Here is a 57,671-nt window from a genome sequence, read left to right as displayed (position 1 = left end):
CTTTCGGGCTGACATGGACTACCCGACGGCGTACAAGCTCTGCCTGCACATGCATGAATAGCTCCTTTGTAATGATTGCTTCGTGGTCGACTTCATCGTAGTATTGAGCATTGTTCTTGATGCGCTTCTTTGTCAGGAAATCCGTGGTATAGGTCTTTTGAAGCAGCGCGTCATCCATGTACTTTTCGGATACAAAAAATTTAAGAGATTATAATTTTATATACCCCTAATACAAAAGTTAATAGAATTTAGGAATAATTGAGTATATATTTCCACATGCGAGCCTTTTTAAGAATTAAAATTTTATCCATACTGACCACTCAAGTCATGTAAAATCAGTTGCTCATTCAATAAAAAACAATAACTAGTAAAATTATCCGACATATGTTATAAAGTGTTTTAAGTCGGGTTTTTTATTGTCATTTTATCTAAGAATTCATATAATAAATAGAGCGAAGATAAATCAAAATTTTTAACAATATAAAATGAAAATAAAAACTAGGGGAGAGAATATGACTATAAGTAAAGAAGATATGAAAATATTATTAAAATCTCAACAAGGAGAATTAGATGTAGTTTTGATGTACCAAGCCCTTGCTGATGTAGTTAAGGATAAAAATGATGCGGCTACTTTTAGAAAGCTTGCAGCAGAGGAGGGTCACCATGCTGCGGTATTTCATAAACTTACAAGGAAAAATTTAAAACCAAAGAAAGCCTTGGCTTTCTTTATGCCTATCCTTTATAAGCTAGTCGGTAAAAAAAGATTGTATCCAAAAATTGCAAGGGGAGAGTATAAAGCTTCTGAAAATTATGCTCCAGTAGCAAAAAAGTTTCCAGAAATCGAAAGTGTTAGGGAGGATGAAAAAAGGCACGGCGATATGGTCGCAAGCTTGTTATAAAAAACTAATGCTTTAAATATTTTGCTTAGGTTAATATTTGAGTATTATATGAAATACCCACGATCAGTAATGCAAAGATTAAATTAAAATATATAAAGATATAAAAATAAGTTTTACAATTAGGAATCATTATGAAAAAAACATTAATAAGCACAACTATGAAGACAGCTATAGCAGCTACCCTATCCTTACTTGTAGCCCAAGCCTTAGGACTTAGATTCTCATCTTCAGCAGGGATTATTACCATCCTTGATATATTTGAGACTAGAAAGGCCACTATTAAGGGTGGACTTAAAAGAAGCTTATCTGCCACAATAGCCCTTGTTTTAGGGATTTTGGTATTTGAAATTTTTGACTACAAAACTTGGGCATTTGGCCTATATTTACTCTTATTTGTCCCTATATCTTTCCTATTAAAAATTGAACTAGGTCTGGGTCCTTCAAGCGTGGTAGTTACACATTTATTAAGCTATGGAGAAATTAATTCATCAATTATCTTTAATGAACTCGGTCTTATCTTTATAGGAACAGGATTTGCCATGCTTACTAACTTATATGCACCGGAAAGTCAGGATGAGTTGAAAAAATGGATAGAGAATATTGATGGAGATATCAAGGATATCTTGATATTTTTTGGTGATACTCTTGTAAATAATTTAGATGTTAAAATATATGAAGGAAAGATCAAAAAGCTTGAAGATGACATAAACAAGGCCCTTGATCTTGCTATTATTGAAAATGATAATCGTATAGAAAATAGCAAGAATCTAATGATAGGTCTTAGCCATAGGGAAAGGGAGATGGATCTTTTGATGGAGATGTATGATGATTTAAAATCAATACCTAAAGAATTTGCCGATGGGAAATTGATATCTGATCTAATGATTGATACTGCAAACAATCTTAGTGATAATGGAGATATAATTAAGGTCAAAAAAAGGATAGAATTTTTACAAGAACATTTTCATATGATGGAACTTCCAGAAACTCACGAAGATTTTATAATACAATCATCAATTTTTCAAGTTTTTAGAAGTCTAAACCAATTTATAGATATAAGCAAGATTATAAGTAATATTCCTAGAAATTAAAGGATTAAGTTTTAGCATATTAAAGGCGAGGAGTTTATACCTTCATCGCTCATAAGTTTTTAAATAAAGAATTTAAAGGTAAATGCTGCGATAACACCTATTCTCATGCTTATCATGGGCCTAGTTGTTGTAATTTGTTTTTCCATAAAGGAATACTTGCCTGCTAATATACTTACTCTTGGAGTTTGTTCTTACCCTCTAATAAGCTTTTTCGTAAATAGGCATTATGAGAAAAAATACTAATAAATCTTTGAAGATAATTATAGGGTACGATACTTTAATTAAAGTGTTTGTTTTTTCTTATAGCTAGATTGCTCTATACAAAAATTTATCAAAACCAGAAGTTGTAAATAATTGCCTTGAATTTTATAAATATTTCATATAGTAAAACGGAAGACAAAAAATATAGTATGACAAAAGAGAATATGTGTTAAGATTAATGTTAATTTATAAAGTTGAAAGCTTTAGACTTCTAATATGAAATTATGAAGAAAACTATAATAAATAAGTGAGGAAAATATGGAAATTAGAGAATACACAGATTTTAAGATTGATGAGCTAAGAGATCTTTATGATGCGGTTGGTTGGACTTCTTACACTGATGATATGGATGTCTTGATTAAGGGATATGAAAATTCCTTAAAAATATTAGCAGCCTTTGAAGATGAAAAACTTCTTGGCGTGATTCGTGCGGTTGGGGATGGGTATACAATTATCTTTATCCAAGATATATTAGTCTTGCCAGACTACCAAAGAAATGGAATAGGCAAAGCCCTCCTTGACTCTATGATGGATTTATATCCAAATGTCAGACAAATTGAATTAACAACAGATATAGCTCCAGAAACAATAGGATTTTATTCTTCTTTAGGCTTTGAAGAATTTTCTGAATTAGGCTGTTGCGGATTTATGAGATTATTGTAATAAGAATTAGAAGAATATAGAGTTTTCTAATGCCAAAGATTTTAATTATAGAGGATAATGAAGATATCGCCTTGCAGATGGAAAAATATCTGACTAAAAATGGCTATGAGGTAGAAATAGCTGGGTCTTTTTATGAGGCTAGTTTCAAGTTAAATATCGACTTTGATGTGGCTCTTCTCGATATTAATTTGCCTGATAAGGATGGCCAACATTTGATAGAAAAATTGAAGGAAAAAGATATTAGGGTTCTTGTTACAACTGTTAAAAATGATGAGGATTTTATAATTGCCGCCCTTGATCAAGGGGCGGATGACTATCTTACAAAGCCTTTTTCCCTTGCTATTTTAAGAGCTAGGATTGATGCGGTTTTAAGGACTATTCCCCTTGGCCAAGATAAAGCTATTGCCTATAAGGATTTGAAAATAGATTTAAATGATTCAAAGCTTTATTATAAGGGGGAAAATATAGAGGTCACTCCACTTGAGTATGAAATCCTAGTTTTATTTATCAAAAATCCCCACAGGGTCTACACTAGGAGTCAGCTTTTAGAAACCTTTTGGGAAGACAGGGATAAGTTTGTAAATGATAATACTCTCACATCGACCATTAAAAGAATCAGGGAGAAATTAGACAAGGAAGTCATTACAACTGTCAGAGGAATAGGTTATAGGATGGACTAAATGATTTATGTATTTTGGATAATAAGCCTCTGCCTACTTTATTATTTTTTGGAAAAAAGGAAGAAAAATAGGATAAGAGACCTTATTAATTTGATAGAAAATATGAGAAATCAAAATTACTCTATACCCATGAAGCAGGATGATTTTTCTCTTCTTGAGGATAAGATATATAAACTTTTTATAGAGATAGTTGAGGCTAAGGAAACGTCCACTAGAAATAGCCAAAAGCAAGTAGAATATCTAGAAGACATAGCCCATCAGATAAAAACTCCTATCACATCCATGGTTTTTTCTATAGAAAATCTAGAAATGGATTATCCTACAAATGAAGATATTGAGATTTTAAAAAGGCAGACTCTAAGATTAAATTCTCTATCGGATATCCTGCTCAAATTATCAAGCCTAGATGCTAATAAGGATCTAATGAAAATGGAAGAGATACGTTTGGATGAATTAGTGGCCTACGCTCTTGATACCTTATCTTTAAAAGAGTCTACTAAATTAGAAATTAATAATGATTTAAAAGAAAATATAATCTATGGAGATTTTTATTGGTTGGCTGAAGCCATTATCAATATTTTTAAAAATGCTGATAATAGGCCAAATTGCCAAAAAATCAGCCTTTCATCTTACAAAAACCCTCTCTACACAAATCTGATTATTGAAGATGATGGGGGAGGAATCGATGAAGATAATATAAAAAAGATATTCAAACGATTTTATAAGACTCCTGATTCTAGAGGTTTTGGAATTGGTCTTGCCATGGCTAAGACTATTGTAGAGAAAAATAATGGGGAAATATCTGTGACCAATTCTGACAAAGGAGCAAGCTTTGAAATAAAATTCTACAATGTCACCTAAAAATCACTTTACTTTTATATACTTAGCTTAAGAAAGGCAGGAAAGTATGGAAATATTAAAAGTAGAAAATTTAAGAAAAGAATATGGTGATGGAAATTCAAAGGTAATAGCCCTAGATGGGGTAGACCTTAGTATAGAAAGAGGTGAATTTGTAGCGATAGTTGGTCCAAGTGGGTCAGGAAAATCTACTCTTTTACATATTATAGGAGGAGTAGATAGCCCAACTTCTGGCAAAGTCTACATAGATGGCAATGACATCTCTAAGTATACATCAAAGGAACTTGCCCTATTTCGCAGGAGGAAGGTAGGGCTCATTTATCAATTTTATAATCTGATCCAAAATTTGACAGTCAGGCACAATATTGAGTTGCCTTTAAAGCTAGATAAAAGAAAAATCAATGAAGAAGACCTTTTAGATACGGTCAGAAAACTTGGCATAGAAAATAAACTAGACTCTTTCCCAAGTGAATTATCAGGAGGTCAGCAGCAAAGAGTTGCCATAGCAAGATCTTTGATCTATAGACCATCAATCATCCTAGCAGATGAACCAACAGGCAATCTCGATAGGAAAAATTCTAAGGAAATAATTGAAATCTTCAAATATTTTAATAAAACTCTAAAACAAACTATTATTCTTATAACCCATGACGAAAAAATAGCCCTAGAAGCCGGTCGAATCGTGACCATAGTGGATGGGAAAATAATAGGAGATGAGAAAAATGAATAAGAAAAATTTCCCTATTTTCATCTCAGTTTTTATAGTCTCCTTGTTTTTTACGGTGGTATTTTATTTTGCCAAGGTAAATTTAGATGCAAACTACATGCAAATAAGGGCGTCAAATTTTGCTGATGCTCATATAGATGAACATCTAACCGAAGAAGATCTTAAAAAAATTAGAGAAATAGATGGCGTAAAAGAAGCAGGTCGATTTAATATTGATTTCACAAGTGCAAAGTTTGACGATGATTTAATAGTTATGTATAGACAGGATAATCATATTAACAAAATGAGAGAATTTTCATTTACTGAGGAAGGGCATTTTCCTGAAAATCCTAATGAGATAATGCTATCAAAATCTCTTGTAAAAAAATACAAACTAAAAATAGGAGATGAAATCCCAATAAGTTTTGGTAAAAGATTCCTTGATAAAAAAGAAATAGATCCTACAAATTCGAGACTAGAAAAAGAAAGTTTTGATAAAACAGAAGGGAAATCTTATAAATTGGTAGGAATTTATGAAGATGTCTACAATAAATATGCTGGTTTGTCTTATGGATTAATTTATGATACAACAGAAGATCCCCAACCCGTAGTTTTAAGATTTGATGATTTTGTAGATGTGCATATGAATAAAAAAATATTTGAAGATGAAATTTCAAAACGACTTGGAAGAAAGATAGAGATGAAATTTTTTGAACCTATAGAGAAATATTATGGGATCAATGATACTTGTCTAGAAAAAATGATGGCTAAGGCAGTGATGATATTTACTCTTGTTTTAATGATTGGTATTTTTATCTTTTTTATAAGAAATATTTTCTGGGTCTGGGGACTTAGGAAAATTAAAGAACTATCAGTATATAAATCAATAGGATCAACAAATTTTCAAATATATAAGTTGTTATTTAAAGAAGCTAGTCTAATTTCAATCATCCCTGTGTTATTGGGCCACTTGTCCGGATTTTCCTTGATTTATGGTTTATATAGTTACTCGCAAAAAAACCTGGAAATATCAAAATTTGAATATGTTACTTTCAATCCTCTACTAACAGGTATCATATTATTAGTTTCATTTTTGGTAATTAGCTTATCGATAATAAAACCCGCTAGGAAGATTTCAAAAATAAATATAATAGACGGAATAAGAGGAAATGTTGACTTATCTAGGTCAAAGAAAAAGAAGGATAAAGATTTATGGAAAGAATTAAGAAATAACAATCTTTCTTCTATCAAAAGCCAAAGATATATATCAGCCATTGGAATATTGATAATATCAATGTTTATACTCACAATTTCTATAGGTAAGTATTTCAGAGATTATTATGATTATGACCGTTCTTTTAATATTTCCACTGTTTATTATAGCTCTGAGAAAAAAGTACCGGAAGTTTTGAAGACTATAGAAAAAGATATAGGAAACAAAAAATCTATAATATATAAAGATCAATCTGTTGCTATTAAAAATAATTTAGAATTTGCTGATGAAGCAAAAATATACAAAATAGATGAGAAGATTAGGGAAAATCTTAAAGAAAAATCAAAGGAATATTTACAAGGCTCGCTTATTGGACTTGATATAAAAGATTTAGAAAAACTTGGTGGAAAAAAGGGGGAATTTATCTTATATAATAAGGTGCAAGCTGACCCATTAGAACAAATAGACACTGCACAGATGGTTAAATATTTTAAAAATCCAGATAATATAGATATTTCTATGGTTGATTTTGAAAAGAAAATCAAGATTTCAAAACAAATTTATGATACAGGTGAAATCGAAATTAAGCCATTTCCCTTTGTTGTAAATATCTTTACTGATTATGAAACTTATTTTAAATTAATTGAAGAAGCTAAAGACGTTAATTACCCAAATTATCCATATACATTAAAGATGAAAATAGATGACAAAGACTTAACAAGCGCAAAAGAATTTATAGAAAATAAACTTAGAGAATCGCTTAAAATCAATGAAAGATATGATGTTTTTGTTGGTAAAGAAATAGCAGAGCAAGAAGCATCTTCTCTAAAGTATTTTCTATATATATCCTTAGCAGTAGGACTAATTATATTTATCTTAAATGTAACAAATGGTTATTCATCAATAAACATATCATTGATATCTAGGAAAAAAGAAATAGGAAGCTTATATTCATCAGGTATGGATATTGATGAATTAAGAGAAAAGTATGAGAAAGAATTTGTTGTAGAACAAGTCAAATCTTTTCTTTTAGTTACATGTATAACTATCATTGTAATGATAATAGTAGGTGCTTTGTCACCACAATTTAACTTATCAATACTTGTAAAATATTATGACTATAAAATGTATTTAGGATTTGCCTTGATAGTTTATGCCATAAATATATTAATCTACCACCTATCCCTAAAAAGAATCCTAGATAAACCAACTATAGATTTGATAAGGGTAGATTGATCTGAAATTAAGAGGGGCTCGGTTTTGAGCCCTTTTTATATTTCTTCTATATAATTCTCATTATAAATTATTTTTTTTCTTAGCTAAATTTCTCCTTCATATTTTCTTTAAAATCATTGAAAAGTGGGCATATAGGCCTTTTATGGGTATTAATTATAAGGAGGGATATTATGAAAAGAATGTCTAAGGTTTTTCTAATGTTAGGTTTGGCTGTATTTATTTTTTCTGGATGTCAGAAGGGAAATGAAAAAGTCAAACCAGGTACAAAAGCTAAAAATGATACATATATCTCAAATAAGAAGGATAATACGGAAACTCAAGATAAAATTTCTGAGTCAAAGCTTTCAAAAAAATTAAAACAAGTTGAGGGGGCAAAGTTAGGCTCAGTTTCTTCTTATGCTGAGGACAGGCAAGTATGGAATGATTTTATCGATAAAGACCATATAGAATATGCCAAATTGTATGACTACGGCATCCACCTACCAAGGATTCTTTTAGAATCTGATGATGCAAAGAAAGCCAACGAGGAAATCGATGAGATAGCCGCTAGAATTAAGGAAAAATATGAGGAACATAAGAAGGATATAGAAGGCAAGGAGATAGGGGCTTATGCCACATTTTCTGTTTATCAAGATGAGAAGGTCCTAAGCATAATGATTGAAAATTACGATAAGTGGAGTGGGGAATCTATACGCTATAAGGTCTTTAACTTTTCCCTTCCTGATGGCAATTTCATTAGCGATGATGAGTTGATGGCAGATTTGGGAGTGAGTAAGGATCAGATTTTGCCTATGGTTGAAAATTCCTTACGAGATGACCAGGCTATTTTTACCAGAATATATTATAGGGATACAAACGATTATTCCTACATTTATAACCCAAGTAATTACACAGGTTTGGTTTTAAATGACTTATGGGACAATTACGAAAATAAGAACGGTCAAATCTATATAGATGAAGTTGGAAAACCTACTTTTCTTTTTGATCAATATAAAAGCTTACAAATGGGATACTGCTCACCAATTTTAAAGCTAACTACAAATGCTTTTGACCAAAATCCTATTTCTGACGAGTATATAAAGATGGCTAGAAAGTTTGGAATAGACCCAAATGATGATAAGTATAAGGCCTTTATGATTTATCTCGGAGGAGCTGTGGATGAGGATAGCTTAAAAGATACCTTAGAAAAGCTTGATGTTTGGACAAGTAACTTATTTAATTATAAAGATCCAAGTATGCTTGTAACCATCAAAGATAGCCAAGTAGGCGATCTGCCTTACCTAATAGGTGAAGAGTGCTATTTGTTAATCCCTAAATATAAAAATGCATCAGTTGCTCTTAAGGAGCTAGAAATATCAGAAGATGGAAAACAAAAAGAAGTGGATAATATTTACCTAGACACAAATGCTTGTTGCGGCCCAACTTTTATTTGCCAAAATATGAGTGACCTAGGTCCAAATGGAAAAATTACCATAAGATATAGGGATGATGTCTATGAGTTTTCGCCTTCACTTAGTATGAAGGATGGGACACTGACCCTTCCAGATGAAGTTTTAAATGGAGAAGAAGTATTTGATTGGTCTAAACAAATACAAAATGAGGCATATTCACCTACAATGTATGATATAATGCGATCTTTGATAAGGGTAGGTTAATAAATAAAATTTCAAACAAAAGTATAAATTTATGAAAAGTTAATAATTTTTAAAAAAATAAGCGGAGGCGTTTTAAATAAAATAAAGCCCTCCGCCTTTTTTGTTTCTACTAAAATTAAATCTTTAAGGTAAGATAATTTTAAGATAATAGAAATTCATTAAGCCAACAATGCAGGCAGTATAAGGGATTTTTAGGAGAAAGTTATGAATTGGATTAATTCTTTTGAACTTATTTGTTATTTTATAGTTTTAATTTTACTTTTAGATATTATTAAAAATAAATCTTATAGGGAACTTGGACTCTTGATATCAGGGGCCCTAGCTGGATTTACCTTAGAGCTTTTAGCAGTGAGGCTTACAGATATCTACCATTACAGCAATGATTTTTACATAAGTATTGGCTGCACTCCTTACCAATTCCCATTTTTTGGAGGGCTTATGTGGGGAGGTATAAGTGTCGTTGCTCTAAGGATAGCCAGGAAGCTTTCCTTTAGTAATATTATGACTGCCTTATTAATTGGATGGCTGATTGTGAGTATGGATTTACTTTTGGATGTAGTGGCTATTAGGCTAGATGGTGGTTTTTGGGTATGGGATGGTCGTCCTATAAATCTAGATGTCAACCACCATATGTTTATGTCTGTAATTTGGGTAAATTTTTTGGGCTATATGTTCGAAGTGCCTTCGATTATTTACATGACTTTAAAAAGTTGGGAGAAAGATCATGATGAGGAGAACATTAGGGTTTTGATGTCAATCCTTATTGGCCTTGGAGGAGTAGTTTTTGTAGGAGTTTGTAGCTATATTTCATTACTTTTAAATAAGATAACTGATGAATGGTTTGTTTATTTAGCTTTTCTAGCTATATGGATATTTGTTTTAATGAAATTATTAGCTTATCTAATGAATAAAAGAAAAGATATAACTATAAGCCATAAAAAAGACTGGACTGTAATCATATTTTGGTTTTGTATCTACACCTATTGTATTGGCGGATTATTTAAACTTGGAATAATGAAGGACCTTCCTCTTTATGGAATATTTTCCTTTATTTTATTTATTTTGACAATTGTTTTAGCAATCGTAGAAATAAAAGAAAATCCAAAGCTTTAACATAATATAGTTTTAAATGGAGGATCTAATGGGAGAAATTATAGGGTTTCCAGCCTATAAAGAAGCAAAGGAAAAAATCACGGAGCTTAAAAAAACTTTAGCAGATTTGGTTTATGAGAAAGACAATCTAAAATTTGTTATCTGTGAAAATATCAAAACTCAATATATGCTTAATTTTGGAAGTCTTGAATATAAGTTTTATGAGGCCTACTGTAAGTATCTCCGCCTAAGAAGAAAAAAAGAAATGATTCAAGCAAAAAAGAACCGCCAAGAAAGCATAGATATTGAAACTATTGAAAATGATCTAGACGATGAATTTACTGAATATAAAAAGGTCTTAGATGGAAAAATATCCGACATGAAAGAAGCTTTAAAACGTTCAGAAATGGACTTTTTAACAGGTGAAGAAGAAATATTAATTAAAAGTTTATACAAGAAGATTGTAAAAAAGATTCATCCAGATATAAATCCCGCTATTACAGAAGAGGAAAAAGAATTCTTCTATAAGGCAACTGATGCTTATAAAAACGGAGAGTTGATGACTCTTCAAATAATTTATGATATTGTTATTTCTAACGAAGACCCAGATAAAGAAGCCTTGTCTGATAAAGCTTTGAAAGATGAAATAAAAAGACTAGAGGGACTTATAGGAAAAATTCAAAAAGATATAGATTTAATCAAGTCCCAGCCGCCTTATACCTGGAAAGAATTTGTAGAAGATAAAAATAAAAGAGCAGATAAGCTAAAAGAATTGAAAAATAATCTAAAAGCTTATGAAGAAGCTATAAGAACTCAAGAAGAATATATAAAAGATTTAATGAGGGATATACATGAGTGATTTAATAAAAAAAGATGAGGCTGGCCTTCTTGATTATCTTATAAATAAGGAAACGGGTCTAGACTTACCAAAACCTTTTGAAAGAGACATTTATCTTTTTGATACCTATGTGGCAGGAACAAGTCATATTCCAGATATCGAAGCCATAAGCTCAAAATTAGAAAAGGATGATCGCTTGGTATTTTATCGTGAGGTTGAAAATGAAGCAGATCCTCAAGCAATACGCATAGAAACCCTAAATAAAGAAAAAATTGGCTATATCCCACGCCAAGACAATGCCATCTTTTCTAGATTGATGGATGCAGGTAAGGAACTTTTTGCAAGAGTAATCGATAAAGAAATGAGAGGTAAGTGGCTTAAGATGAGAATTAAGATATTTCTTCATGAATTATAGGAGATAAGATGTATTACGATAATGAACGGCCTTGGCAGAATATTTGTATAAAAGATAGCCATGTTATGAATTTCGAACCGGTATCTGGAGACAATGCCTTTATTATCTCTCACCATGTAAGGGATAAATTAAAAATAGAAAGGAGTGTTAAGAGCTTATTAGAAAATGGCTTCAGATATTTTAATATTTTTGGTGAATTTTCAGATTTGTGGGCGAAAGATATTTCTATAAGGACCAAAACAAGTAATAAAATAAAAATAGAAGCAAGTAAGATTGAAATGTCAAGAATGGTTTATGATCTAGCGATGATGAATATTTTAAAACCAGATATGACCAACTATGTAATTTCAGATGATGAATACTTTACAGAGTATTTAGTAGAAGACTTAGAGAAACTCATTTCTGGAAAAAGTCTTATTACTCCTTATGATTGGATAAAATTTAAAGATGGTTTTGAATTTTCTTATAATAAGAAAGATGCGATAATAAGTGTTTCTAATGATATAATGATAGGATTTCTAGGAGCTGAAAAATCTTTTGATAGTATTTATGATGCCTTTTCTTATAAATTATTTGATGGTAAAAGTTTGTATGAGATTTGGCCGGAAGTTTCAAAATTGGCTAAATAATTTATTTAAATTACTAAAATAATTTTTGCAAATAAATAATAAAGAAACTCATAATTTATAAATTTAAAATAGGGAGAGATAGATGGTTAAGGTTAGGAAAAGAAATTTATTATTGATAGCAGGCCTAGTTTGGTTTATGGCGGGTTTTAATGTTGCGAGAATTGGGATTATTGCTTATAGGTCTATCGATCATGTTTGGTATTTATATTGCCTAAGTCTTGTTGTTTTTATGGTTTTTGGTAGTATGTTTTTAAAAATGACTAAAAATCATACGAATAGAATTATGGCTTATGATGCTTATATGCCTTTTTGGAAGTTTTTTGATAAGAAATCTTATTTGATTATGGCTTTTATGATGACCTTTGGGATTGGGCTTAGGGCTTCTGGTCTAGCCCCAGATTTTTTTATAGGATTTTTCTATACTGGATTGGGCTTTGCACTAGCTTTGGCTGGCATTGTTTTTATTAAAAATTATTTTGTATATGGTAAATAAAATTAGAAATGGCTCTTAGGATGAGAAATCTTAAGAGTCATTTTTAGTTAGAATTTAATAAAAACCAATTTACCTTACTAAAATCACGGTATAATAATGTTGATAATAAGTATCAGTTTATAAGATGTTATAATGTGATGAGGTTGTGATATGAGTATAACTTATAAATTAGCAGCATACCTTGTAAGGATGCTTGGTGTTAAAAAAATGTTTTTAAAAAATAAAGAACAGATGCTTGAGTATGCAAGGGGAGAAAATGCAAAGGAAGTATTTGTTTTAGATAAGGCATTGAAGAGAGCTCATAGGAAAAATTATCATCTTATTGAAAAAGAGGTGATGGGCTATAGGCTAATTGCATATCAAAAAAATGAAAATCCTGCTGAAGATGCTGTTCTTTATCTGTTTGGTGGTGGAATGATTACCCAGCCTAATAAATTAGATTTTTCTTTGGCAGAAAGAATCATGGAAAAAACTAATAAGGATGTATGGTTTTTATTTTATCCTCTTTGTTCAGAAGATGTAAAAGTAGATAAAACTTATGAGGTATCTTTAAGGGCATATGGTGTAATGACAAAAACTTATAAGGCAGAAAATATAAGTGTTCTCGGGTTTTCATCAGGGGCTGATCTTGCCATTGGGATTTTTTTACACAATAATGCTTTGGGTAGGCCTTACCCAATGCCAGGGAAAATAATATCTGTATCTCCAGGAGGAATTCCTGATCTAAACTTACCAGAAAATAAGGAAATATGGGAAAAAATAAATACACTTAAATATAAAGACATAATGGTAGAGCCTACATATCTAATAACTGCAAGGGAAATCTTAAAGGGTGATAAAAAATTGCCTGAATATATGCTTGACGGGACTAAGGGGGATTTTTCCAACTTCCCAAAGACATATTTTTATTATGGGTCAGATGAATGCTTATATGCCTATGCAGATGAGTTTAAAAAAGTAATGGATGCCTATGTAGCCTCCCATGAAATTATTGTTGGCAAGGGAATGTGCCACTGCTATCCTTTGGTGAGATTTTTTAAAGAGGGTAGGGATGCCCAGGATGAAATAATAGAATTACTGAAGTATTGAATTTATATTAGCACAAAGGCGATTACGGAAGTCTTTAAGGAGGAGCTTATGCTTGTAATTGAGTTAATTATTTTATGCCTAATATTTTTTGGCCTATGTTTTTTAGGGACGGGTACAGATGAGAAAAATTTGAAAAACTATGACTCCTACCCAGATGAGGTCCAATCAAAAATTAAAGAAATAATTGATTATCAAGGAAAATTTAAGGAAAGAAGCAAAGTATCAACATTTATAGGGAATTTTATAATATTTTCTCTTTTATTTTTCATTCTTGGCTTAAAAATACGACAAGCTAGTTTTATGAAAAACTTTATAGCCTTATCAATTTTAGGTCAAGGTCTGAATTTTTTTGACCTAATCATAATTGACCTCTTGTGGTGGAGAAATACAAAAAGAATTAGATTTACAAAAATCCCAGAAAAAAGTCTTTATCAAAACCCAAAGAAACACATAGAAGCTTTTTTAAGGGCCTTGCTTATGTATTTTCTTATATCCCTAATAGATGGATATATTTTGACTTTATTTTAAAAAGGTGGAAGTATGAAATTCCTTACTTACGGAAATAAAGATAATAAGTCACTCCTATTTATCCATGGTCTAGCATCAAGTGCTAACTTGTGTTTTGGAGGACTTTTGCCTTATTTAAAAGAATATTATGTGATTTTAGTAGAACTTGATGGGCATTGTCAAAGTGACTTAAATGACCTAGAAAGTATGGAAAAAGAGCTTTTTATAATAGAAAATTATATACTAAAAGACCTAAAGGGAAATTTATATGGTCTCTGTGGCTTTTCTATGGGAGGGACTCTTGCAGTAGATTTAATTAGTAGGGGAAATATCAGGGTTAAAAAAGTCTTACTAGATGCTCCAATAACCGCAAAATTGGGCCGGAAGGCATATTCTTTTACTCAGGCATTTATTATAGGAACATACATGATCAAAAAATCAATTCCAATTTCTAAATTTATGATTGATTGGCTTATGGGAAAAGATAATGATAGTGTAATTGAAATGACTTATAAAAAGATAAGTAAAAAATCAATTAAAAATGTGTGTAAGTATATTTTCCATTATCAAATAAATGAGAATTTAAGAAACTTTCATAAGCCTGTCCTATTTTGGCGAGGAAGCCAAGAGCAAGTCCCAGAAATTAGCCAGGACAATTTAATGAAATATTTACCACAAATGAAGGTGGAAATATTTGAAGGAAAGGGACATGGACAATATTTACACGAGCATCCAGCAGCCTATGCGAAAAAATTAAAAGCATTTTTTAAAGACTAAGGAATTTTATGAAATATTTTAATAAAGAATATTATAAGTATCTAACTATAAGGAAAAGTGAATTGGTACTGATATTAGATGGTGACCAAGAAAGGACTTTGGGTTTAGAAAATGACTATAGAAGAAACTAGAAAATTTTATAAAGATTATGATGACCTATGTGACTGTGCTTATTGCAAAAATTATATTAATGAAATAAAGAAAGCCTATCCAGACTTGGATGCTTACTTAGACAAGCTTGGAATTGATATAGAAAAGCCCTGGGAAACTCTGCCAGGAGAGGTCATTGGTGGTATGATTGAATATCTAGGAGCCCAGTATATTCTTATTGGAAATAAAAGTGATTTTAAAAAGGCAAAGTTAGGAGATATAACAATAGACCTTGAAAAATCTTTCCCAGATCCTGGTTTAGCTTGCGAATATTATGTGATAGAAGTAAGTCCAATAAAATTACAGTGGACAGTAGAAGGAGAAATATGAAAAAAATTTTTAAAGAATTTTCAGAAATAAATGGCGAATACGTTGAAGAAATCCCAGGCCAAGCACGTTTTGCCTACGGTATATCCGATATGGATGACTTTTTTGAGATAGAAGATATAATCAAATACGATGGATTCTATAAGGGATCTCTAATAAGATTTTATGACTACCAAACAGGGGAAGTTTACTTACCGTTTGAACAAAAAGAAAATATAGCCTACGGGAGGCCGATTTATATAGGAGATATTTTTTACATCTTGCAAGTAGACTTTAATGAAGGTCTTGCAAATATTTATAAGTATTATCCAGGGGAAAGATTGGAAAAAATTTTTGATTACAAAATCAAATACCTATCAACCTACAATCTTTCCCTTATTGGTTTAGACCTCCATCTAATAAGCCAAGATTCTGACAAGCTTGAAATTTATTTTCCTTATAGGAAGACTCTTAAACTTGCCGAAAACGAGTCAGCTCTTTTGATAGATGATGGTAAGGTTTATATTAATGCTTGGATTGATGAGGGTTGGGATGACAAACGTGATGGGGCAGGTCAAGATTACCGCTACTATGATAAGGTCATTATAAAAGATATGGATTCAAATATCATTTCAGAGAGGATTGGAAATCTCCATCAAAGTCCAGATGGGTCTTGGTGGCTGGCTTAAAATAGAAAATAATTTTAAAAAGTACAAGGCATGAGGTCTTGTATTTTTTTATCTAAAAATAAGCAAAGGAAAATCCCCAGAATATTCTGGAGATTAATCCTAATTTATATGAGATTATTTATTTTTTCTCTTTTTATCATCTAGACCAATGAAGGCAAGTGCACTTGCTGCAAGTGTACCCATAGCGCCTAGGGAAGAAGCAATACCTGTTTTAGGGTTGTCAGAATTTTTGTGTCCAGGTACTTTGTTTTCATTAACTACATTTCTATTATTTTCTTCTCTTTCTATCACTTCACGAGCCTTATCGATAGGATCAGCTGGTGTGAAAGAGATAAGAGGAGTAGTTTTTTCTGGCTCTTCAGGAGTAGAAGGAACTGTTGGCTCTTCAGGAGTAGAAGGAACAGTAGGTTCTTCTGGAGTAGAAGGAACTGTTGGTTCTTCTGGTTTAGATGGGGTAGTAGGTGTAGTTGGTTTACTTGGTTTTTCAGATTTTACAGTTTTTTCATAAACATAAGTGATTTCTTGTTTAACACCTGGTTTGAAGTTACCTTCTTTGCTATCACCGTTATCGTTGTAGCTTGGATCTTCTACTGGATTTTCTGTTCTTACAAACTTGAAGCCGTCTTTTTCTTTCCTACCAGTTGTGTAAGTCATTTCTTTAGTTCCGCCAGTAATTTTTCCGTCTACTATTTCACGTTTGATTTCTTTTCCGTCTTCATCTTTTGTGATGTAGATGTGGTGTTCTTGGAACTTACCAGTTTCTTCAATTGGTGTCCAATCTGTTTGAGTTTTTTCGTAAACATAGGTGATTTCTTGAGTTACACCTGGTTTGTAGTTACCTGTAGCTTTAGAACCATCCTCATTAAATGTTGGACCTTCTACTGGTGTTTCTGTTCTCTTGTATTCAAAACCTTCTTTATCGATTTTACCAGTTGTATAAGTCATCTTGCTTGTACCACCAGTAACATCACCATCTACTTTTTCTTCTTTGATAACTTTACCGTCTTTATCTAAAGTTCTGTAAACATGGTGTTCTTGGAACTTACCAGTTTCTTCAATTGGTGTCCATTCTGTTTGAGTTTTTTCGTAAACGTAAGTTATTTCTTGTTTTACACCTGGTTTGTAGTTACCTGTAGCTTTAGAACCATCTTCATTAAATGTTGGAGCTTCTACAGGATTTTCTGTTCTCTTGTATTCAAAACCTTCTTTATCGATTTTACCAGTTGTATAAGTCATCTTGCTTGTACCACCAGTAACATCACCGTCTACTTTTTCTTCACTGATTACTTTTCCATTTTTATCTAAGATTCTGTAAACATGGTGCTCTTGGAACTTACCTGTTTCTTCAATTGGTGTCCATTCTGTTTGAGTTTTTGTGTAGATATAAGTTTTTTCTAGAGTTTTTCCTGGAACATAGTTTTCTGATTCTAGAGTGGTTTCAGATTTGAATTCATAACCATCTTTTGGTTGTTTTCCTGTTGTAATTTTTTCGTTACTGAATCCTTCAACTGCAGCTTCACCTTCTTTTGGTTTAACTACAGTTTCATCTGTTGATACAACTTTTCCATCTTTATCTACTGTTTGATAGATATGTTTTTCTACAAATCTTCCTGGACGTCTTACGTATTCATAAGTTACAGATAAGTTTTTATCTTCAACGTAGTTTCCAGGTACTACTGATTTCCCATCATCACTAATTTTTACAGCTTCTGAACCTTCATCTGCTGTTACTTTTACTAATTCATATCCTGCTTTGTCAACCTTTGATGATGTGTAGGATTCATCTTTTGTACCTTTTGATGATTCACCAGTTTCTGTTATAGGTTCGCCAACTTCATTTCCATCATAGTCTAAAGTCTTATAAACGTGAGTTTCTTTGAAGGAACCTTTTTTAGCTACTACAATATCTCTTTCGTAAATATAAGTTACTTCTTTTGTTTTACCTACTTCAAAGTTACCTTTTGTTATTTTTCCTTGAGCATCATAATCTGGATCATTTTTTGGTGCATTATTTCCTTCACCAATTTTTACAAAGTGATATCCTGGTATGTCATTTTTGTCTGTGTAATAGTATTCGTCAGCTGTACCTGATACAGTTGCTCCTGGAATTTCAAATCTGCTTGTTTCTTTTCCATTTTCTTTAGTTATATAAATATGATGTTCTTTAAAGTATCCTAAAGTTTCTTTTACACCTTCAGCATCTGTATTATTTTCTTGAACAGTATATGAGTTATCTAAGAATAAACTTGCATCCCTATCACCATATAAAGTTCCAATAGAGTATAGATTAGTATATTTGCCATCAATTTTATTGGCATGACCTTTAACTACAACTACATAAGGGCTATCAATTTTATTTCCACCTTCAAAGTCCATAGTAAACATAGGTTCACCTTTGAAGTCTCGGAATCCACCATGAGCATTTGTTGCTAGTTGAGCTCCTTTGGGATTTTCAATTACAGCATCTGGTAATTTTGCACCCTTAGGAAGTTTTTTAACTTCTATTTTTGTATTATTTTCTAAATAATCAATGCTTCTTGGCTTATCTGCATCATGAGGACTTGCAAGTATAAAGCCTACTTTACCAAATTCTCTACCATTTTGATCATTAGTAGAGGATGTATTAATTACTTTTGATTCTGGATTTAAATAAAATACTTGAGTAAACTCTCCAGTCTCAGGGTTAAATTCTGTAAACTGACTCTTACCATTAACATTTTCACTAGTTTCAGCATGGTATAATTTACCAAAATCAACATCAATATCTTTCTCAGCTTTTGCTTTCTCGCCAACGTTAATTTTGAAAGTTTGATTTCCAGAATTTTGTACAACATCTTTGTTTTCTTGAGCTGAGTTTATAATGTAAACTCTGGCATATTTCAAATCTTCTATATCTTTTGTAAAAGTATATTGGATAGTTTGTCTGTCTATTCTTTTAGCAGTTGCAATTATTTTATCACCAAATTTAACTGGTAGGGCATAATCTGTATCTGGTTCAAGACCTTTTAAACTCATGTTATCAGACAATTTTACTGAAAATGTGTCTCCTGCTTTAGTTCCTTCTGGTGTTGTAAAAGATACACCCCAAGTTAATTGCTCTCCGTTTCCTGCATTTAAAGTACCTGGGGTAGCTGTATTCTCAGTACGAATACTAACTCTAGGGTTTATAATATCATTACTAATATCTTTATGCTCTTCAGCTGAAACCCTATCATTTTCTTTATTGTCTTCTGGACTAATTTCAATACTATCTTTATTTTCTAAAGATTCTTTCTTATCTTCTTCTGCTGTTTTATCAGTATCTTCTTTATCTTCTACTAATTTATCATCAGATTCTTTTTCAATATCAGCTGTTTGAGCTTCTTTTTCTTCTTCAATTACTGGTGCTTCAGTTTCTGTAACTTCTTCTACTGGTGTTGCTTCTTTTTCATCTACTGCAAGATCTTCTTCTTTTACTTCTGTAGGTACTTCTTTTTTCTCTGCTTTGGCAGCATCTTCTTTTACTACAGGAGCTTCTTCAGTTTCTTGTTCTTGGTTTGTTTCTTCTGTTACTACTGCTGGTTCGTCAATAGCTTCATCAGCTAGAGCTACGCTAGGGGATACTAGCATTGCGTATCCTAGTACGCATGATACAAGACCTATAGATAGTTTTCTTGTGCCATACCTTGGTTTCCTACTGGCTGATTTTTGTTTTTTCTTTTGTATAATTTCTTCAAATTTACTCAAATCATTTCCTCCGTTTATTGTTACTCATGGAAAGTATTTAAACTTCCATTTATATACTGATATCTTACTTGCTTAAGCCTATATTTCAATTTTTTTATAGCAATAAATATCTTTAAAATATTAATTATTCCTGCTAAGCTCGCATTATCATGTTTTGAAAGACTTTGTTGACTTATTAACCGATAAATATTTTTTATCATTTTTATGAGGATTGTTATGCTAATTAAGTCAGACATAGTTTGAAATAATTAGATGAAAAACTAGTATAATTAATTTATAATAATTAACTTAAGGAGGGGTTGATGATTTTATATTTTTCAGGCACTGGCAATAGTGAGTATCTAGCTAGGAACATGGCTTCTTGTCTTGATGATCAGCTTATAGATTTATTTACATATAGTAAAGAAGGAAAGAGTGGGATATTTGACAGTGATGAACCTTTTGTATTAGTGTCTCCTACATATTCTTGGAGGCTACCTAGGTTTTTATCAGAATTTTTGACTACTTGCACCTTTAAGGGGTCTAGGGATTTTTATGTGCTTATGACCTATGGTGATTCTTGTGGCAATGCCTATAAGTATATAGAAAAAGATATGGATAAGCTAGGCCTAAACTTTATGGGCCTTTATGGGATTAAGATGCCAGAAAATTATATCTTGCTATTTGACCTAGATTCTGATGACCTTAATAAAAAAATAATTGCTGATGGCATTAGAGAAGTAGGGAAAATAGCCACTTATATAAAAAACAAGCAAGCCTTCCCTAAGAAGGGAGTTGGCCTTGTTGGTAAATTTCAGTCAAGTATCATAAATCCTATTTTTTTCAAGTTTATTGTTAAGGATAAGAAATTCTATGCGACTGACAAGTGCATATCTTGCGGACTTTGTTCAAAGGAATGCGTTTTAAATAATATAAGCTATGAGGATGGCAAACCGGCTTGGAATAGTAGATGCACTCATTGCTCTACTTGTATTTCAAAATTCCCTAAGGCTACTATTGAATATGGCAAGAAAACTAAGGGGAAGAAGAGGTATTTAGTAAGTAAATTACTAGATAATAAGAATCAACATAACGATAAAAAATGTAATTAGTTATATGTTTATTGTTAACTTATATAAAACAATTTTTAGATATGGTAGAGTTTTGTAGACTAGAATTTTTTAGATGGCCGTTTGTCAAAAAAATGACAAATTTTATCAAATCATGATTAATTTATTTGCCACTGGGTATATATAAAATAGCTAGCTTAGAGCCTAGCTTATAACAACTTATGTCTTATGACAGACTTAGATAATAAATTTTAATCTAATCCAAGGAGGATTTATGAAACTATTTGATTTTACAGATAAAGAACAAGAAGAGATTAAAGAAGGACTATCAACTGCAGAAATAAGCGATAAGGAAGCAGGTCAAAAGATATTAGACTTAGTGCCAGAAGAATGGATTAACAAAATTCCATTTTTTGTAAGAAGCCACTCTACAACAAAAACTATTGAAAGAATTGCGGCTGAATATCCAGACCTTTACGAAGTAGCCAAGAAGCCAGGCGAACTTCCAGAAAAGAAGGTGAAGAATTAAGAAAGATTATTACAGATATATTTAAGGAAAAGATGGAAAAACATAATATTAAATAGATTTACTTGTTAAATTTTAATAAGATAATGGTAGAATATTAAGCCAATAATTATGGCATACAAATAGCATCTAGGTTTACTGGATGCTCAGACTTTAGATAAAGTAGATGAAAAAATACATATTCATCTACTTTTTCTATGCGATAAACCCATAAATCAAGCCATCTGTGGGTATAAATATACTAAAGATGGAGGAAGTTATGCTACATAAAAACGAAAAGAATAATACTGAGCAAGTTCAAATGGTATCAGTAGAACAACTAGTCCCAAAAGATCACATATTAAGAAAAATAGATAAATACATAGACTTTAACTTCATATACGACCTAGTAGAAGATAAATACTCACAAACAACAGGTAGACCAAGTATCGACCCAGTAGTATTAATAAAACTTGTAATCCTACAATACTTCTTCAACATAAACAGCATGAGACAAACAATAAGAGAAGTAGAAGTAAGCATAGCTTATCGTTGGTTCTTAGGACTTGACTTCTACGATAAAGTCCCACACTTTTCAACCTTCGGAAAAAACTATTAAAGAAGATTGAAAAATACAGACAAATTTAATCAAATATTCGAAAACACCTTAGACCAAGCAATGACCTATGGATTTGTAGACACAAAAATACAATTTATAGACTCACCCCATGTAAAAGCCAATGCCAACAGATATAAAAACCAAAAAGCAAAAATAAAGAAAAAAGTAAAATCATATCAAAGAAAACTAGAAAAAGAAGTAAATGAAGATAGAAATAACAATGGCAAAGATGACTTTGATTACCTAGAATGTGAGATAATAGAAGAAAAAGAAATCACCCAATTAACAACAGATCTAGAAAGTGGACTATTCTATAAAGGAAATCATAAGGAAGTATTTACCTACTCAATCCAAACATCATATGATAAAAATGGCTGGATATTAGGATACAAAGCCTATCCAGGAAACCTACACGACTCCACAACTTTCCCATCATACTTCAAAGAAAAACTAGAAAAATATAAACCAGAAAAAATAGTAATGGACGCAAGATACAAAATACCAGCAATAGCAAAAGAACTAATAGAAAAAGGAATAATGCCAGTCCTACCATATACAAGACCAAAAGAAAAAGCTGATAAAGAACCATTCTATCCAAAACAATATAAATATGACTAAACAAATGACTGCTACATATGCCCAGAAAATAAAATCCTAATCTATTCAACAACCAATCGAGAAGGCTATAGAATATATCAAAGCAAGAAAAGTTTATGTGAAAACTGCCCATCTTTAAGTAAATGCACAAAAAGTAAAAGCAAAGTAAAAGTAATAATTAGACATATCTGGCAAGAATACATAGACTATTGCGAATGGTACAGATTAACCAAAGCAGGAAAATCTGAATACAAGCAAAGAAAAGAAACAATAGAAAGACAATTCGGAAGTGCAAAAGAATACCATAGCTTCAGATATACCAACATGATGGGCAAAGCTAAAATGAGTATGAAAGCGGCACTAACTTTTGCGTGTTTAAATATGAAAAAACTAGCAAAATTGCTAGATAGATTAGAGGTAGATGGAGGTGATTTCCCTCCATTTACAAAAACATTCACTCTATTATTTGAAAAAATAATATATTTTAGAATAAAGATGGAAAAAAGCGTCGACAGGCCCCGTTTATTAGTGGGTTTGTCAACGCTCTGAGATAACAGATTAGTTATCTTATATAGATTGTATCACAAAGATAGGAAAATAGAAGAGGTAAAGTGGAATTTAAGTAAAATGCACAGGTTCGCAATAATTTAATTGTTAAAAAAATATTTGAAATTACTAATATTTGCGATATATTATTTACATATAACGTTTCGGTTATATATAATTGCCTAGGTAACTGGGTGTGATCCTGTTATTTGTAATAATTAGGATGCTTTCTCGCAAATGCGAGGGTATTTTTTCAATTCTCATTCAATAAGCGCATAAACAGGATCTCGCCTCTAGGCGATTAGATTTATTTGTAGGTAAAAATTATGGATTATAAGAAATTATGGGCTAAGAAAAAACGCATTGATGATCAATTTTATTGGTTGCCTCTTTATATTCATCTTAAAGAAACTGGATTAATTGCAGGAGCTTTGTGGGACCATTGGCTAAGCGATGGCGTTAAGGATATGATATCAAAAATACTTACAGACAAATATGGTGTTGATGAAGATTATGGCAAGAAGTTGGCCATGTTTTTGGGGTCAACGCACGATCTAGGCAAAATTTCTGCAAGTTTCGCATTTAAGAAAACCTTTCCAAGAGATGATTCTTTGGATGAATTTATTTTTGATCTATTAAGTGAGGGTGGCTTTTTTTATGATGGCAGAGATTATGGTAATCTTAGGCATAATTACTTGAGTGAATATATTTTATATAAGTTTGGTGTTAAATTGACTGTTGCATGCCTTGCTGGAGCTCATCATGGTAGACCAATGTCTGAAAAGACAAAAAATCTTGGAACTAAGTATATTGAAGAAATCTACCAGACTAACGACCCTAATAGTAAAACTTATGAGGAACGGGAAAATATACATAGGTATTTTTTTGAGACAGCACTTAAAGATAGCGAAATAAATGATGTAAAAAATTTGCTTATCTTACCTCAAAATATCCAGGTAATTTTTTCAGGTCTTTTGATTTTTGCTGACTGGTTGACGAGCAATGAAACTTATTTTCCTCTCATAAAGGTAGATGAACAGGCTTGTGTTGATGATAGGATTGAATTAGGATTACGTAAATGGTTAGACGAAAAAAATCCTACTTGGAAGCCTGACGAGATTTATTATCCTGAAACTTTTAAAAAAAGATTTGAAAATAAACCAAGATATGATCAAAACCTAGTTGGAGAGATAGTCTCTGATATTTCAGACCCAGGCATAATAATTTATGAGGCAATGACAGGTTCTGGAAAAACTGAAGCAGCCCTTATGATGGCTGAAATATTGGCGAACAAGGCGAAAAGGAGTGGCATATATTTTGCACTTCCAAGTCAAGCTACATCTAATGCTATATTTTCGAGGATGAAAAAGTGGTTGAATAATCTATCTAAACTTGATAAGACAAAGAAAGCTATAAGGTTAATACATGGCAAGGCCTACCTTAATAGCGAGTATGAGTCTCTTAAGGAGTCGGAAAATATCTTTGATGGTGAAGGAGGAGTAGGAGTTAATAGCTATTTTGCTGGAAGAAAATTATCTATACTTGATGATTTTACCATAGGAACTATTGACCAGTTACTTCTTTTATCTCTAAAACAAAAACACCTCATGTTAAAGCACTTAGGCCTAGCAAATAAGGTTGTTATTATTGATGAAGTGCACTCCTATGATGCCTATATGAGTGTCTACCTGGAAGAAGCAATAAAATGGCTTAGTTCCTATAAGGTTCCAATTATAATCTTATCTGCAACACTCCCGATATCTAAACGAAATAGTTTGATAAAAGCCTATGTACAAGGTCAAGGCAAAGTAGATGATTTGATATACCCTAAAGATTTTGAAGAAAATTATTCATATCCTATTTTAACATATTCTGATGGGAAAAATATTAAGCAATTTACCGATTTTGAGAAAAATAAAGATAAAACTATTGAATTAATTAAATTTAATAAGAATGAATCTGATTTGGTTATTGAAAAAATAAAAGGAATATCAGAGGAGGGCGGGATATTTGGAATTATAGTGAATACAGTTAGAAAAAGCCAAGAACTTGCTAAAAAATGTATTGATCTTTTTGGAGATGAGAATGTAGAGCTTCTTCACTCAGCTTTCATTGCTGAAGATAGGTATGAAAAAGAAAGCATCCTAATGAAAATTGTTGGGAAGAATGCAAATAGGCCTAAGTTTAAAATTCTCATAGGGACTCAGGTTATGGAACAGTCTTTGGATATTGATTTTGATGTATTATTTACAGAACTTGCTCCTATAGATTTGTTAATACAAAGAATAGGCAGACTTCATAGACATGAGGAAAATGATAGACACAGACCCGGTAATTTTAAAAATCCAAAATGCTACGTCTTATCATGTTCTTCTTATGAATTTGATAAGGGTTCTACTTATGTTTATAGTCCCTATATATTAATGAGAACTGAATATTATTTACCAAATTACCTTGAATTGCCTAATGAATTACCTAAGTTAATTAATCAAGTCTATGGTGATGAAGATTTAATGCTTGAACAAAATGACATGATCAATTATATGACTTATAAGAAAGATTATGAAGATAAATTGAAAAATAAAAAAGATAAGGCCAAAGTTTATAGGATTTCAGATCCAAAGCAAGCTATAAAAGAAAGAAATAATATAAAAGAATGGATTGTAAATCCTAAAGCAGATGCTGAGATATCTGATATTAAAGCATCAGCTCAAGTGCGTGACAGCTCTGATAGTATAGAATTTATATGCTTAAAGAAAATTGGCGATGGTTATGGAGTAATTGATAGTGATAAAAAAATAGAAAACATTGATGATGCCCTTTCTAGGAAAATTGCTAATCAAACCATAAGACTTCCACTTGCGGTAGCAAATACTAAGTCTATAGATAAAATAATTAGAAATTTAGAGATGACTTATATAAAAAAGTTAAAGGAATGGGATAACCATAAGTGGCTTAAAAATAATTTGGCAATAATTTTTGATGAAAATCTAAAATATGAAATGGAAGATTATATTTTAATTTATGATAAAAAATTAGGATTAATTTATGAAAGAAAGGAGTAAATATGGGAAGGTTTAATCTAATTGATGATCCTTGGATAGAGGTTTTATTAGATAAGAAGGGATCTAGAAAGTTAGTAAGTCTTAGACAAATATTTGAGAAATCTGCAGATTATATTGATATTTGTGGAGATATGCATATTCAAGATTTTGCAGTAATGAGGCTGGTTTTAGCTATTATGCACACAGTTTTTTCAAGATATGATATAGATGGAAATTCTTATGAATATCTAAAAATAAATGATAAGATGCAGCAGCTAGAAAAAGTAGATGAGGATGATTATGAAATTTATAATGATGATTTATTAGATACTTGGGAAAATATTTGGAAGAAGGGAAAGTTTCCTCAAATAATAATAGATTATCTGGAATGTTGGAAAGATAGTTTTTATCTTTATGATGATAAAAGACCGTTTTATCAAGTGACAGATGAATATATGAGTCTAGACAAAATAAAGGGTAAAACTATTGGACAGATATCAGGAAAAAATATTAATAGAACTATAACTGAGTCGGATAATAAAGTTGCATTATTTGCACCAAAGTCAGCAAATGAAAATAATAAAGAAATTTTGACAAATGATGAAATTGCTAGATGGCTAATAACTTTTCAGTCTTATACAGGTTTAGCTGATAAGACAGTTTATGGTAAAGAAAAATATAAGCGCCGCAATTCAAAAGGTTGGCTATATGATTTGGGAGCAATATTTTTCAAGGGTTCAGATCTTTTTGAGACATTGATGTTAAATTTTGTGATATATAACAAGACAGCCGACGAATACACTTATAATATCCAAAAACCAGCTTGGGAATTGACCGATGATGAACTAATTAATTTTTACCTTGACTTTGAAAAAAATATTGATAATATAGCTGGTCTTTATACCGCTTACTCTAGAGCGCTTTTTATAGATCCTAATCATAAACAAGAAGAGCCTTTCTCTATGAAATTAATCAAACTCCCAGAAGTTAATCATGCCGATAATTTCCTAGAGCCAATGACATTATTTAAATATAACAATACGGGAGAAAATAAAGGACAATTCACTCCAAAAAAACATCCAGCAAATCAATCTATGTGGAGATACTTTGGGCAAATTAAAATGTCATATGAAAATTATGAATCTGAAAATATAGATGCTAAATCAAGAAAACCAGGAATTATTGACTGGTTTGATGAGATTTCTGAAATAGTAGATCTTGAAATAATATCATTAGTAGTATTAAGCCTAGAAGATGATGGAAATGCAACTTCTTGGGTTCCGATAAATGAAATATATGACAGGATGAATATGAATCTTGATGTATTTGTAGATGACCTTGGAGAGGGATGGATATTTAGAATTAATAAAATGGTTGATTACACTAAAAAAATAGTTGGAGGAATATACGGAGGGTTCCTTAAAGATATTGAGGCAATCAGAAATCTAAAAAAGAGTGATTTTGCAAAAAACAAGGTTGAGCAAATGTACGCTATAATAGATAAACCTTTTAGAGATATGATAGAAGCAATTAATAAAGAAGATTCAATGATAGATACCGAGGGGAAATGGAAGAATGATTTGAACCAATTAATATATAAAGAAGCAAAAAAAGTATTTGAAGAAGCTGGAGCATATGATTACACTATGAAACAAATCGTAAGCAAAGATAAGGATAGTAAAGAAAAGAAAGAGCCGGCAAATATAGCCACTGCATTTAACAAGCTTTGTGCAATATTATATAAATATGGAAAGGAGGTAGACGATGGAAGAAAATAGTATATATAAAGTGAGCAAAAAGATAATAATATATTTAAATGAAACGAAGGAAAATCCATCTACCAAGGCAATATTAGCAAATTTAAGAAACTCTTCTAATAGACCTATTGGTGAAAATATAGAGTCGTTGGCTTTTATATTTTCAATGGTACCAGAAGAGGAACTTGGAGTAAGTCATAAGCTAAATTCCTTTGAAGATACGCTATTGACGGTTTTACAACTTTATGCTTTATATCAACAAGGAAAAGATGACCCAGTAATTTTTATTGAAGAAGGTAAAAGCAAAAGTTTTGGAATGAGTCTTAAGTCTATAAAAACATCTGAAAAAGATGAAAGTAACTCTACAGATCTTAGGTTTAATGCTTTGATAAATGCAAGTGATTTTAATGAGCTAAAACAACACTTAAGACAGCTAATAAAAATTTTGCGTTCAAAAACAGATGATAAAGTTGATTTCCCGACCCTTGCTAAGGATTTATACGAATATAACAAATATAATAGCAAGGATTCAATTAGAATAAAATGGGCAAGAGATTATTATAGAAGTAGTAAAAATGAAAATAATAAAGGAGAAAATGATGAAAAATAGACTATTTTTAGATATACATGTAATTCAAACTCTACCACCAGCAAATATTAATAGGGACGATACAGGAAGCCCTAAAACAGCTCAATATGGCGGAGTAACAAGATCTAGAGTTAGCTCTCAATCCTGGAAAAAAGCTGTTAGAGCATATTTTAATGAAAATGGCAATTTAGAAAATCAAGGAGTAAGAAGTAGAAATTTAGTTAAATTCATAGCTGATAAAATAATAGATTTAGACCCAAGTAAGAGTCAAGAAGAGGCAATGAAATTAGCAGAAGATAGCTTGAATAAAGCTAAGATTTCAACAAAAGATGGTAAAGTAAAAGCTTTATTTTTCATCAGCGACAAGCAAGCAGAAAACTTCGCTAAAGCAAGTTTAGAAGGCATCAAGGATAAAAAAATCTTACAAGAAATATTAAATGATAATCCATCAATAGACATTTGTTTATTTGGTAGGATGGTTGCAGATGACCCAACTTTAAATGAGGATGCATCATGTCAATTTGCTCACGCAATTTCAACTCATCCAATAGAAAGAGAATTTGATTTTTATACAGCAGTAGATGATTTAGCACCAGATGATAATTCAGGCGCAGGAATGCTTGGTACAGTTGAATATAATTCATCAACAGTATATAGGTATGCAAATATAGGACTTCATGAATTTAGAAGACAATTAGGTGATGACGATGCCTTTGCCTATGCAGTGGGCTTGTTTATTGAAGGCTTTTTTAAGTCAATGCCAACAGGAAAGATCAATACTTTTGCAAACCAGACCTTGCCATCTTCCATAGTATTATCACTAAGGTCAGACAGACCTCTAAATTTAATAACAGCCTTTGAAAAACCAATAAGATCAAATGATGGTTATGTAGAAAAATCAATCATAAAGTTAAGCGATGAGTATGAAAAATATAATAAAATACTCGACAAGCCTCTATATTCGTCATATTTAATTATAGATGACAAGGAATTCAGTAATTTTGGTAAAAAAGAAGAATCTCTAGAATCGTTAATAGAAAATCTTAAAGCAAGTCTAATGGAAAATCTTAAATAGGACTTAGAGATGAAAACTATATTATTAAAACTAGCTGGCCCTATGCAAGCGCGGGGGACTAACTCTAAGTTTGAGACAAGATATACTGACTATTACCCTTCAAAGTCAGGAATAATTGGGCTTATAGCAGCTAGTATGGGACTAAAAAGAAATGATAAAAATATAGAACAATTAAATAAGATAGATTTTGCAGTAAGAATTGATCAAGAAGGAAAAATGTTAAGAGACTATCATATAGCAGCAAAATATAAAAAGAATGGAAGTCTTGAAAGAAATTATGTAACAAATAGATATTACCTAGAGGATGCTGTATTTGTAGTAGCATTGGGTGGTGAAGACAAATTTATTGAAGAAATTTATAAAGCCCTTAAAAATCCATACTACCAGCTATTTATGGGAAGGAGATCATGTCCAGTTCAGGCTGATTTTATGCTAGGCTTATATGATGAAAAGATAATGGATTTGATAAAAAAATATCCTTGGCAAGCAAGTAATAATTACAAGAAAGCAAATCCATTTTATAGGGCAAATATTTACTCGGATGTAGATTTAGAAGACGGAAAAGAAAACATAAGAAATGACAGGGTCATAACATTTTCACAAGAATCTAGAAAGTTTGGAATAAGGTATGAAACAAGAACGTATGTAGATATGTTTTTTGAAAATCAGACTGACCATGATATATTTGCAAAACTTTAAGGAGAAAATATGTATTTATCAAGAGTAGAATTAGATATATACAATAGAAAAAAAATAAGAGACCTAAGAGATTTAAATTCTTACCATGGTTTTGTAGAATCTTGTTTTCCAGATGAAATAGATAAAGAAATTAGAACTAGAAAACTCTGGAGAATAGATAATATTGGTGGGAAAAAGTACCTATTAATACTCAGTCAAACAAAGCCAGATCTTGAAAGATTGGAAAAATACGGAATAAAAGATTCTGGAGAAAGCAAGTTATATGATGCTTTTATAGGAAAACTTGAAAATGGAATGAAAGCTAGATTTAGAATAAAATTGAATACTGTATTTTCAAAGGCAAACGGTCAAAAAACAAGAAGAGGTAGGATACTACCTGTAAAAAATGAAAATCTTGGAAAATTTTTTTTAGAAAGAGCTGAGAAAAATGGATTTATAGTAGAATATAATGAGTTTTCGATTTCAGATATTGGGAGTCTAGATTTTAAAAGGGAAGACAATAAAGTTTATCAATTAGCTTCAGCTACTTATGAGGGTATTTTGACTATAAAAGACATTAATCAATTTAAAGAAGCATTGATAAATGGCATTGGAAGAAAAAAAGCTTATGGATTTGGCTTATTAACAGTGATTCCTTATGACTGATAACTATTTTAATTCTAAGACACAGATAAATGAATTGCCCAGAATATCTGATAGGGTTAGCTTTATCTATATAGAAAAATCAAAAATAAATAGAATAGATAGTGCAATCACCTCTACTGATTCAAGAGGAATGGTTAAAATTCCAGCAGCTATGATAGGAGTACTTCTTTTAGGACCAGGAGTGGAAATAACTCATAGAGCCGTTGAATTATTAGGGGATACTGGAACATCTATAATTTGGGTAGGAGAAAATGGGGTAAGAAATTATTCAAATGGCAGACCATTAGCAAGTTCTACGAAATTTTTGGAAAAACAGGCGAAATTAGTATCTAATAGTAGAACTAGACTAAAAGTTGCAAGAAAAATGTATCAAATGAGATTTGAAGATGAAGATGTTGAAAATTTAACTATGCAACAATTACGTGGAAGAGAAGGATCTAGAATAAGAGGGGTATATAGAAAATATTCTAAAGAATATGAAATAAAATGGAAAGGAAGAAATTACAAAGTAGAAGATTTTAAAGATTCTGACTTAATAAATCAAGCACTTTCTGCATGTAATGTATGTTTATATGGAATATGCCAAAGTGTAATACAAGCATTAGGTATGTCAAGCGGCCTTGGCTTTGTTCATACTGGTCATGATAAGTCTTTTGTTTATGATATAGCAGATCTTTATAAGGCTGATATAACAATCCCTTTAGCATTTAAGATTACAAGTGAATACGAGTCAAGTGAAGATATATCGCGCGAATGTAGACTAGCCATGAGAGATATTATTAGAGAAACCAAATTAGTCAGCAAAATAAATAAAGACTTACAATATCTAATGGAAATAGATAAAGAAGAAGCATTCGAATTTGATAATATCTATTTGTGGGATGAAAAGGAAGGCCATGTAGCCTATGGAATAAGTTATGAGGAAAGAGACTAATGCCACTGACTGTAATAACTTTATCAAAAGTGAAGAATTCCCTAAGAGGAGATCTAACAAAATGGATGCAAGAAATAGATACAGGTGTATATGTAGGGAATTTCAATAGCAAGGTTAGAGAAAATTTGCGGCAAAGAATAATAGAAAATATTGATGATGGATCTGCGACCTTAACTTATGCATATCGAAATGAAATAGGATATGAATTTAAATGCATAAATACAAGCAGGAAACCTGTTGATTTTGACGGTATACCTCTAGTCTTAATTGAGAATAGAAAAGAAGATAAAGATAAAGTAAAATTTGGTTTCAGCAAACAAGCGAAAACTAGGAAGGCAAAGAAATATGCTAGTAGAAAGTCAACGAACATTTATGTAGTTGTAGATATAGAAACTAGCGGCCTAGATTACAAAACAGATAAAATTATAGAGATAGGTGCAATAAAGACTAATTCAAAAGGAGAAATATTAGATAATTTCTCATATTTTATAAAGCAAGATATAAAATTAAACAAAGAAATTGTCAATTTAACAGGAATAAGTGAAGAAGATTTGGCTGATGGAAAGGATGAAAAAGAAGTCCTTGAAGAACTTATGGACTTTATATGTAATTATAAACTAGTAGGTTATAATTTTGCATTCGATATTAAATTTTTAAATACACGCCTTAAACAAAATGGATTACAAATGATAAGAAATCAATGCTATGATTTAATGGAGTATGTAAAAAAAGAAAATTTATTTATGAAAAACTATAAACTTCAGACCGCCTTAAATAAATACGGTATAGAGTATACGCAAAAACACAGAGCCCTAGATGATGCAAGAATAACTGCAATATTATCTAGCAAAGTGAATGAATTTTTGGAAAATATAAAATAAAAGATTGAAAAATAGAGGATAACTTAGTGTAATACCCGCACACGCGGGGGTGATCCTGCCTGCAAAACGATATATTGGTGGCTGAAAAAGTAATACCCGCACACGCGGGGGTGATCCTGATACTTTAATACCTAGGGGATTTAGGGTGTCGTAATACCCGCACACGCGGGGGTGATCCGTAGCTATAGGCGAGCTTACTCCAGCACAAAGGGTAATACCCGCACACGCGGTGGTGATCCTAAGTTATCAAAATCACCAGTTAAGGCAACAGCGTAATACCCGCACACGCGGGGGTGATCCTCTTACAAGCTCCTACTAAAACTACCCTAGGGGGTAATACCCGCACACGCGGGGGTGATCCTAGTTTTAGAACTCATACTTGTAATAGTTGAGTGTAATACCCGCACACGCGGGGGTGATCCCCAGATTGCACAAGAAGTCATAGCTGGTAAGTGGTAATACCCGCACACGCGGGGGTGATCCTGATACCGCAAACCAACAAGGCCATGATACTGGGTAATACCCGCACACGCGGGGGTGATCCCATTGCCATCATATCTTATATGCTGGATGATAGGTAATACCCGCACACGCGGGGGTGATCCTCCTTCCTGGCCATCATAAAGTTATTTCTTCTAGTAATACCCGCACACGCGGGGGTGATCCTGGGCGCAGAAGAACTTATCGACCTTGAAAAGAGTAATACCCGCACACGCGGGGGTGATCCTGTCTTTTTTTTCTTGTTCAGTAACTCTTATACGTAATACCCGCACACGCGGGTGTGATCCCAATGTTTCGGAGTTCTTTGAGGATAATTTCCAGTAATACCCGCACAGCGGGGGTGATTCTAGTTTTGATATTGGTGCTTATGAACGATTAGCTATTTCTAGTTCAATCGGGCCTTAACTAGTTAATTATTTTTAAATTTATTAAGCTTTGAATTTTTGAAAGTTATTTAAGTTAAAAATACATCTTCTTATATTTTTCACTTAAAAAATATGATATAATAAATCAGACGGTAATCGATTTTTTTAATTTTAAGGAGAGATTATGAAAAGATATATTAGAATTGTGGCTATCTCTTTGCTTTGCGGTCTTATTTTTGTAGGCTGTGGGGCTAAGGGTAATGATGCTAAGGATGTTAAAGATGAGGCTAAAACTGAGTTGGACCAAGTGAATAGGGAAGATAAGAAGGATTTGACTGTTTTTGCGGCGGCTTCTATGACTGAGTCTTTGACTGAGATTAAGGATGAGTTTGAAAAGGAAAACCCTGGTGTGAACCTTGTTTTTAACTTTGATTCCTCAGGCACTCTTAAAAGCCAAATTGCTGAGGGAGCAGCCTGTGATGTCTTTATTTCAGCAGCTTCTAAGCAAATGGATGAATTAGATCCAACTAGTGATAAGAAGGATTCTGACCTTGAGATTGATCCTGATTCACGTTTTGATCTTCTTGAAAATGAAGTGACTCTTGCTGTAAAGGAAGATTCTAGTAAAGATATCATGTCTTTTGAAGATTTAAATACTGACCTTGTTGATACAATTGCCCTAGGCAATGCTGATGTTCCTGTTGGACAATATTCTGAATCTCTTCTTAAGAACATGGGCATTTGGGATGCCATCAAAGGAAAAATTACTTTTGGGTCAAATGTTAAGGAAGTTACATCTTGGATTAGCGAAGGTGCTGTTGATTGTGGAATTATCTACTCTACAGACGCAAAAGCTGCTGGTCTTAAGATTGTAGCTAAGGCTGATCCAAGCTTATTAGATAAGAAGGTAATATATCCTGCGGCTGTTCTTAAAGATAGCAAAAATAGGGAGGATGCTGATGCGTTTATATCTTTTCTTAATAGCGATAAGGCTAGGGAAATCTTTGAAAAATATGGATTTAAACAGGCTGAATAATGGATTTATTTCCTTTATATAATTCTATAAGAATTGCCATAATTTCAACAATTTTTATATTTTTCCTTGGAATATTTTTAGCTTATAAGATCAAAGAGCTACCACGAACGCTTAAGGGCATACTCGATGTGATTTTGACTATGCCTTTAGTCCTTCCGCCTACAGTTCTTGGTTTTTTTCTTTTAAAAATATTGGGACCAAATAATTTTTTTGGTAAATTTTTAGGAAATTTTGATATCAAACTGATTATGAATTGGCAGGCTGCAGTTGTAGCTGGAATCCTTGTCGGATTTCCTCTTATGTATAGGACAAGCAGGGGGGCTTTTGAGGCCTTTGATGAAAACTTAAGCTTTGCCGCCCAAACCCTTGGCAAATCCAATACCTGGATATTTTGGAGGATAATACTTCCTAACTGCAAGGAGGAGATTATTGCTGGAATAATTTTATCTTTTGCAAGAGCCCTTGGTGAATATGGAGCTACTAGCATGGTTTCTGGTTTCATTCCAAATAAGACTGCTACCATTTCTACTACAGTTTACCAGTTGTGGAGGATTGGCCAAGACCAAATGGCCTATAGGTGGGTTATGATTAATGTTTTAATATCCTTTGTTGTTTTGATTTCTATAAATTTATTTGAGAAAAGGAAGTCTTCTTGATGTTAGAGTGTAAGATTAAAAAAACTTTTAAAAATTTTTATCTGGATACAGATTTTGTTATGGAAGATTCAAGGCTTGGACTTTTAGGTCCTTCAGGTTCTGGGAAAAGCTTGACTTTAAAGGCGATAGCAGGTCTTATTAAGCCTGATTCAGGAAAGATTATCCTTAATTGCAGGACTCTTTTTGATTCCGAAAAGAAAATTAATCTAAAGCCTCAAGAAAGACGTGTTGGTTTTCTTTTTCAAGACTATGCTCTATTTCCTAATTTTACAGTCAAGGAGAATGTTATAGCCGGTCTCAGGGATCAAAATACAGTTGACATCGAAGAAAAATTAAATGAAATGAGAATCTTCCATATTAAGGATAAGTATCCGGACCAAATTTCTGGTGGAGAAAGGCAGAGGACAGCTCTTTGTAGGATTCTAGTTAATAACCCTGAAATCCTTCTCCTTGATGAACCATTTTCTGCCTTGGATGAATATTTGAGGTCAGAAATTGAAGAAGAAGTTATTAAATTTATTGATACTTACAATCTTAAAACTATTCTAGTTAGCCATAACAAGGAAGAGGTCTACAGGATATGTGAAAGTATCGTAAGTATTAGCTCTGGCAAGACTAATTCTGTTAAGGATAAATCTGAGTTTTTTGAAAATCCTAGCAATATTGTTGAGGCTAAGCTTATTGGAATTAAGAACTTTTCGACTTTTGTTATTAAAGATAATGAGATTTTCCTTAAGGCTTGGGGTATATCTATAAGGACGAGCCGTAAATTTAATGGAAATATAATCGCTATTACGGATAAGGCCATGGACCTAAGCAATCAACCTATTAGTGAAGAATCTATTAGGATTGAATCTTATCGCCTAATTGAAAATATAAATTCTTGCCTTATTATTTATAATAAAGATGTTCAAATTTATGACAATCTAAAGATTGAAATTAGCAAAGAAGACTATAATAAACTTAAAGACGGACCGATTTTTTTAACAATAAGTGAGGAAGCTCTTATTTGCTTGAAAGAGGGATAAAATGAAAGATAAATTTGGAAGGGAAATTTCATACTTAAGAATATCTGTCACTGACAGGTGTAATTTTAGGTGCAAATATTGCATGGGTGATAGAGGAATAGACCTTCTAAAGCATGAAGATATCCTATCTTTTGAGGAAATTTGCCAGACTGTTGAGATAATGGTAGGCCTTGGCATAAAGAAAATCAGGCTAACTGGCGGTGAGCCCTTTGCAAGACGTGGTCTAATGGACCTTGTAGAAATGCTAGCTAAAATTGATGGTATTGAAGATTTGGCCATAACCACAAACGGATCAATGGTCTATGACAAGCTTGAGAGGCTTAAAGAATTAGGGATTTCAAGGCTTAACTTTAGTCTGGATACCTTAGATAGGGAAAAATTTAAGCAAATTACTAAATCTGATGGATTTGACGAGGTAATTAGATCGATTAATAAGGCAATAGATTTAGGTTTTAAGGTTAAGATAAATGTTGTTCTTATAAAAGGATTTAATGATAATGAGATTTCAGATTTTGTAGCCCTAACTAAAGATAAGCCAATCGAAGTAAGGTTTATTGAACTGATGCCAATTGGTGCTGATCTTGCTTTTGATAAAAATAATTACAAGGAAAATTCAACTTTACTTAAAGATTATGAAAAGAAAGACCTTGGCTTTGATGGGGTTTCAAGGACTTATAAAATTAATGGCCATATGGGAAAAGTTGGCCTAATTTCACCCCTTAGCCATAAATTTTGTGGTGATTGCAACAGGATTAGGCTTACATCAGATGGTAAACTTAAGGCCTGCCTGCATTCAAAGGATGAAATTTCTATAAAGGGCTTGTCTAGGCCTGATAAGGAAAGGCTAATCAAAGCTACAATTTATAATAAACCCCAAAGTCATAAGCTAGATGAGAGTGGTTCAGAAAGTGCTCGAACAATGAGCTCGATTGGAGGATAGATGGATAAATTTACGCACTTAGATGAAAATGGTAGAGCAAGGATGGTCGATGTTTCTAATAAGAAATCCACCGATAGACTTGCCCTTGCTACAGGCAAGGTTTTTTTAAATGACAAAACCTATACCATGGTCAAAAATCAAGAAATTCAAAAGGGAGATGTTCTAACAGTTGCTAAGGTTGCTGGAATTATGGCGGCTAAGAATACTTCAAATTTAATTCCCATGTGTCATCCTATCAATCTTACATCAGTCGATATTGAATTTAAGATGGATGATGAGAGAAAAGTCATAGAAATATTTGCAAGGGCAATGTTAAATGCAAAGACTGGGGTAGAGATGGAAGCTCTCACAGCAGTAAGCGTGACTGCTCTAACAATTTATGATATGTGCAAGGCCGTACAAAAAGATATAGAAATTGGTGAAATCAAGCTTCTTAGAAAAACAGGTGGCAAGAGTGGAGACTACAAAAATGAAAGTTATATCGGTTAATATCAGCGAAAAAAAGGGGACGATTAAGACTCCAGTTCCAAGTATTACCCTTAAGAAAAACCACGGAATTATCGGTGATGCCCACGCTGGAAATTGGCATAGGCAGGTATCGCTCTTAGCAATTGAGTCTTTAAATAAAATGAAAGAGAAAATTCCTAGTTTAAAACCTGGAGATTTTGCTGAAAATATAATGACAGAGGGAATTACCATCCATACCTTGTCTATTGGGACAATTCTTGAGATAGGTGAATGTGAGCTTGAAGTTACTCAAATTGGCAAAGAATGCCATAAGGGTTGTGAGATTAGAAATCTTACAGGCGAGTGCATTATGCCGACTGAGGGGATTTTTGCTATAGTCAAAAAAGAAGGAGTAATTTTTCCAGAAGATAAAATAAGGATAAAAAATGATTAAGAAGATAAGAGTTGAAGATGCTATTGGCTTGCCTCTTCTTCATGACCTTACAGCAATCATGGAAGATGGTTTTAAGGGTGTGAAATTTAAGAGGGGTCATATCGTAAAAGAGGCTGACATAGAAGAACTTAAAAATATTGGCAAAGATCACATATATGTAGGAGAATTAGAAGAAAATCAAGTCCACGAAGAAGATGCAATTAGTGCGATTGGCCCACTTCTTGCTGGCTCTAATATTGAAATATCAGAAGTTAGCGAGGGTAAAATCAACCTTTCAAGCAAGGAGGAAGGACTTTTTATAATCGACAGGAAGCTTTTAAGAGCTATAAATGAAATTGGAGATTATACAATCACATGCAAAAAATCCTACATAAGGGTTGAACCAGGAGATAAGCTAGTTGGGGCTAGGATTGTCCCACTTTGGACAGATAAATGGCAAGTAGAAAAGGCCAAGGAAATCTTAAATGCTGGTCCAGTTTTCGAGGTCAAGACATTTAAAAAATTGAAAGTAGGATGTATCATAACAGGTGATGAAGTCTATTATGGTAGGATAAAAGATGCCTTTAGGCCTGTTTTGGAAGAAAAACTAAGCCACTTTGATGCCCAAATCCTGGGCTTTGAATTTCTCCCTGATGATGAAGTGAAGTTAGTTGAAACTTATAAGAAATTTAAAGATGCCGGTGCAGATCTTGTAATATTTACAGGTGGAATGAGCGTAGATCCTGATGATATAACACCTAGGGCAATAAGAAAAACAGGGGCAGAGGTCATTGTTCAAGGAATCCCTATGCAACCAGGCAATATGCTGATGGTTGCAAGAGATAATAAAACCTACTTAATGGGAGTTCCAGGAGCAAGCATCCATTCAAAGATAACAAGCTTTGACTTCTTCCTTCCTAGGATATTTGCAGGACTTGACCTTAAAAAAGAAGACTTCTTGGAAATGGCTGAGGGAGGTCTCTTGTGATTTTTACAGCAGGCGTAATCACTATTTCTGACAGGGCGTCAGCTGGAATCTACGAAGATAAGAGCGGGAAAGTCTTAGTTGATTTATTAAAAGATTTTGACTTTGAAGTAAAAAAATACGAGATAATATCAGATGACTTTGATAAGATTAAGGAAAAACTTATCAAATATTCAGATGAAGAAATTTCTTTGATTTTAACAAGTGGTGGTACAGGCTTTGCCCAAAGGGATATCACCCCAGAAGCAAGCCTAGCTGTCTTTGATAAGAGATGCCCAGGTATAAGCGAAGCAATAAGGAATCAATCAGCAAAAATAACACCTATGGCCTACCTTTCAAGGGCTGAGGCGGGCATAAGAAATAAAAGTCTGATAATAAATTTCCCAGGAAGTCCTAAGGCTTGTAGGGAAAATTTTGAAATAATAAAAAGCTTTTTAATTCATGGGCTTGAGACTATAGCTGGAATAGATAGGCACTAAAAGAGAACCTCTCATCATCACAAATTTGGTGAGAGGTTTTTTATATGTTGTTAATTCTCGACATTTAACAACTTACTAATTTTTTCTATAGACTTATCAGAAATGGTTGTAGTCCAATTTTCCTTAAGGGCTGCTAGTGATTTTTCTAAATCCCTTTTTCTTAAACAATCAATTAGTAAAAGGTGTTCATCATAAGTTGAAGGTGGTTTCTGAAAATCTTTTACCCTATAAAAAGCAATCTCAAATCTTTTAATACGCTTTTTAAGCCTATCAATAATAGGTTTTATTTCTTTATTTGAAGATAAAGAAATGATTAAATCGTGAAAATCAATCTAACTCTATTACTGCCATTATATTTTCCTTCATGTGTTGAATCTTTATTTCTTCATTAATAGCCCCTAGCTTATCAATAAATTTATCATCTATTTTAGAAAAATTTTCCCTAAGGGCAAAGCTTTCCAATTCATAAACTAGGTGGTAGATATCCTTTAGCCTTTCTACCTTGATAGGGGCTACCATGGTCCATTGGTTGGCCTTGCTTATAACTAGGTCTTCATTTTCAAGTTTTAGGATTGCTTCCCTAATTGGAGTCCTAGAAATACCTAATTCTTCAGATAAATCTGCTATTTTAAGCTGGGTATATGGTTTAAGATTTCCATTAATAATTTGTTCATGGAGTATATTATAGGCTTGATCTTTTACAAAAGTTCTTTTGATTTTATTATTTTTATTATTAGTCATTTTAATCCCTCTCCTAATTAATTTTACCATAAATATGAAAACGTTAATAATTTATTTGACAATATGTAAAATAGGTTTTATAATATAAGTGATATATCACATACCACTTATATTTATTATGGCTTAAGATATGGAATTTGCAAATCCCGACTTAAGGGCTAAGTGAAGGATGTATCGATAAATAATCGAAAGGATGTAATTTTGGAAGAGAGATATAACATAGTACTAAATGATATTAGTAAAAGAGAAAAGGCTTCCCTAGATTTTATAAATGAGGAAGTTGTAAATACAGCACAAAAATTTCATGAGAGTTTCCCTGATTATGAGCCAACTCCACTTGTAAGACTAAAAAACCTTGCTAAGCAATTTGGCGTAAAAGACATATTTGTAAAGGATGAATCTTATAGGTTTGGCCTTAATGCTTTCAAAGTTTTGGGTGGATCATTTGCTATAGGCAAGTACATAGCTGATAAGTTGGGAGTAGATATCGAAGACCTACCATTTGAGAAAATGATTTCAGATGAGGTGAGGGAAAAACTTGGAGAAATAACTTTCGTAACAGCTACAGATGGTAACCACGGAAGAGGAGTAGCATGGACTGCTCACCAATTAAAACAAAAATGCGTTGTACTCATGCCAGATGGATCAGCACTTGAAAGACGTGATAACATAAGAGCCCTAGGCGCTGAATGTGAAATAATGGAAGGCCTAAACTACGATGCCTGCGTACGTCTTGCAAGCAAAAATGCTGATGAAAAAGGCTGGGTCATGGTTCAAGATACAGCTTGGGAAGGTTATGAGAAAATCCCTACATGGATAATACAAGGTTATGCAACCTTAGCAAAAGAAGCTAATGATCAATTAAAAGAACTTGGACTTAAACCAAGTCACGTATTTGCTCAAGCAGGTGTGGGTTCATTTGCAACTGGTGTAACCGGTTACTTCTCATCAGTTTATAAGGGAGAAGAAAAACCATTTATAAGTGTAGTAGAACCAGAAAAAGCAAATTGTAACTTTATCACAGCTAAGGCAGATGATGGCAAGATTCACAATGTAACTGGCAAGATGGATACAATAATGGCAGGTCTTGCTTGTGGTGAACCAGTAACAGTTGGCTGGCCAGTCCTACATTCTTATGCAGACGCATTTTTATCAGTACCTGATAATTCAGCAGCAAGAGGAATGAGAATTTTAGGCAATCCTCTAAAAGACGATAAGAAAATAATCTCTGGTGAAAGTGGAGCTGCAACAATGGGCCCTCTTTCAGAAATCCTACAAAGAAAAGACTTAGAAGAAATCAAAAAAGATTTAAAACTAGACGAAAATTCAGTAATTCTATTAATCTCTACTGAAGGAGATACAGATTACGAACACTACCTAAGAGTAGTTTGGGATGGAATATATTCAAACGAAGCAGAATACAAATACACAATTCAAAGATAATAAAAATAATAAATATAAGGAGAGAAAAATGACACAAGACATCAAAAAATTAATCGACGAACTACAAGAACTAGACCACAAGAACCTATTTGGTGATGACTTCTTCCATACATGGGATAAATCACAAGACGAACTAAAAGCTATATGGAAAACAGCTGACATCCTAAGAGCAATGAGAGAAGAAAATATCTCTCCAAAAATATTTGATTCAGGACTTGGAATCTCATTATTTAGAGATAACTCAACAAGAACAAGATTCTCCTTTGCTTCAGCTTGTAACCTACTTGGGCTAGAAGTACAAGACCTAGACGAAGGCAAAAGCCAAATAGCTCACGGTGAAACAGTTAAAGAAACAGCTAACATGATCTCATTCATGGCAGATGTAGTAGGTATAAGAGATGACATGTATATAGGTAAAGGCTATAAATACATGAAAGACTTTTCAGAATATGTTCAAGAAGGATATGATGACGGAGTTCTAGAACAAAGACCAACCCTAGTAAACCTACAATGTGACATCGACCACCCAACCCAATCAATGGCAGACCTTAACCACGTAATTCACGAATTTGGTGGAATCGAAAACCTAAAGGGCAAAAAAGTAGCAATGACATGGGCATACTCACCATCATATGGTAAACCATTATCAGTTCCACAAGGTATATCAGGCTTATTTACAAGACTTGGAATGGATGTAGTATTAGCTCACCCAGAAGGATACGAAATAATGCCAGAAGTAGAAGAAATAGCTAGAAAAAATGCTGAAGAATACGGCGGAAGCTTCACAGTAACAAACTCAATGGAAGAAGCATTCAAAGATGCTGACATAGTATATCCTAAATCTTGGGCACCATTTGCAGCTATGGAAGAAAGAACAAAACTATATGGCGAAGGCGACCAAAAGGGAATAGACGAATTAGAACAAAGACTTCTTGAACAAAACAAAGACCACATGGATTGGGAATGTACAGAAGAAATGATGAAGCTAACAAAAGATGGAAAAGCTTTATACATGCACTGCCTACCAGCAGATATCACAGGCGTATCTGCAGAACATGGTGAAGTAGCTGAATCAGTATTTGATAGATATAGAGTTCCTCTATATAAAGAAGCAAGCTTCAAACCATACATCATAGCAGCAATGATTCTTCTACAAAAGATAGAAAATCCAGAAGAAAAACTAAGAGAATTAGTAGACAAAGCAAACAAAAGATTAGACAAATAAGAATAAAGGGAGGATATAATGACAGAATTTAAAAATATTGATTTTGAAGCTATAAAAGCAAAAGCAGGCGAATACAAAGAAGACATGGTAGCATTCCTAAGAGATTTAATCAAACTAAAAGGTGAATCTTGTGAAGAAGGCGATAAGGCAAAAAGAATAAAAGAAGAAATGGAAAAAGTAGGCTTTAACAAAGCTTGGATTGATGGCCAAGGAAACGTACTTGGTGAAATGGGCGAAGGAAAAACACAAATTGCCTTTGATGGTCATATAGATACAGTAGGTATCGGAAACATAGATAACTGGGAATTTGACCCATATGATGGATTTGAAGATGAAAATCTTATAGGCGGACGTGGTGGTTCTGACCAACTAGGTGGACCTGTAGCATCAGTATATGGAGCAAAAATCCTTAAAGATCTAGGCTACCTAAATGAAGATTATAGAGTGCTAGTAACTGGAACAGTTCAAGAAGAAGACTGTGATGGTAACTGCTGGCTATACATGATTGAACAAGAAGGAATCAGACCAGAATTTGTAGTATCAACAGAACCAACAGACGGCGGAATCTACAGAGGTCAAAGAGGAAGAATGGAAATGAGAGTTGATGTACAAGGTATATCTTGCCACGGATCAGCTCCAGAAAGAGGAGACAACGCAATCTACAAGATGGCTGACATCCTTAAAGAAATCGAAGCATTAAACGAAAACCCAGCAGATGATTCAGTAGAAATCAAGGGTCTAGTAAAAATGTTAGATGAAAAATATAACCCAGAATACAAAGAAGCAAACTTCCTAGGACGTGGTACAGTAACAACAAGTCAAATCTTCTACACATCACCATCTAGATGTGCAGTAGCAGACTCATGCTCAATCTCACTAGATAGAAGAATGACAGCTGGTGAAACATGGCAGTCTTGTATAAAAGAAATAGAAGATCTACCATCAGTTAAAAAACATGGTGCAAAAGTATCAATGTATGACTACAAGAGAGCTAGCTGGACAGGCCTTGAATATGAACAAGAAGCTTACTTCCCAACATGGGTAATTCCAGAAGATCACAAGGTAACAAAAGCACTAGAAGATGCTTACAAGAACCTATACGGTGATAAGAGAATAGCTCCTCCAATAGCAAAAGAAGAAGAAAAAAGAGCAGCTCGTCCACTAACAGATAAATGGACATTCTCAACAAATGGTGTTGCTATAATGGGTCGTCACAACATCCCAACAATAGGATTTGGACCAGGAGCAGAAGACCAAGCTCACGCACCAAACGAAGTAACATTCAAACAAGACCTAGTAACATGTGCAGCAGTATACGCAGCTCTTCCACTAGTATACACACAAGAAAATAAATAATATTTGAAATCAAATAGGAGTTTACAATGGATGTAAAAAACACTCAAGTACAAAAAGGCGATATTGTAGATTAAAAAAAGCTGGATTAGAAGAAATCAAAAAGTACAATAACGACTATAACGATATGAGTGCTCCTATACCATCAAATAAAAGAGATTGGCGAACTAAAGACATCGCCAATCTCTGGATTGGTATGATAGTATCTATCGCAGTTTATCAAGTAGCAAGTGGTTTGCTTGTTTCTGGAATGAGCTGGGGGCAAGCATTATTTACCGTTGTATTAGGACATACTATAGTTATGGGTGTAGCTATAGCTTTAGGACATTTTGGAACGAAGTATGGAATGACATATCCTACGCTTAGTAAAATCGTTTTCGGTAATAAGGGTACTATATTCCCTTCGATAATTAGAGCGGTTCTAGGTGTTTTTTGGTTTGGAGTTCAAGCTTGGATAGGTGGGCAAGCAGTCTATACTATTATTGGCGCAATATATCCAAACTGGTTAAACATGGGATTTACATCGCAATTCATTTCATTCATAATATTTTGGATAATGAATGTCTATATTGCAGCTTCAGGAAGTAAAGCTGTAAAACTACTAGAAGGGGTTTCAGCTCCTATTCTTATAGTTTTAAGCTTAATTGTAATAATTTGGGGGCTTTCAACAGCCGACTGGAGTTTAAACGCTTTATTAAATGTAGAAATTTTAAAAGCGGATCCTAATGTTGATTTTTGGAAGCTATTTTGGCCAGCACTTTCTGCGATGATTGCGTTTGATGGAGGTATTGCATTATCAATGCCTGACTTTACAAGACATTGTGTAGACCAAAAATCTCAAAGTGTTGGTCAAATAATAAGTGCTCCTTTAATGACATTTTATATATCATTTGTTGGAATGTGTGGTACAGCAGGTGGGCTACTAGCTTTTGGTGATGAAATTTGGGAACCAGCTGTTTTGGTTGGTCATTTTCCAAGTGTAGCAATAAGGATAGTTTTTTCTATTTTCATTATTATGGCTGTATTAACAACAAATGTAGCTGGAAACCTAATACCGCCAGTTAACATTGCGGCAACATTGACTAAGAATAAATTTAATTATAAGACTGTAACTATAGGAGTAGCACTATTAGCTTTATTAGCACGCCCATGGGATTCACTTTCAAGTGCTTATAATTTAATATTTAATGTTACACAATTATTAGGAGCATTAATTGGTCCGATTTCAGGAATATATCTTGTTGCATATTTATTTGACTATAAAACAGAAATTGATATTGTAGATACCTACAGAATTGATGGCGGAAAATATTTTTATAATAAAGGATGGAATATACCTGTTATTATATTATTTTTAGCTATGACAATACTTATATTTATTGGAAAATATGTAGAAAGTTTGTCCTGGATATTTAATAATGCTTATGTATTTGGTGTTATCGCAACTGGAATCTTATATTATATATATATAAAATTTATAAGAAAGTAAAATATTGGAGAAAGTATGTCTATAATTATAAAAAACGCAAATTTATTTGGTGAAAATATTGCAGATATAAAAATCAATGATGAAAAAATTGAAGCTATAGGACATAATCTGGACGAAAAAGATTGTGAGATATATGATGCAAAAAATAGACTTACACTACCAGGTGGAGTCGATGTTCATACTCATATGTCTTTGGATTTAGGACAATATGTAGCTGTAGATGATTTTCATACAGGGACAAGAGCTGCTGCTCATGGTGGAACAACTAGTATTGTTGATCATATTGCTTTCGGACCAAAAGATAGCTATGTTTCCGAAATGATAAAACATTATCATGAGCTTGCAGATGGTAAAGCTATAATTGATTATTCTTTTCATGGTGCACTTCAAGATGCTAGAGAAGAAACTCTAAGACAAATTGAAGAACTCCATAAAAATGAAGGAATTGTTTCGGAAAAAATATATACCACATATGGTGGAAAGATAAATGATGATGAAATATTAAGGGTATTGAAAAAAGCTAAAGAGACGGGAACAGTCGTTTGTATTCATTGCGAAAATGATGGATCAATTCAAGAACTAAGAGCTGAAACAGAAAAAGAAGGCAAGTTAGATCCTATCTATCATGCAAAAACAAGACCCGCAGAGACAGAAGCTGAAGCAATTAATAGACTCATTTATTTATCTGAAATAGCTGGCTTTCCAAAATTATATATAGTTCACACATCTACAGAACTTGGTTTAAGAGAAATAATTAAAGCAAGAAAAAGAGGGGTTAAAAATCTCTTCTGCGAAACCTGTACCCAATATTTAATGCTAAATGAAAATAAGTATATTGAAGGCGGTAACGAAGAAGGTATTAAATATATCATGGCACCTCCATTGAGAAAACAATCAGATCAAGATTTCTTATGGGAAGGAATTAGAAACGGCCATGTAAACGTAGTAGCTACTGATCATTGTCCATTCTTCTACAAAACAGAAAAACTACCTCACAAAGATAATTTTCTAACTTGCCCTGGTGGTATACCTGGTGTTGAAGAAAGAGTTGAATTAATTATTAGTGAAGGTTTAAGAAGAGGAATTAGTTTAGAAAGACTTATTGAAGTATTAATGATCAATCCTGCTAAAATTTTTGGTTTATATCCAAAGAAAGGAAATATAATTCCTGGAGCAGATGCTGATATTATAGTATTAGATAAAAAAGAATATATTATAAAACAAGAAAATAGACATTCAATTGTTGATTACACCACATACGAAGGAATGAAATCAGATTATGAAGTAGATACAGTTTTATGCAGAGGTAATTTCATTCTCAAAGATGGTGAATACCTTGGTAAACAAGGTTATGGACAATTTATTAGAAGGAAGTTTAATGAATAAAAAAATATTAGTAGCTCTTGGGGGTAATGCCTTAGGCAACACCCCTACTGAGCAAAAAGAAGCGGTAAAGATAACAGCATCTGCAATAGCAGATCTAGTTAAAGATGGTTATAAGATAATAGTATGCCACGGCAATGGACCACAAGTAGGCATGATAAAACTTGCCATGAGTGCTGGAAGAAGTATAAATGACAAGGTTCCTTATATGCCATTTGCAGAATGTGGGGCTATGAGCCAGGGCTACATTGGCTACCACTTACAAAATGCACTTGAAAATGAGTTTATAAAAGAGAAAATCGAAAATCCAGTGGTTAGTCTTGTAAGCCAAGTAATGGTAGATGCTGAAGATCCAGCTTTTTCTAATCCAACTAAGCCAATAGGAGATTTTTATAGCGAGGAAGAAGCTAAAAAATTAGAAGAAGAACATGGCTTTGTTATGAAGGAAGATGCTGGTCGTGGTTATAGAAGGGTAATTGCAAGTCCAAAACCTGTTGATATAGTAGAAAAAAGAGCTATAACAACCTTATACAATAGTGGTTGTGTAGTTGTAGCAGCAGGCGGTGGCGGAATTCCTGTAATCATGGAAAATGATGAATATGTTGGAGTTGATGCAGTAATTGATAAGGACTTTTCATCAGCAAAACTTGCAGAGCTAGTAGATAGTGATGTGCTTGTAATTTTAACAGCTGTTGAAAAGGTTGCCATTAACTTCGGTAAGGAAAATCAAGAAGACCTTGATAAACTTAGTGTAGAAGAGGCGCAAAAATATATAGGAGAAGACCAATTTGCAAAAGGTTCAATGCTACCAAAAATTGAAGCAGCATTAGAATTTGTAACAAGCAAAGATGGTAGGAAAGCAGTGATAACAAGCTTAGAAAATGCCAAAGAAGCCCTAAGCGGCAAGACAGGTACTTGGATAGGTTAAGGAGAAAACCCCATATAATTTCAAACAATTGTATGGGGTTATTTCTTTAGGAAGGAAGTAAGTATGAGTGAATACATGAGATTGATAGAATTTCCCAAGCTTATAGAATGGGCCTTGGAAGAATATAAAAATGAGGAAAGCGTATTTTCTATATCTAAAGAAAAATTTTATAAAAATACAAGCGGAAAAAGCCTAAAAACTGTTTTTGGTGATGAACTTGGTTCGGCTGTTGGTCCTGCAGCAGGTCCTCACACTCAGCTTGCCCAAAACTTGATAGCATCATATCTTGCAGGTGGTAGGTATATGGAGCTTAAGACATGTCAGATAATGGATGGGGAAGAGCTCATGGCAGCCATTCCAAAGCCATGTATAAATTCAGAAGATGAGGCCTACAACTGCGAATGGTCTACAGAGCTTAAGATAGAAGATGCAGCAGCTGAATACATAAAGGCAGAAATTGCCATAAGAGTCCTTGCCAAAGAATTTGGCATAGCAGATAAAAAAGATTTTGTTCTAAACATGTCTGTTGGCTACAATCTTGAGGGAATTAAATCTCCTAAGGTGGATAATTTTATAAATTCCTTGATGGATGCAAGTGAAACTCCAGTTTTTAAGGATGCTATTGCATATTTGAAGGAAAATATCGATAAATTTGAAAACGTTAATCTAGAAGATATAGAAGCAATAGATGGTAAGGTTTGTAATTCTATGACCCTATCAACCATGCATGGTACACCAGCAGGTGAGATAGAAGAAATTGCTGCATATTTGATAAAGGATAAGGGCCTAAATACTTTTGTTAAGTGCAATCCAACCCTTGTTGGATACGACTATGCAAGAGAAATTTTAAACAAATTGGGCTATAAATACATAGACTTTGATAAGGCCCAGTTTGATCATGACCTAGGCTTTGATGAATCTATAGAGATATTTACGAGATTATTAGAATTAGGTAAGGATAATAATTTAGTCTTTGGTTGCAAATTATCAAATACCTTCCCAGTTATCCAAAAAAGAGGAGAACTACCAAGTGATGATATGTACATGTCTGGTAGGGCCCTACTTCCTCTAACAATTTCAGCAGCCTATAAATTATCAAAGGCCTTTGATGGTAAGCTTCCAATGAGCTATTGTGGTGGTGCCGATGGACTTAATATAAAAGAAATATTTGAAATTTTTAACCAACCTATCACAGTATCAACTACACTTCTAAAACCAGGTGGTTATTATAGACTAAAAGAATTAGCTGAGGAAACTGAAGAGCTTTTGGGTAGGGACTACCAAGGAATAGATAATAAGAAGCTAAAAGGCTTAGTTGATAAGCTTGATTCAATCGACCTTTATAAGAAAAATCCAAAGCAAAGACTAAGAGCAAGAAATTGGCAAAGTGATCTTCCTTTAGTTGATTGTTACTTAGCACCTTGTAAGGAAGATGGCTGTCCTTTAGGTCAACAAGTTTCAGCCTACCTTCACTATGCAGAGCTTGGAGATTATAAAAAAGCGATGGAGATAATTGCAATTGATAACACAGCTCCTTCAATACTAGCAACAACTTGTTATGAATTTTGTAAGAAAGCCTGCACTAGGGTTGACTACGAGGCAGGAATAAATATAAGAGATGTCAAAAAAGAAGTCGTAGATGCTTACTATGACACATATATAGAAAATCTTAAGTCAAGCCATATAAAGACTGAAAATAAGGCAATTATAATAGGTGGAGGTCCTGCAGGCCTAGCAGTAGGAATCTTTCTTAGAAGAAATGGCCTTGAAGCTAAGGTCTTAGAAAAATCAGACAAGCTTTATGGCTATGCCAATGAACTTGTAAGTGAAGAAGTCATAGAAAAAGATATAAGACTTCTTGAAAAAGTCGGAGTAGCTTACGAATTAAACAATGACCAAGCAATAGATATTGCTAAATTAAAAGAAGAATATAAGTATCTAATAATAGCAACAGGTTCAAAGTCTAATATTGATAATCTCAAAGACCAAGGCGTAAGCATTGATAAGAAAATAAATTTACTCGATACTAAAGAATCAAATATAGAAAATGTCTACTTTGCAGGAGACATAACCAAGGGAAGAAAATCAATTGTAAATGCAATAGCAGACGCCAAAACAATTGCCAAGGATATACTCAAAAAAGAAAATCTTGAAAATGATTTTATAGAAGTTTCTTATGAAAAACCACTTGATCAAATAATAAAAAGGCGTGGCTATTTAGAGCTTCCAAAAGAAAAAGATGCAGCTAGATGCCTATCATGCGATAATATTTGTGAAATATGTACAGAAGTTTGTCCAAATAGGGCAAATGTTGCAATCTTTGTAGACGGCTTTAAAAATAAAAGACAAACAATTCACTTAGATGGTCTTTGCAATGAGTGCGGCAACTGCGAAAGTTTCTGCCCACACAAGGGAGCCCCTTACAAGGATAAGTTCACAGTCTTTAAAGAAAAAATGGATTTTGATATGTCAGAACAAATAGGAATCCTTAAAATCTCTGATGATAAGTATTTGATAAGACTTGCAAATAAAAATGTAATAGAAGCAAAAATCGATGACCCAAGAATCGATGAGACTTTTGTCAAAATAATAAAAGCCCTAGAGGCCAGGTATTCTTACTACCTATAAGGAGAAACAATGATAATAAAGGCAAAAACCATAATCACCAACGATGAATCAAATAATTTCTACGAAGATTCAGCAATCCTCATTGAAGGAAAAATCATAAAAGAAATTGGTGATTTTGAAAAAATAAAAAAAGAAAATCCAAATCAAGAGATAGTAGATTTTTCAGATAAGCTTGTAATGCCAGGGCTTATTTGTGCCCATTCTCATTGCTATTCAGCCTATGCTAGGGGAATGAGCGTCTCAAACCCAACAGATAATTTCTTCCATGTTCTAGAAAATCTCTGGTGGGCCCTAGATAAGAAATTAACCCTAGAAGATGTTAGGCTAAATGCCCTTACAACCTTTATGGAATCAATCCATAATGGGGTAACCACAATAATAGATCACCACTCAGGACCTAACTCAATAGAAGGCTCCCTCTTTACCATGGCAGATGCTGCTAAAGAGCTTGGAATTAGAGCTAGTCTTTGCTATGAGGTATCAGATAGGGATGGCCTAGATAAGAGAGATTTGGGAATAGCAGAGAATATAAATTGGATAAGGGAAGCAGAAAAACACGATGATATGCTAAATGCCTTATTTGGCCTACATGCATCCTTTACCCTCTCTGATGAGACTTTAGCTAAATGTCAAAAAGCCATGGAAGGATTCGACAATGGCTACCATGTACACATAGCAGAAGGAATTGAAGATGAGTGGGAAACCTTTAAGATTAGTGGTAAAAGAGTGGTAGATAGGCTAGATGCCTATGAAATATTTAGGCCAAAGACCCTATCCATCCACAATGTTCATATAAATGAAAGAGAGATGGATATCTTAAAGGCAAGAGACGCAATGGCAGTTTTTAACCCACAAAGCAATATGAATAATGCGGTAGGAGCTCCCCCAGTCCTAAGGATGCTTGATAAAAATATCCTCCTGGGCCTTGGAACAGATGCCTATACAAATGATATTTTTGAATCAATGAGGGTTGCAAAAGTATTGCTTACACACGAAAGCCACGACTCAACCAAGGGCTTTGCTGAAGCAATCAAACTTCTGTTTGAAAACAATCCAAAAATAATGGATAGGTTCCTGAAAAATCCTGTAGGAAAGATTAAGGAAGGTGCATACGCTGATATAATAGCCCTAGATTATGACCCGATGACTCCTCTAAATGGAAACAATTGGATGGGCCACGCCATATTTGGATTAAATGGTGGACTAGTAACAGATTCAATCATAAATGGAAAAATCGTAATGAAAGATAGGGAAATAAAAACTATCGATCAAAAAGAAATACACGAAAAATCAAGACAAAGAGCAAAAGAAATATGGCCTAAGCTCTAGGCAAAAATAAACAAGGAGAAATTATGCAAAAAAATACAACTGGCCCCGTATCAAAATCTTTATTTGATATAGATGGTAAGCCTGATTTAAAGAAATCTTTTCCTATAGCCCTTCAGCATTTGCTAGCGATGATTGTGGGTAATACACTTCCAGCAATCGTTTTAACAAATACTTTGGCTAACACTGACCACGCCCTTACTGCGGCTCAGTCAATTTATCTAATCCAAGCAGGAATGTTTGTAGCAGCTCTTGCCACCTTCCTTCAGCTATATCCAATTATAAAACTAGGTCTTGGATCTAGACTTCCAATGATAATGGGTGTATCCTTTGCTTATATCCCAGTAATTAACTCTGTTGCTGTCAAGTATGGGATTGGAGCAGTTTTTGCTTCACAAATAGTAGGCGGCGTTATAGCCTTCCTTGTGGGAATGAATATCAAAAGACTTTACAAATTTTTCCCACCAATGGTCTCAGGTACTGTAGTTCTTACTATAGGTCTTTCCCTCTACTCAGTAGCCCTAAACTATATGGCGGGAGGAAATGGAAATCCTAACCAAGGTGCTATGGTTTATTGGATTGTAGCCCTTATTACCCTTGCTGTTGTTCTAATTTGTAACATGTTTGGTAAGGGCCTTGTAAAATTATCAGCTATCCTTATTGGTATTGTTGCAGGCTATATTGCATCTCTATTTTTCCACATTGTTGACTTTTCTAAGCTTGCAGATGCAGCTTGGTTAACAGTTCCAAAGATTATGCCTTTTAGCCTAGACTTCCACCTAGATGCTTGCATAACTATGGGTGTAATGTTTGTTGTAAACTCTATCCAAGCGGTAGGAGACTTCTCATCTACAACAACAGGTGGACTTGATAGACAACCAACAGAAAAAGAGCTTGAAGGTGGAATCAAGGCCTACGGTCTTACAAATATGGTATCTGCCTTCTTCGGTGGTCTTCCTACAGCTTCTTATTCACAAAACGTAGGTATAGTATCACTTACAAAGGTAGTATCAAGAGCAGTTCTTAGACTTACAGCTATCATGATCCTTATAGCAGGATTTATTCCTAAATTTGGTGCCCTAATGCTTTCTGTTCCACAAGCGGTAATCGGTGGTGCGACAGTAACAGTATTTGCGCAAATCACCATGAGTGGTATGAAGTTAATCACTTCTGATGAAATGAGTGTTAGAAATGTGACCATAACAGGTCTTGCCATAGCTCTTGGTATGGGTATCACTCAAGTTAACCCAGTAGCCCTAGAGCAATTCCCACAATGGTTCAGGATGATATTTATATCTTCACCAGTAGTAATGTCAACTCTAATAGTCTTCTTCTTAAACATAATCTTACCAAAGAAAACAATAGAGGAAGAAGCTCGTGAAAGAGAATTGATGGATAAAGAATAAAATGTTTAACCCTTCAGTTTAAAAATTGGAGGGTTATTCTTTTGGGAAAATTAAAAAATACTATAATTTTTTATGAAAATGTGATATATTTATACTAATAAGAGCCATTTAATTAAAGAAAGGAAACATAATGTACGTAGGTAAAAAAGTCAAAAGGGTAGATGCTTTTGATAAGGTCACAGGTAGAGCCAAATTTACAGAAGATCTTATCCCAAAAGATGCATACACCGCCAAAATCCTCCATTCAAATATTGCCCATGGTAGAGTTTTAAATATTGATACTAGCGAGGCAATGAAGGTCGCAGGCGTTGTAAAGATTGTAACTTGCTTTGATGTGCCAAAAATCCAGTTTCCAACAGCAGGCCACCCTTGGTCTACAGAAAAGGAACGTCAAGATGTGGCAGATAGACATCTCTTAAATGAGCATGTAAGATTTTACGGAGATGACATAGCTGTAGTTATTGGTCGTGATGAGATAGCCTGTAAAAGAGCCTTAAAAAAGATTAAGGTTGAGTATGAAGAGTATCCAGCAAATTTTGATCCAAAAGAATCTATAAAAGATGTCAAAGTCCCAATTCATGACGAATGTCCTAACAATATCCTAAAGCATACCACAAATAACAGAGGTAATTTCGAAGAAGCAATAAAGGAAGAAGGCCTAATTAAAATTGAGGGAGACTATGAAACTCCAATAATTTCCCATTCACATTTGGAAAACCCAGATGTTTATGCCTACGAAGAGGCAGGCAAAATTGTAGTTGTAGCTTCCACTCAAATCCCACACATAATTAGAAGAGTAATAGGCCAAGCTTTAGGCATAGGCTGGGGCAAGGTCAGGGTTATAAAACCATACATAGGGGGAGGCTTTGGAAATAAACAAGATGCGCTATATGAGCCACTTTGTGCCTTCCTAACAACCCAAGTAGGTGGCCATCCTTTAAAGCTTCTTCCAACTAGAGAGGAGACTTTTGTTTCAACTAGGACAAGACATTCTATGAAAATCCACCTCGAATCTTATGTTAGAAAAAATGGTGATTATGTTGCAAGACGAGTTGAAACCTACTCTAATGGTGGAGGCTATGCTTCCCACGGCCATTCCATAGCAGCCAAGGGGCTTAACTGTTTTCATCAGTTATATCCTTGTGAAAATATCAAGGGCGATGCTTACTCGGTTTATACAAATCTTCCAACAGGTGGTGCTATGAGAGGCTATGGTATTCCTCAGGCTATGTTTGCCTATGAATCCCATCAAGATGATATAGCCAAGGCTCTCGGCATGGATCCGCTTGAATTAAGACTAAGAAATGTAATGCCAAAGGGCTATGTTGATCCATTCTCACATAATGAAAATTATTACGATTCCTTCAGAGATTGCCTAAATAAAGGTGCTGAAGCCATGGATTATTATGGCAAGAAGGAAAAATATAAGAACCAAACCGGTAATATCAGGTATGGGGTAGGATGTGCTGTTTATTGGTACAATACAGGTGTTTTCCCAATATCACTAGAATCTTCATCTTGTAGGATGATTGTAAATGAAGATGGGTCTGTTCAGATGCAATTGCCTGAAACAGAAATTGGCCAAGGTGCTGATACAACCTTCACTCAGATGACAGCTGACTATCTTGGAATGAAAATAGAAGATATTCATATAATCTCAACCCAAGATACAGATATATCCCCATTTGGTTTAGGTGCCTACGCATCTCGTCAAACCTATATGGCAAGTTTTTCCATAACAAAAACTGCCAAAGAGCTTAAAGCAAAAATCTTAGACCAGGCTTATCTACAGACAAGGATAACCCCAAATAACCTAGATATCGTAAATTCAAATATAGTTAGAAAAGAAGATCGTAGGATCCTTCTAACAATGGAAGAACTTGCTACAGAAGCCCTTTACACCCTAAAGACTGAAAACCAACATATTACAGCAGAAACAACCCACACAGTAAGGACTAACGCTTATTCCTTTGGGGCAAGTTTTGCTGAAGTCAAGGTCGATATAAATCTTGCCAAGGTTGAGGTCCTTAAATTAATAAACATTCACGATGCTGGTAAGATTATAAATCCACAGCTAGCAGAGGCTCAAGCCCACGGAGGCATGAGTATGGCAGTAGGTTATGCCCTAACTGAAGAGATGAAATACAATGACAAGGGTAGGATTTTAAATGACAACCTCCTTGATTATAAGTTAGGTACAATTGCAGATACACCAGAATTTGAAGTTCACTTTGTAGAAAATCCAGAACCAACTTCACCATTTAATACTAAGTCCTTAGGAGAACCACCAACATGTTCTCCAGCCCCTGCAATTAGAAATGCAGTCTTAAATGCGACTGGTATTTCTGTAAATAAGATACCAATGACCCCACATGTCCTCTTCCCACTCTTTAAGGAAAAGGGACTAATAGATAATGACTTATAAGGAGGATTAGATGTACGATATAAGAGAAATAAAAGAAGCCTATTCTATAGATGAGGCTTGTAAATTACTAGCAGAAGATCCAGGCCTTAAAGTCATAGCAGGTGGTACAGACCTTCTAGTCAAACTAAGGGAAGGTTCAATTGAAAGCCCAAAGCTTTTGTCAATTCATTTGATAGATGACCTAAAGAAAATAACCATTGATGATGATGGAGATATAGAAATAGGGGCTCTTGCCACTTTTACAGAAATAGCAGAAAATCCAATTATAAAAGAAAACCTTCCAGAACTTGCAGAAGCAGTCCTTACAGCAGGTGGTCCACAGCTTAGAAATGCAGCAACAATTGGGGGTAATGTTTGTAACGCAGCTCCTTCTGCAGATTCTGCTCCAATGCTATTTTGCCTAGAAGCCCTTGTAAATATCGTAAGTGCTGAAGGAAATAGGCAAGTGCCTATAACAGAGTTTTATCTAGGTCTAGGTAAGGTTGATCTAAAGGATAAGGAATTTGTAAAAAGCTTTACACTTAGAAAAGAAAATTATGAAAATTATATAGGGAAATATTTTAAATACGCCATGAGAAATGCCATGGATATAGCGACAAGCTCTTGCGCTACACTAGTTAAACTTGATGATGATTTAAAGATAGAAAAAATCAGGGCTTGCTACGGAGTTGCATCAGTAATTCCTGTTAGGGCCTATAAGGCAGAGGAAGAGTTTGTTGGCAAAGTCTTAACAGAAGAAAATATCAAAGCCTTTGCTAAACTTGCCCTAAAAGAGCTATCACCTAGAGATTCTTGGAGAGCGAGCAAGGCTTTAAGGACTCAAATCTTATATGAAATATGTGTACGAAATCTAGAAGCTATCCTAAGTATTTACAAAGGAGAAAATGATGAAAATTAAACACAGCAGGGAATATGGTCCTTTTGCTCCGAGAATAGATGAATTATCTGATATAGATCCTTCCTATAAGAGAGTAAGGTGTACATTAAATGGCATACCAGTTGATAAGATGGTCGATACTAGGGCTAGCCTTACAGATTTTCTAAGAAATGACTTTGGTCTTACATCAGTTAAGAAAGGTTGTGAGGTAGGAGAGTGTGGAGCCTGTTCGGTCTTAATCGATGGAAAAAGCGTCGATTCATGCCTATATTTAGCGATTTGGGCAGAAGGAAAAGATATCTGGACAACAGAAGGTCTAGTAGCAAGCGATGGTTCAATATCAATTATCCAACAAGCCTTCATTGACCAAGCTGCAGTCCAATGCGGTTTTTGTACACCAGGTTTTATAATAACAGCCACAGAGATAGTAGCTAGGGGGCAAAGGTATGATAGAAGTGAGCTTAGAAGACTTTTAGCCGGAAATATGTGCAGGTGCACAGGCTATGAAAATATCCTGAGAGCTGTTGAAGAGGCTATAGAAATTGAGATAGAAGCTAGAGGGTAAATATACTTACTTGCTGATAAAATCTGAACAAATATTTAAAAGAGCAAATCCCAGGGATTTTTCCTGGGATTTGGGTCTGTAAATAATTTTGTGTATCAA

52 protein-coding genes, 1 pseudogene and 1 CRISPR repeat array (1 of these 54 running past the window's edge) are annotated in these 57,671 nt (G+C 33.5%); of the genes and pseudogenes, 49 read left to right on the top strand and 4 right to left on the bottom strand.

Features of this window, described 5'->3' with window-relative positions; translation table 11 throughout:
- Window positions 1–178, bottom strand: partial view of a hypothetical protein gene (locus ACCQ42_RS10305; protein ID WP_463049210.1) — the 5' end (the start) only. Its footprint begins 254 nt before the window's first position; only the first 178 of its 432 coding nucleotides appear in the window; it begins with the start codon at window positions 176–178; its stop codon lies beyond the left edge, outside the window.
- 334 nt (window positions 179–512) lie between these two features.
- Here ACCQ42_RS10305 and ACCQ42_RS03150 point away from each other — a divergent pair, with 334 nt between their 5' ends.
- From ACCQ42_RS03150 to ACCQ42_RS03065, 18 genes are all read left to right on the top strand, one after another.
- On the top strand, window positions 513–899 hold the full coding sequence (locus tag ACCQ42_RS03150) for a ferritin family protein (RefSeq protein WP_410035347.1): 387 nt from the start codon (window positions 513–515) through the stop codon (window positions 897–899).
- A 131-nt stretch (window positions 900–1,030) separates the two neighbouring features.
- Window positions 1,031–1,990, top strand: coding sequence for an aromatic acid exporter family protein (locus ACCQ42_RS03145; protein WP_410035346.1), 960 nt, complete (start codon window positions 1,031–1,033; stop codon window positions 1,988–1,990).
- 519 nt (window positions 1,991–2,509) lie between these two features.
- Window positions 2,510–2,914: a GNAT family N-acetyltransferase gene (locus tag ACCQ42_RS03140; RefSeq protein WP_410035345.1), complete on the top strand. Its 405-nt coding sequence runs from the start codon at window positions 2,510–2,512 to the stop codon at window positions 2,912–2,914.
- Window positions 2,915–2,943: 29 nt separating this feature from the next.
- Window positions 2,944–3,594 carry a response regulator transcription factor gene (locus tag ACCQ42_RS03135; RefSeq protein ID WP_106460470.1) on the top strand — a complete coding sequence of 217 codons (651 nt, stop codon included), beginning with the start codon at window positions 2,944–2,946 and terminating at the stop codon, window positions 3,592–3,594.
- Window positions 3,595–4,455, top strand: a complete 861-nt coding sequence (locus ACCQ42_RS03130) for a sensor histidine kinase (protein ID WP_410035344.1) — start codon at window positions 3,595–3,597, stop codon at window positions 4,453–4,455. It abuts the gene before it with no gap.
- A gap of 46 nt (window positions 4,456–4,501) precedes the next feature.
- Window positions 4,502–5,182: an ABC transporter ATP-binding protein gene (locus tag ACCQ42_RS03125; RefSeq protein ID WP_410035343.1), complete on the top strand. Its 681-nt coding sequence runs from the start codon at window positions 4,502–4,504 to the stop codon at window positions 5,180–5,182.
- Window positions 5,175–7,607 (top strand): ABC transporter permease, encoded by a 2,433-nt coding sequence (locus ACCQ42_RS03120; protein ID WP_410035342.1) that lies wholly within the window; start codon window positions 5,175–5,177, stop codon window positions 7,605–7,607. Before ACCQ42_RS03125 ends, ACCQ42_RS03120 begins: the two co-directional genes overlap by 8 nt.
- 170 nt (window positions 7,608–7,777) lie before the next feature.
- Window positions 7,778–9,262 (top strand): hypothetical protein, encoded by a 1,485-nt coding sequence (locus ACCQ42_RS03115; protein ID WP_410035341.1) that lies wholly within the window; start codon window positions 7,778–7,780, stop codon window positions 9,260–9,262.
- A 204-nt stretch (window positions 9,263–9,466) separates the two neighbouring features.
- Entirely contained in the window at window positions 9,467–10,375 is a 909-nt protein-coding gene (locus ACCQ42_RS03110; protein WP_410035340.1) for a DUF422 domain-containing protein, read from the top strand.
- Window positions 10,376–10,403: 28 nt separating this feature from the next.
- Complete coding sequence (locus ACCQ42_RS03105) at window positions 10,404–11,213, top strand: molecular chaperone DnaJ (RefSeq protein ID WP_410035339.1); 810 nt, start codon at window positions 10,404–10,406, stop codon at window positions 11,211–11,213.
- Window positions 11,206–11,607: an HIRAN domain-containing protein gene (locus ACCQ42_RS03100; RefSeq protein ID WP_410035338.1), complete on the top strand. Its 402-nt coding sequence runs from the start codon at window positions 11,206–11,208 to the stop codon at window positions 11,605–11,607. The genes ACCQ42_RS03105 and ACCQ42_RS03100 overlap by 8 nt, the downstream gene beginning before the upstream one ends.
- An 8-nt stretch (window positions 11,608–11,615) precedes the next feature.
- Window positions 11,616–12,236, top strand: coding sequence for a hypothetical protein (locus tag ACCQ42_RS03095; protein WP_410035337.1), 621 nt, complete (start codon window positions 11,616–11,618; stop codon window positions 12,234–12,236).
- 82 nt (window positions 12,237–12,318) lie between these two features.
- Window positions 12,319–12,729 (top strand): hypothetical protein, encoded by a 411-nt coding sequence (locus tag ACCQ42_RS03090; protein ID WP_410035336.1) that lies wholly within the window; start codon window positions 12,319–12,321, stop codon window positions 12,727–12,729.
- A 150-nt stretch (window positions 12,730–12,879) separates the two neighbouring features.
- Window positions 12,880–13,818 (top strand): alpha/beta hydrolase, encoded by a 939-nt coding sequence (locus ACCQ42_RS03085; RefSeq protein ID WP_410035335.1) that lies wholly within the window; start codon window positions 12,880–12,882, stop codon window positions 13,816–13,818.
- A gap of 48 nt (window positions 13,819–13,866) precedes the next feature.
- Entirely contained in the window at window positions 13,867–14,346 is a 480-nt protein-coding gene (locus ACCQ42_RS03080; RefSeq protein ID WP_410035334.1) for an ABC transporter permease, read from the top strand.
- Window positions 14,347–14,358: 12 nt separating this feature from the next.
- Window positions 14,359–15,102, top strand: coding sequence for an alpha/beta fold hydrolase (locus ACCQ42_RS03075; RefSeq protein WP_410035333.1), 744 nt, complete (start codon window positions 14,359–14,361; stop codon window positions 15,100–15,102).
- A gap of 111 nt (window positions 15,103–15,213) precedes the next feature.
- A complete protein-coding gene (locus tag ACCQ42_RS03070; RefSeq protein ID WP_265238079.1) occupies window positions 15,214–15,582 on the top strand; it encodes a hypothetical protein in 369 nt (122 codons plus the stop codon).
- Window positions 15,579–16,247, top strand: coding sequence for a hypothetical protein (locus tag ACCQ42_RS03065; protein WP_410035332.1), 669 nt, complete (start codon window positions 15,579–15,581; stop codon window positions 16,245–16,247). The genes ACCQ42_RS03070 and ACCQ42_RS03065 overlap by 4 nt, the downstream gene beginning before the upstream one ends.
- 114 nt (window positions 16,248–16,361) lie before the next feature.
- Here ACCQ42_RS03065 and ACCQ42_RS03060 read toward each other — a convergent pair whose 3' ends face one another.
- Window positions 16,362–19,973, bottom strand: coding sequence for an Ig-like domain-containing protein (locus ACCQ42_RS03060; RefSeq protein ID WP_410035331.1), 3,612 nt, complete (start codon window positions 19,971–19,973; stop codon window positions 16,362–16,364).
- 302 nt (window positions 19,974–20,275) lie between these two features.
- On the opposite strand from ACCQ42_RS03060, the gene ACCQ42_RS03055 reads away from it, so the two are divergent.
- The 19 genes and pseudogenes from ACCQ42_RS03055 to ACCQ42_RS02965 all read left to right on the top strand — a co-directional run bounded on the left by ACCQ42_RS03055 (window position 20,276) and on the right by ACCQ42_RS02965 (window position 39,783).
- Complete coding sequence (locus tag ACCQ42_RS03055) at window positions 20,276–21,064, top strand: EFR1 family ferrodoxin (RefSeq protein WP_410035330.1); 789 nt, start codon at window positions 20,276–20,278, stop codon at window positions 21,062–21,064.
- Between the two features lie 232 nt (window positions 21,065–21,296).
- Window positions 21,297–21,551: a hypothetical protein gene (locus tag ACCQ42_RS03050; protein ID WP_410035329.1), complete on the top strand. Its 255-nt coding sequence runs from the start codon at window positions 21,297–21,299 to the stop codon at window positions 21,549–21,551.
- A 256-nt stretch (window positions 21,552–21,807) separates the two neighbouring features.
- A pseudogene (locus tag ACCQ42_RS03045) lies at window positions 21,808–23,292 on the top strand (IS1182 family transposase).
- Between the two features lie 323 nt (window positions 23,293–23,615).
- Window positions 23,616–26,354 (top strand): CRISPR-associated helicase Cas3', encoded by a 2,739-nt coding sequence (gene cas3 / locus ACCQ42_RS03040; protein ID WP_410035328.1) that lies wholly within the window; start codon window positions 23,616–23,618, stop codon window positions 26,352–26,354.
- Between the two features lie 2 nt (window positions 26,355–26,356).
- Window positions 26,357–28,111 carry a type I-E CRISPR-associated protein Cse1/CasA gene (locus tag ACCQ42_RS03035; RefSeq protein ID WP_410035327.1) on the top strand — a complete coding sequence of 585 codons (1,755 nt, stop codon included), beginning with the start codon at window positions 26,357–26,359 and terminating at the stop codon, window positions 28,109–28,111.
- Window positions 28,098–28,700: a type I-E CRISPR-associated protein Cse2/CasB gene (gene casB / locus ACCQ42_RS03030; protein ID WP_410035326.1), complete on the top strand. Its 603-nt coding sequence runs from the start codon at window positions 28,098–28,100 to the stop codon at window positions 28,698–28,700. Before ACCQ42_RS03035 ends, casB begins: the two co-directional genes overlap by 14 nt.
- A complete protein-coding gene (cas7e, locus tag ACCQ42_RS03025) occupies window positions 28,690–29,754 on the top strand; it encodes a type I-E CRISPR-associated protein Cas7/Cse4/CasC (protein ID WP_410035325.1) in 1,065 nt (354 codons plus the stop codon). The genes casB and cas7e overlap by 11 nt, the downstream gene beginning before the upstream one ends.
- Before the next feature lie 9 nt (window positions 29,755–29,763).
- A complete protein-coding gene (gene cas5e / locus ACCQ42_RS03020; RefSeq protein ID WP_410035324.1) occupies window positions 29,764–30,453 on the top strand; it encodes a type I-E CRISPR-associated protein Cas5/CasD in 690 nt (229 codons plus the stop codon).
- Between the two features lie 9 nt (window positions 30,454–30,462).
- On the top strand, window positions 30,463–31,098 hold the full coding sequence (gene cas6e, locus ACCQ42_RS03015; RefSeq protein ID WP_106460451.1) for a type I-E CRISPR-associated protein Cas6/Cse3/CasE: 636 nt from the start codon (window positions 30,463–30,465) through the stop codon (window positions 31,096–31,098).
- Complete coding sequence (cas1e, locus tag ACCQ42_RS03010; protein ID WP_106460450.1) at window positions 31,091–32,032, top strand: type I-E CRISPR-associated endonuclease Cas1e; 942 nt, start codon at window positions 31,091–31,093, stop codon at window positions 32,030–32,032. The genes cas6e and cas1e overlap by 8 nt, the downstream gene beginning before the upstream one ends.
- Window positions 32,032–32,913 carry a type I-E CRISPR-associated endoribonuclease Cas2e gene (gene cas2e, locus ACCQ42_RS03005; protein ID WP_410035323.1) on the top strand — a complete coding sequence of 294 codons (882 nt, stop codon included), beginning with the start codon at window positions 32,032–32,034 and terminating at the stop codon, window positions 32,911–32,913. Before cas1e ends, cas2e begins: the two co-directional genes overlap by 1 nt.
- Before the next feature lie 28 nt (window positions 32,914–32,941).
- A CRISPR array of direct repeats spans window positions 32,942–33,701; the repeat unit is 28 nt; unit sequence GTAATACCCGCACACGCGGGGGTGATCC.
- Window positions 33,702–33,963: 262 nt separating this feature from the next.
- Complete coding sequence (gene modA / locus ACCQ42_RS03000) at window positions 33,964–34,815, top strand: molybdate ABC transporter substrate-binding protein (RefSeq protein WP_410035322.1); 852 nt, start codon at window positions 33,964–33,966, stop codon at window positions 34,813–34,815.
- The gene (gene modB / locus ACCQ42_RS02995; protein WP_410035321.1) at window positions 34,815–35,471 is read left to right on the top strand and encodes a molybdate ABC transporter permease subunit; all 657 of its coding nucleotides are present in this window, start codon (window positions 34,815–34,817) and stop codon (window positions 35,469–35,471) included. Before modA ends, modB begins: the two co-directional genes overlap by 1 nt.
- Complete coding sequence (locus ACCQ42_RS02990; protein ID WP_410035320.1) at window positions 35,471–36,499, top strand: sulfate/molybdate ABC transporter ATP-binding protein; 1,029 nt, start codon at window positions 35,471–35,473, stop codon at window positions 36,497–36,499. The genes modB and ACCQ42_RS02990 overlap by 1 nt, the downstream gene beginning before the upstream one ends.
- 1 nt (window position 36,500) lies before the next feature.
- Window positions 36,501–37,439, top strand: coding sequence for a GTP 3',8-cyclase MoaA (gene moaA, locus ACCQ42_RS02985; protein WP_410035319.1), 939 nt, complete (start codon window positions 36,501–36,503; stop codon window positions 37,437–37,439).
- On the top strand, window positions 37,440–37,928 hold the full coding sequence (moaC, locus tag ACCQ42_RS02980; protein WP_158698375.1) for a cyclic pyranopterin monophosphate synthase MoaC: 489 nt from the start codon (window positions 37,440–37,442) through the stop codon (window positions 37,926–37,928).
- Window positions 37,909–38,340 carry an MOSC domain-containing protein gene (locus ACCQ42_RS02975; protein ID WP_265236189.1) on the top strand — a complete coding sequence of 144 codons (432 nt, stop codon included), beginning with the start codon at window positions 37,909–37,911 and terminating at the stop codon, window positions 38,338–38,340. Before moaC ends, ACCQ42_RS02975 begins: the two co-directional genes overlap by 20 nt.
- Window positions 38,333–39,307 (top strand): molybdopterin-binding protein, encoded by a 975-nt coding sequence (locus tag ACCQ42_RS02970; protein WP_410035318.1) that lies wholly within the window; start codon window positions 38,333–38,335, stop codon window positions 39,305–39,307. Before ACCQ42_RS02975 ends, ACCQ42_RS02970 begins: the two co-directional genes overlap by 8 nt.
- Window positions 39,304–39,783 (top strand): MogA/MoaB family molybdenum cofactor biosynthesis protein, encoded by a 480-nt coding sequence (locus ACCQ42_RS02965; protein ID WP_311531167.1) that lies wholly within the window; start codon window positions 39,304–39,306, stop codon window positions 39,781–39,783. Before ACCQ42_RS02970 ends, ACCQ42_RS02965 begins: the two co-directional genes overlap by 4 nt.
- Window positions 39,784–39,833: 50 nt before the next feature.
- Here ACCQ42_RS02965 and ACCQ42_RS02960 read toward each other — a convergent pair whose 3' ends face one another.
- Window positions 39,834–40,058 carry a GntR family transcriptional regulator gene (locus ACCQ42_RS02960; protein WP_410035362.1) on the bottom strand — a complete coding sequence of 75 codons (225 nt, stop codon included), beginning with the start codon at window positions 40,056–40,058 and terminating at the stop codon, window positions 39,834–39,836.
- Between the two features lie 52 nt (window positions 40,059–40,110).
- A complete protein-coding gene (locus tag ACCQ42_RS02955) occupies window positions 40,111–40,524 on the bottom strand; it encodes a GntR family transcriptional regulator (RefSeq protein WP_410035317.1) in 414 nt (137 codons plus the stop codon).
- Window positions 40,525–40,725: 201 nt separating this feature from the next.
- On the opposite strand from ACCQ42_RS02955, the gene dpaL reads away from it, so the two are divergent.
- From dpaL to xdhC, 12 genes are all read left to right on the top strand, one after another.
- Window positions 40,726–41,967: a diaminopropionate ammonia-lyase gene (gene dpaL, locus ACCQ42_RS02950; RefSeq protein WP_311531168.1), complete on the top strand. Its 1,242-nt coding sequence runs from the start codon at window positions 40,726–40,728 to the stop codon at window positions 41,965–41,967.
- Between the two features lie 28 nt (window positions 41,968–41,995).
- Window positions 41,996–43,192: a knotted carbamoyltransferase YgeW gene (gene ygeW, locus ACCQ42_RS02945; protein ID WP_265212663.1), complete on the top strand. Its 1,197-nt coding sequence runs from the start codon at window positions 41,996–41,998 to the stop codon at window positions 43,190–43,192.
- 18 nt (window positions 43,193–43,210) lie between these two features.
- Entirely contained in the window at window positions 43,211–44,548 is a 1,338-nt protein-coding gene (locus tag ACCQ42_RS02940; protein ID WP_410035316.1) for a YgeY family selenium metabolism-linked hydrolase, read from the top strand.
- A gap of 193 nt (window positions 44,549–44,741) precedes the next feature.
- Window positions 44,742–46,034 (top strand): NCS1 family nucleobase:cation symporter-1, encoded by a 1,293-nt coding sequence (locus ACCQ42_RS02935; protein WP_410035315.1) that lies wholly within the window; start codon window positions 44,742–44,744, stop codon window positions 46,032–46,034.
- Window positions 46,035–46,049: 15 nt separating this feature from the next.
- The gene (gene hydA, locus ACCQ42_RS02930; RefSeq protein ID WP_410035314.1) at window positions 46,050–47,420 is read left to right on the top strand and encodes a dihydropyrimidinase; all 1,371 of its coding nucleotides are present in this window, start codon (window positions 46,050–46,052) and stop codon (window positions 47,418–47,420) included.
- The gene (gene arcC, locus ACCQ42_RS02925) at window positions 47,413–48,345 is read left to right on the top strand and encodes a carbamate kinase (RefSeq protein WP_106460434.1); all 933 of its coding nucleotides are present in this window, start codon (window positions 47,413–47,415) and stop codon (window positions 48,343–48,345) included. Before hydA ends, arcC begins: the two co-directional genes overlap by 8 nt.
- Before the next feature lie 63 nt (window positions 48,346–48,408).
- Window positions 48,409–50,973 carry an FAD-dependent oxidoreductase gene (locus tag ACCQ42_RS02920; protein ID WP_410035313.1) on the top strand — a complete coding sequence of 855 codons (2,565 nt, stop codon included), beginning with the start codon at window positions 48,409–48,411 and terminating at the stop codon, window positions 50,971–50,973.
- Window positions 50,974–50,982: 9 nt separating this feature from the next.
- Window positions 50,983–52,302, top strand: a complete 1,320-nt coding sequence (ssnA, locus tag ACCQ42_RS02915; protein WP_410035312.1) for a putative aminohydrolase SsnA — start codon at window positions 50,983–50,985, stop codon at window positions 52,300–52,302.
- 23 nt (window positions 52,303–52,325) lie between these two features.
- Complete coding sequence (locus tag ACCQ42_RS02910) at window positions 52,326–53,705, top strand: uracil-xanthine permease family protein (protein WP_410035311.1); 1,380 nt, start codon at window positions 52,326–52,328, stop codon at window positions 53,703–53,705.
- A 130-nt stretch (window positions 53,706–53,835) separates the two neighbouring features.
- On the top strand, window positions 53,836–56,130 hold the full coding sequence (gene xdhA, locus ACCQ42_RS02905) for a xanthine dehydrogenase subunit XdhA (RefSeq protein ID WP_410035310.1): 2,295 nt from the start codon (window positions 53,836–53,838) through the stop codon (window positions 56,128–56,130).
- Between the two features lie 10 nt (window positions 56,131–56,140).
- Complete coding sequence (gene xdhB / locus ACCQ42_RS02900; protein ID WP_410035309.1) at window positions 56,141–57,028, top strand: xanthine dehydrogenase subunit XdhB; 888 nt, start codon at window positions 56,141–56,143, stop codon at window positions 57,026–57,028.
- Window positions 57,018–57,572, top strand: coding sequence for a xanthine dehydrogenase subunit XdhC (gene xdhC / locus ACCQ42_RS02895; protein WP_265236215.1), 555 nt, complete (start codon window positions 57,018–57,020; stop codon window positions 57,570–57,572). The genes xdhB and xdhC overlap by 11 nt, the downstream gene beginning before the upstream one ends.
- Window positions 57,573–57,671: the final 99 nt, after the last annotated feature.

Source organism: Anaerococcus kampingae, from assembly GCF_046365475.1.
Classification (GTDB): Bacteria; Bacillota; Clostridia; order Tissierellales; family Peptoniphilaceae; genus Anaerococcus; species Anaerococcus kampingae.
The sequence above is the reverse complement of the archived record's forward strand: the minus strand, read 5'-3'. Positions and strand labels throughout refer to the sequence as shown.

Bases quoted from the DNA above. Each gene is read 5' to 3' on its own strand.
- cas2e (WP_410035323.1), top strand. From the start codon at position 32,032: ATGCCACTGACTGTAATAACTTTATCAAAAGTGAAGAATTCCCTAAGA.
- ACCQ42_RS03085 (WP_410035335.1), top strand. From the start codon at position 12,880: ATGAGTATAACTTATAAATTAGCAGCATACCTTGTAAGGATGCTTGGT.
- ACCQ42_RS03090 (WP_410035336.1), top strand. From the start codon at position 12,319: ATGGTTAAGGTTAGGAAAAGAAATTTATTATTGATAGCAGGCCTAGTT.
- modA (WP_410035322.1), top strand. From the start codon at position 33,964: ATGAAAAGATATATTAGAATTGTGGCTATCTCTTTGCTTTGCGGTCTT.
- xdhB (WP_410035309.1), top strand. From the start codon at position 56,141: ATGTACGATATAAGAGAAATAAAAGAAGCCTATTCTATAGATGAGGCT.
- ACCQ42_RS02970 (WP_410035318.1), top strand. From the start codon at position 38,333: ATGATTAAGAAGATAAGAGTTGAAGATGCTATTGGCTTGCCTCTTCTT.
- ACCQ42_RS03145 (WP_410035346.1), top strand. From the start codon at position 1,031: ATGAAAAAAACATTAATAAGCACAACTATGAAGACAGCTATAGCAGCT.
- cas5e (WP_410035324.1), top strand. From the start codon at position 29,764: ATGAAAACTATATTATTAAAACTAGCTGGCCCTATGCAAGCGCGGGGG.
- ACCQ42_RS03035 (WP_410035327.1), top strand. From the start codon at position 26,357: ATGGGAAGGTTTAATCTAATTGATGATCCTTGGATAGAGGTTTTATTA.
- xdhA (WP_410035310.1), top strand. From the start codon at position 53,836: ATGTACGTAGGTAAAAAAGTCAAAAGGGTAGATGCTTTTGATAAGGTC.
- ACCQ42_RS03050 (WP_410035329.1), top strand. From the start codon at position 21,297: ATGAAACTATTTGATTTTACAGATAAAGAACAAGAAGAGATTAAAGAA.
- cas3 (WP_410035328.1), top strand. From the start codon at position 23,616: ATGGATTATAAGAAATTATGGGCTAAGAAAAAACGCATTGATGATCAA.
- ACCQ42_RS03095 (WP_410035337.1), top strand. From the start codon at position 11,616: ATGTATTACGATAATGAACGGCCTTGGCAGAATATTTGTATAAAAGAT.
- moaA (WP_410035319.1), top strand. From the start codon at position 36,501: ATGAAAGATAAATTTGGAAGGGAAATTTCATACTTAAGAATATCTGTC.
- moaC (WP_158698375.1), top strand. From the start codon at position 37,440: ATGGATAAATTTACGCACTTAGATGAAAATGGTAGAGCAAGGATGGTC.
- ACCQ42_RS02990 (WP_410035320.1), top strand. From the start codon at position 35,471: ATGTTAGAGTGTAAGATTAAAAAAACTTTTAAAAATTTTTATCTGGAT.
- xdhC (WP_265236215.1), top strand. From the start codon at position 57,018: ATGAAAATTAAACACAGCAGGGAATATGGTCCTTTTGCTCCGAGAATA.
- casB (WP_410035326.1), top strand. From the start codon at position 28,098: ATGGAAGAAAATAGTATATATAAAGTGAGCAAAAAGATAATAATATAT.
- modB (WP_410035321.1), top strand. From the start codon at position 34,815: ATGGATTTATTTCCTTTATATAATTCTATAAGAATTGCCATAATTTCA.
- ACCQ42_RS03150 (WP_410035347.1), top strand. From the start codon at position 513: ATGACTATAAGTAAAGAAGATATGAAAATATTATTAAAATCTCAACAA.
- ACCQ42_RS03110 (WP_410035340.1), top strand. From the start codon at position 9,467: ATGAATTGGATTAATTCTTTTGAACTTATTTGTTATTTTATAGTTTTA.
- ACCQ42_RS02955 (WP_410035317.1), bottom strand. From the start codon at position 40,524: ATGACTAATAATAAAAATAATAAAATCAAAAGAACTTTTGTAAAAGAT.
- cas1e (WP_106460450.1), top strand. From the start codon at position 31,091: ATGACTGATAACTATTTTAATTCTAAGACACAGATAAATGAATTGCCC.
- arcC (WP_106460434.1), top strand. From the start codon at position 47,413: ATGAATAAAAAAATATTAGTAGCTCTTGGGGGTAATGCCTTAGGCAAC.
- hydA (WP_410035314.1), top strand. From the start codon at position 46,050: ATGTCTATAATTATAAAAAACGCAAATTTATTTGGTGAAAATATTGCA.
- ACCQ42_RS03135 (WP_106460470.1), top strand. From the start codon at position 2,944: ATGCCAAAGATTTTAATTATAGAGGATAATGAAGATATCGCCTTGCAG.
- ACCQ42_RS02940 (WP_410035316.1), top strand. From the start codon at position 43,211: ATGACAGAATTTAAAAATATTGATTTTGAAGCTATAAAAGCAAAAGCA.
- cas7e (WP_410035325.1), top strand. From the start codon at position 28,690: ATGAAAAATAGACTATTTTTAGATATACATGTAATTCAAACTCTACCA.
- ygeW (WP_265212663.1), top strand. From the start codon at position 41,996: ATGACACAAGACATCAAAAAATTAATCGACGAACTACAAGAACTAGAC.
- ACCQ42_RS03140 (WP_410035345.1), top strand. From the start codon at position 2,510: ATGGAAATTAGAGAATACACAGATTTTAAGATTGATGAGCTAAGAGAT.
- ACCQ42_RS02975 (WP_265236189.1), top strand. From the start codon at position 37,909: ATGAAAGTTATATCGGTTAATATCAGCGAAAAAAAGGGGACGATTAAG.
- ACCQ42_RS02910 (WP_410035311.1), top strand. From the start codon at position 52,326: ATGCAAAAAAATACAACTGGCCCCGTATCAAAATCTTTATTTGATATA.
- ACCQ42_RS03065 (WP_410035332.1), top strand. From the start codon at position 15,579: ATGAAAAAAATTTTTAAAGAATTTTCAGAAATAAATGGCGAATACGTT.
- cas6e (WP_106460451.1), top strand. From the start codon at position 30,463: ATGTATTTATCAAGAGTAGAATTAGATATATACAATAGAAAAAAAATA.
- ACCQ42_RS03125 (WP_410035343.1), top strand. From the start codon at position 4,502: ATGGAAATATTAAAAGTAGAAAATTTAAGAAAAGAATATGGTGATGGA.
- ACCQ42_RS03115 (WP_410035341.1), top strand. From the start codon at position 7,778: ATGAAAAGAATGTCTAAGGTTTTTCTAATGTTAGGTTTGGCTGTATTT.
- ACCQ42_RS03075 (WP_410035333.1), top strand. From the start codon at position 14,359: ATGAAATTCCTTACTTACGGAAATAAAGATAATAAGTCACTCCTATTT.
- ACCQ42_RS03070 (WP_265238079.1), top strand. From the start codon at position 15,214: ATGACTATAGAAGAAACTAGAAAATTTTATAAAGATTATGATGACCTA.
- ACCQ42_RS03080 (WP_410035334.1), top strand. From the start codon at position 13,867: ATGCTTGTAATTGAGTTAATTATTTTATGCCTAATATTTTTTGGCCTA.
- ACCQ42_RS03055 (WP_410035330.1), top strand. From the start codon at position 20,276: ATGATTTTATATTTTTCAGGCACTGGCAATAGTGAGTATCTAGCTAGG.
- ACCQ42_RS02920 (WP_410035313.1), top strand. From the start codon at position 48,409: ATGAGTGAATACATGAGATTGATAGAATTTCCCAAGCTTATAGAATGG.
- ACCQ42_RS03105 (WP_410035339.1), top strand. From the start codon at position 10,404: ATGGGAGAAATTATAGGGTTTCCAGCCTATAAAGAAGCAAAGGAAAAA.
- ssnA (WP_410035312.1), top strand. From the start codon at position 50,983: ATGATAATAAAGGCAAAAACCATAATCACCAACGATGAATCAAATAAT.
- ACCQ42_RS02935 (WP_410035315.1), top strand. From the start codon at position 44,742: ATGATAGTATCTATCGCAGTTTATCAAGTAGCAAGTGGTTTGCTTGTT.
- ACCQ42_RS03100 (WP_410035338.1), top strand. From the start codon at position 11,206: ATGAGTGATTTAATAAAAAAAGATGAGGCTGGCCTTCTTGATTATCTT.
- ACCQ42_RS03120 (WP_410035342.1), top strand. From the start codon at position 5,175: ATGAATAAGAAAAATTTCCCTATTTTCATCTCAGTTTTTATAGTCTCC.
- ACCQ42_RS03130 (WP_410035344.1), top strand. From the start codon at position 3,595: ATGATTTATGTATTTTGGATAATAAGCCTCTGCCTACTTTATTATTTT.